This is a genomic window from Paenibacillus tuaregi (assembly GCF_900086655.1).
Lineage (GTDB): Bacteria > Bacillota > Bacilli > Paenibacillales > Paenibacillaceae > Fontibacillus > Fontibacillus tuaregi.
This window is the reverse complement of record NZ_LT575476.1, coordinates 2,220,625-2,276,983: the sequence shown is the minus strand read 5'-3', so window position 1 is coordinate 2,276,983 and position 56,359 is coordinate 2,220,625. Positions and strand designations below refer to the sequence as shown.

At 49.1% G+C, this 56,359-nt stretch carries 67 protein-coding genes and 1 other annotated feature (2 of these 68 running past the window's edge); of the genes, 3 read left to right on the top strand and 64 right to left on the bottom strand.

Annotated elements, in window-relative coordinates:
- From BN6628_RS10555 to BN6628_RS10490, 14 genes are all read right to left on the bottom strand, one after another.
- On the bottom strand, positions 1-680 hold the 5' portion of the coding sequence (locus BN6628_RS10555; RefSeq protein WP_068617169.1) for a sporulation protein YpjB. Its footprint begins 181 nt before the window's first position; only the first 680 of its 861 coding nucleotides appear in the window; the start codon lies at positions 678-680; the stop codon falls past the left edge of the window.
- Positions 681-745: 65 nt separating this feature from the next.
- Positions 746-1,372 (bottom strand): DUF1405 domain-containing protein, encoded by a 627-nt coding sequence (locus BN6628_RS10550; RefSeq protein ID WP_068617167.1) that lies wholly within the window; start codon positions 1,370-1,372, stop codon positions 746-748.
- 104 nt (positions 1,373-1,476) lie between these two features.
- Positions 1,477-2,367 carry a menaquinol-cytochrome c reductase cytochrome b/c subunit gene (locus BN6628_RS10545; protein ID WP_068617162.1) on the bottom strand — a complete coding sequence of 297 codons (891 nt, stop codon included), beginning with the start codon at positions 2,365-2,367 and terminating at the stop codon, positions 1,477-1,479.
- A gap of 29 nt (positions 2,368-2,396) precedes the next feature.
- Positions 2,397-3,068, bottom strand: a complete 672-nt coding sequence (gene qcrB / locus BN6628_RS10540; RefSeq protein WP_068617160.1) for a menaquinol-cytochrome c reductase cytochrome b subunit — start codon at positions 3,066-3,068, stop codon at positions 2,397-2,399.
- Positions 3,069-3,084: 16 nt separating this feature from the next.
- Positions 3,085-3,630, bottom strand: a complete 546-nt coding sequence (locus tag BN6628_RS10535) for a Rieske (2Fe-2S) protein (protein WP_068617158.1) — start codon at positions 3,628-3,630, stop codon at positions 3,085-3,087.
- 175 nt (positions 3,631-3,805) lie between these two features.
- On the bottom strand, positions 3,806-4,237 hold the full coding sequence (locus BN6628_RS10530) for a DUF2487 family protein (RefSeq protein WP_068617156.1): 432 nt from the start codon (positions 4,235-4,237) through the stop codon (positions 3,806-3,808).
- Between the two features lie 100 nt (positions 4,238-4,337).
- On the bottom strand, positions 4,338-4,520 hold the full coding sequence (locus BN6628_RS10525; protein ID WP_068617154.1) for an IDEAL domain-containing protein: 183 nt from the start codon (positions 4,518-4,520) through the stop codon (positions 4,338-4,340).
- Positions 4,521-4,541: 21 nt separating this feature from the next.
- A complete protein-coding gene (locus tag BN6628_RS10520) occupies positions 4,542-5,048 on the bottom strand; it encodes a gamma carbonic anhydrase family protein (protein ID WP_068617152.1) in 507 nt (168 codons plus the stop codon).
- Positions 5,049-5,118: 70 nt separating this feature from the next.
- Complete coding sequence (locus tag BN6628_RS10515; protein ID WP_068617150.1) at positions 5,119-6,234, bottom strand: hypothetical protein; 1,116 nt, start codon at positions 6,232-6,234, stop codon at positions 5,119-5,121.
- A gap of 175 nt (positions 6,235-6,409) precedes the next feature.
- Entirely contained in the window at positions 6,410-6,988 is a 579-nt protein-coding gene (locus BN6628_RS10510; protein WP_068617148.1) for a histidine phosphatase family protein, read from the bottom strand.
- Between the two features lie 226 nt (positions 6,989-7,214).
- The gene (locus BN6628_RS10505) at positions 7,215-7,817 is read right to left on the bottom strand and encodes an anti-sigma factor (RefSeq protein WP_068617146.1); all 603 of its coding nucleotides are present in this window, start codon (positions 7,815-7,817) and stop codon (positions 7,215-7,217) included.
- Entirely contained in the window at positions 7,814-8,407 is a 594-nt protein-coding gene (locus BN6628_RS10500) for an RNA polymerase sigma factor (RefSeq protein WP_068617144.1), read from the bottom strand. The genes BN6628_RS10505 and BN6628_RS10500 overlap by 4 nt, the downstream gene beginning before the upstream one ends.
- A 332-nt stretch (positions 8,408-8,739) precedes the next feature.
- A complete protein-coding gene (locus tag BN6628_RS10495) occupies positions 8,740-9,426 on the bottom strand; it encodes an MOSC domain-containing protein (RefSeq protein WP_068617142.1) in 687 nt (228 codons plus the stop codon).
- Positions 9,427-9,431: 5 nt separating this feature from the next.
- Entirely contained in the window at positions 9,432-10,163 is a 732-nt protein-coding gene (locus BN6628_RS10490) for a type 1 glutamine amidotransferase (RefSeq protein ID WP_068617140.1), read from the bottom strand.
- 161 nt (positions 10,164-10,324) lie between these two features.
- Here BN6628_RS10490 and BN6628_RS10485 point away from each other — a divergent pair, with 161 nt between their 5' ends.
- The gene (locus BN6628_RS10485; RefSeq protein ID WP_068617138.1) at positions 10,325-11,224 is read left to right on the top strand and encodes a LysR family transcriptional regulator; all 900 of its coding nucleotides are present in this window, start codon (positions 10,325-10,327) and stop codon (positions 11,222-11,224) included.
- An 84-nt stretch (positions 11,225-11,308) separates the two neighbouring features.
- Here the strand turns inward: BN6628_RS10485 and BN6628_RS10480 are convergent, their stop codons facing one another.
- The 46 genes from BN6628_RS10480 to BN6628_RS10260 all read right to left on the bottom strand — a co-directional run bounded on the left by BN6628_RS10480 (position 11,309) and on the right by BN6628_RS10260 (position 50,086).
- Entirely contained in the window at positions 11,309-11,545 is a 237-nt protein-coding gene (locus BN6628_RS10480; protein WP_068617136.1) for a thioredoxin family protein, read from the bottom strand.
- Positions 11,546-12,012: 467 nt separating this feature from the next.
- A complete protein-coding gene (locus tag BN6628_RS10475; RefSeq protein WP_068617134.1) occupies positions 12,013-13,107 on the bottom strand; it encodes a prephenate dehydrogenase in 1,095 nt (364 codons plus the stop codon).
- Positions 13,108-13,146: 39 nt separating this feature from the next.
- The gene (gene hisC, locus BN6628_RS10470; protein ID WP_068617132.1) at positions 13,147-14,253 is read right to left on the bottom strand and encodes a histidinol-phosphate transaminase; all 1,107 of its coding nucleotides are present in this window, start codon (positions 14,251-14,253) and stop codon (positions 13,147-13,149) included.
- Between the two features lie 48 nt (positions 14,254-14,301).
- Positions 14,302-15,108 (bottom strand): tryptophan synthase subunit alpha, encoded by an 807-nt coding sequence (gene trpA, locus BN6628_RS10465; protein WP_068617130.1) that lies wholly within the window; start codon positions 15,106-15,108, stop codon positions 14,302-14,304.
- Complete coding sequence (gene trpB, locus BN6628_RS10460; RefSeq protein ID WP_068617128.1) at positions 15,105-16,301, bottom strand: tryptophan synthase subunit beta; 1,197 nt, start codon at positions 16,299-16,301, stop codon at positions 15,105-15,107. The genes trpA and trpB overlap by 4 nt, the downstream gene beginning before the upstream one ends.
- Positions 16,301-16,963: a phosphoribosylanthranilate isomerase gene (locus BN6628_RS10455; protein ID WP_068617121.1), complete on the bottom strand. Its 663-nt coding sequence runs from the start codon at positions 16,961-16,963 to the stop codon at positions 16,301-16,303. Before BN6628_RS10455 ends, trpB begins: the two co-directional genes overlap by 1 nt.
- Positions 16,956-17,771 (bottom strand): indole-3-glycerol phosphate synthase TrpC, encoded by an 816-nt coding sequence (gene trpC / locus BN6628_RS10450; RefSeq protein WP_068617119.1) that lies wholly within the window; start codon positions 17,769-17,771, stop codon positions 16,956-16,958. The genes BN6628_RS10455 and trpC overlap by 8 nt, the downstream gene beginning before the upstream one ends.
- Positions 17,761-18,801 (bottom strand): anthranilate phosphoribosyltransferase, encoded by a 1,041-nt coding sequence (trpD, locus tag BN6628_RS10445; protein ID WP_068617117.1) that lies wholly within the window; start codon positions 18,799-18,801, stop codon positions 17,761-17,763. Before trpD ends, trpC begins: the two co-directional genes overlap by 11 nt.
- 23 nt (positions 18,802-18,824) lie before the next feature.
- Positions 18,825-20,378 carry an anthranilate synthase component I gene (gene trpE, locus BN6628_RS10440; protein WP_068617115.1) on the bottom strand — a complete coding sequence of 518 codons (1,554 nt, stop codon included), beginning with the start codon at positions 20,376-20,378 and terminating at the stop codon, positions 18,825-18,827.
- Positions 20,379-20,720: 342 nt separating this feature from the next.
- Positions 20,721-21,104, bottom strand: coding sequence for a chorismate mutase (aroH, locus tag BN6628_RS10435; protein ID WP_068617113.1), 384 nt, complete (start codon positions 21,102-21,104; stop codon positions 20,721-20,723).
- A gap of 5 nt (positions 21,105-21,109) precedes the next feature.
- Positions 21,110-22,204, bottom strand: coding sequence for a 3-dehydroquinate synthase (aroB, locus tag BN6628_RS10430; RefSeq protein ID WP_068617111.1), 1,095 nt, complete (start codon positions 22,202-22,204; stop codon positions 21,110-21,112).
- The gene (aroC, locus tag BN6628_RS10425) at positions 22,204-23,373 is read right to left on the bottom strand and encodes a chorismate synthase (RefSeq protein WP_068617109.1); all 1,170 of its coding nucleotides are present in this window, start codon (positions 23,371-23,373) and stop codon (positions 22,204-22,206) included. The genes aroB and aroC overlap by 1 nt, the downstream gene beginning before the upstream one ends.
- A 526-nt stretch (positions 23,374-23,899) precedes the next feature.
- The gene (locus BN6628_RS10420; protein WP_068617108.1) at positions 23,900-25,606 is read right to left on the bottom strand and encodes a DUF4127 family protein; all 1,707 of its coding nucleotides are present in this window, start codon (positions 25,604-25,606) and stop codon (positions 23,900-23,902) included.
- A gap of 161 nt (positions 25,607-25,767) precedes the next feature.
- Positions 25,768-25,989 carry a hypothetical protein gene (locus BN6628_RS10415; protein ID WP_068617106.1) on the bottom strand — a complete coding sequence of 74 codons (222 nt, stop codon included), beginning with the start codon at positions 25,987-25,989 and terminating at the stop codon, positions 25,768-25,770.
- The gene (locus tag BN6628_RS26625; protein WP_235847724.1) at positions 25,941-26,054 is read right to left on the bottom strand and encodes a hypothetical protein; all 114 of its coding nucleotides are present in this window, start codon (positions 26,052-26,054) and stop codon (positions 25,941-25,943) included. The genes BN6628_RS10415 and BN6628_RS26625 overlap by 49 nt, the downstream gene beginning before the upstream one ends.
- Before the next feature lie 471 nt (positions 26,055-26,525).
- Positions 26,526-26,729: a hypothetical protein gene (locus BN6628_RS10405; protein ID WP_068617101.1), complete on the bottom strand. Its 204-nt coding sequence runs from the start codon at positions 26,727-26,729 to the stop codon at positions 26,526-26,528.
- Positions 26,730-26,802: 73 nt separating this feature from the next.
- Positions 26,803-27,633: a CheR family methyltransferase gene (locus BN6628_RS10400; protein ID WP_068617099.1), complete on the bottom strand. Its 831-nt coding sequence runs from the start codon at positions 27,631-27,633 to the stop codon at positions 26,803-26,805.
- Entirely contained in the window at positions 27,624-28,067 is a 444-nt protein-coding gene (ndk, locus tag BN6628_RS10395) for a nucleoside-diphosphate kinase (protein ID WP_068617097.1), read from the bottom strand. Before ndk ends, BN6628_RS10400 begins: the two co-directional genes overlap by 10 nt.
- Positions 28,068-28,166: 99 nt before the next feature.
- Positions 28,167-29,141 carry a polyprenyl synthetase family protein gene (locus BN6628_RS10390; RefSeq protein WP_068617095.1) on the bottom strand — a complete coding sequence of 325 codons (975 nt, stop codon included), beginning with the start codon at positions 29,139-29,141 and terminating at the stop codon, positions 28,167-28,169.
- Positions 29,138-30,001 (bottom strand): menaquinone biosynthesis protein, encoded by an 864-nt coding sequence (locus tag BN6628_RS10385; RefSeq protein WP_068617093.1) that lies wholly within the window; start codon positions 29,999-30,001, stop codon positions 29,138-29,140. Before BN6628_RS10385 ends, BN6628_RS10390 begins: the two co-directional genes overlap by 4 nt.
- Positions 29,961-30,632, bottom strand: coding sequence for a UbiX family flavin prenyltransferase (locus BN6628_RS10380; protein WP_068617092.1), 672 nt, complete (start codon positions 30,630-30,632; stop codon positions 29,961-29,963). Before BN6628_RS10380 ends, BN6628_RS10385 begins: the two co-directional genes overlap by 41 nt.
- The gene (locus BN6628_RS10375; RefSeq protein ID WP_068617090.1) at positions 30,629-31,501 is read right to left on the bottom strand and encodes a UbiA-like polyprenyltransferase; all 873 of its coding nucleotides are present in this window, start codon (positions 31,499-31,501) and stop codon (positions 30,629-30,631) included. Before BN6628_RS10375 ends, BN6628_RS10380 begins: the two co-directional genes overlap by 4 nt.
- The gene (locus tag BN6628_RS10370) at positions 31,494-32,219 is read right to left on the bottom strand and encodes a demethylmenaquinone methyltransferase (RefSeq protein WP_068617088.1); all 726 of its coding nucleotides are present in this window, start codon (positions 32,217-32,219) and stop codon (positions 31,494-31,496) included. The genes BN6628_RS10375 and BN6628_RS10370 overlap by 8 nt, the downstream gene beginning before the upstream one ends.
- A gap of 22 nt (positions 32,220-32,241) precedes the next feature.
- Positions 32,242-33,099: a heptaprenyl diphosphate synthase component 1 gene (locus BN6628_RS10365; protein ID WP_068617086.1), complete on the bottom strand. Its 858-nt coding sequence runs from the start codon at positions 33,097-33,099 to the stop codon at positions 32,242-32,244.
- A gap of 98 nt (positions 33,100-33,197) precedes the next feature.
- Positions 33,198-33,755 carry a hypothetical protein gene (locus tag BN6628_RS10360; protein WP_082926870.1) on the bottom strand — a complete coding sequence of 186 codons (558 nt, stop codon included), beginning with the start codon at positions 33,753-33,755 and terminating at the stop codon, positions 33,198-33,200.
- 355 nt (positions 33,756-34,110) lie between these two features.
- Positions 34,111-34,344 carry a trp RNA-binding attenuation protein MtrB gene (mtrB, locus tag BN6628_RS10355; RefSeq protein WP_068617084.1) on the bottom strand — a complete coding sequence of 78 codons (234 nt, stop codon included), beginning with the start codon at positions 34,342-34,344 and terminating at the stop codon, positions 34,111-34,113.
- A gap of 101 nt (positions 34,345-34,445) precedes the next feature.
- Positions 34,446-34,718: an HU family DNA-binding protein gene (locus BN6628_RS10350; protein ID WP_068617082.1), complete on the bottom strand. Its 273-nt coding sequence runs from the start codon at positions 34,716-34,718 to the stop codon at positions 34,446-34,448.
- Positions 34,719-34,928: 210 nt separating this feature from the next.
- Positions 34,929-36,407 carry a stage IV sporulation protein A gene (gene spoIVA, locus BN6628_RS10345; protein WP_068622175.1) on the bottom strand — a complete coding sequence of 493 codons (1,479 nt, stop codon included), beginning with the start codon at positions 36,405-36,407 and terminating at the stop codon, positions 34,929-34,931.
- Positions 36,408-36,799: 392 nt separating this feature from the next.
- Complete coding sequence (locus tag BN6628_RS10340) at positions 36,800-37,540, bottom strand: DUF3939 domain-containing protein (protein ID WP_235847614.1); 741 nt, start codon at positions 37,538-37,540, stop codon at positions 36,800-36,802.
- A gap of 33 nt (positions 37,541-37,573) precedes the next feature.
- The gene (locus BN6628_RS10335) at positions 37,574-37,921 is read right to left on the bottom strand and encodes a 2Fe-2S iron-sulfur cluster-binding protein (RefSeq protein WP_187386127.1); all 348 of its coding nucleotides are present in this window, start codon (positions 37,919-37,921) and stop codon (positions 37,574-37,576) included.
- Positions 37,911-38,525 (bottom strand): hypothetical protein, encoded by a 615-nt coding sequence (locus tag BN6628_RS10330; RefSeq protein ID WP_068617078.1) that lies wholly within the window; start codon positions 38,523-38,525, stop codon positions 37,911-37,913. Before BN6628_RS10330 ends, BN6628_RS10335 begins: the two co-directional genes overlap by 11 nt.
- Positions 38,526-38,563: 38 nt before the next feature.
- Positions 38,564-38,743, bottom strand: a complete 180-nt coding sequence (locus tag BN6628_RS10325) for a DUF2768 family protein (protein ID WP_068617075.1) — start codon at positions 38,741-38,743, stop codon at positions 38,564-38,566.
- 272 nt (positions 38,744-39,015) lie between these two features.
- Positions 39,016-39,291, bottom strand: coding sequence for a stage VI sporulation protein F (locus BN6628_RS10320; RefSeq protein WP_068617073.1), 276 nt, complete (start codon positions 39,289-39,291; stop codon positions 39,016-39,018).
- Positions 39,292-39,367: 76 nt separating this feature from the next.
- On the bottom strand, positions 39,368-40,408 hold the full coding sequence (locus tag BN6628_RS10315; protein ID WP_068617071.1) for an NAD(P)H-dependent glycerol-3-phosphate dehydrogenase: 1,041 nt from the start codon (positions 40,406-40,408) through the stop codon (positions 39,368-39,370).
- Complete coding sequence (plsY, locus tag BN6628_RS10310) at positions 40,401-41,012, bottom strand: glycerol-3-phosphate 1-O-acyltransferase PlsY (RefSeq protein ID WP_068622172.1); 612 nt, start codon at positions 41,010-41,012, stop codon at positions 40,401-40,403. The genes BN6628_RS10315 and plsY overlap by 8 nt, the downstream gene beginning before the upstream one ends.
- A gap of 14 nt (positions 41,013-41,026) precedes the next feature.
- Positions 41,027-42,349, bottom strand: coding sequence for a ribosome biogenesis GTPase Der (gene der, locus BN6628_RS10305; RefSeq protein WP_068617069.1), 1,323 nt, complete (start codon positions 42,347-42,349; stop codon positions 41,027-41,029).
- Between the two features lie 255 nt (positions 42,350-42,604).
- Entirely contained in the window at positions 42,605-43,852 is a 1,248-nt protein-coding gene (rpsA, locus tag BN6628_RS10300) for a 30S ribosomal protein S1 (RefSeq protein ID WP_068617067.1), read from the bottom strand.
- Positions 43,853-43,985: 133 nt separating this feature from the next.
- Entirely contained in the window at positions 43,986-44,567 is a 582-nt protein-coding gene (locus BN6628_RS10295) for a lysophospholipid acyltransferase family protein (protein WP_068617065.1), read from the bottom strand.
- Positions 44,564-45,271, bottom strand: coding sequence for a (d)CMP kinase (gene cmk / locus BN6628_RS10290; protein WP_068617063.1), 708 nt, complete (start codon positions 45,269-45,271; stop codon positions 44,564-44,566). The genes BN6628_RS10295 and cmk overlap by 4 nt, the downstream gene beginning before the upstream one ends.
- Before the next feature lie 97 nt (positions 45,272-45,368).
- Positions 45,369-45,614 carry a hypothetical protein gene (locus BN6628_RS10285; RefSeq protein WP_068617061.1) on the bottom strand — a complete coding sequence of 82 codons (246 nt, stop codon included), beginning with the start codon at positions 45,612-45,614 and terminating at the stop codon, positions 45,369-45,371.
- Between the two features lie 91 nt (positions 45,615-45,705).
- Entirely contained in the window at positions 45,706-46,359 is a 654-nt protein-coding gene (locus BN6628_RS10280; RefSeq protein WP_068622170.1) for a flagellar brake protein, read from the bottom strand.
- Between the two features lie 120 nt (positions 46,360-46,479).
- Entirely contained in the window at positions 46,480-47,841 is a 1,362-nt protein-coding gene (ypeB, locus tag BN6628_RS10275; protein ID WP_068617059.1) for a germination protein YpeB, read from the bottom strand.
- An 85-nt stretch (positions 47,842-47,926) separates the two neighbouring features.
- The gene (locus BN6628_RS26420; protein WP_187386126.1) at positions 47,927-48,076 is read right to left on the bottom strand and encodes a hypothetical protein; all 150 of its coding nucleotides are present in this window, start codon (positions 48,074-48,076) and stop codon (positions 47,927-47,929) included.
- A 69-nt stretch (positions 48,077-48,145) separates the two neighbouring features.
- Positions 48,146-48,835, bottom strand: coding sequence for a glutamic-type intramembrane protease PrsW (gene prsW / locus BN6628_RS10270; RefSeq protein ID WP_068617057.1), 690 nt, complete (start codon positions 48,833-48,835; stop codon positions 48,146-48,148).
- Positions 48,836-48,939: 104 nt separating this feature from the next.
- Positions 48,940-49,554, bottom strand: coding sequence for a genetic competence negative regulator (locus BN6628_RS10265; RefSeq protein ID WP_068617055.1), 615 nt, complete (start codon positions 49,552-49,554; stop codon positions 48,940-48,942).
- 193 nt (positions 49,555-49,747) lie between these two features.
- Positions 49,748-50,086: a hypothetical protein gene (locus tag BN6628_RS10260; protein WP_068617053.1), complete on the bottom strand. Its 339-nt coding sequence runs from the start codon at positions 50,084-50,086 to the stop codon at positions 49,748-49,750.
- A gap of 358 nt (positions 50,087-50,444) precedes the next feature.
- Between BN6628_RS10260 and BN6628_RS10255 the strand changes: the two genes are divergently transcribed.
- Entirely contained in the window at positions 50,445-51,086 is a 642-nt protein-coding gene (locus BN6628_RS10255) for a polysaccharide deacetylase family protein (RefSeq protein WP_089153546.1), read from the top strand.
- 88 nt (positions 51,087-51,174) lie between these two features.
- Here BN6628_RS10255 and BN6628_RS10250 read toward each other — a convergent pair whose 3' ends face one another.
- Together BN6628_RS10250 and BN6628_RS10245 are read right to left on the bottom strand one after the other, a co-directional pair.
- On the bottom strand, positions 51,175-51,594 hold the full coding sequence (locus BN6628_RS10250) for a hypothetical protein (protein ID WP_068617051.1): 420 nt from the start codon (positions 51,592-51,594) through the stop codon (positions 51,175-51,177).
- Positions 51,591-52,187 carry a CPBP family intramembrane glutamic endopeptidase gene (locus BN6628_RS10245; RefSeq protein ID WP_068617049.1) on the bottom strand — a complete coding sequence of 199 codons (597 nt, stop codon included), beginning with the start codon at positions 52,185-52,187 and terminating at the stop codon, positions 51,591-51,593. The genes BN6628_RS10250 and BN6628_RS10245 overlap by 4 nt, the downstream gene beginning before the upstream one ends.
- Positions 52,188-52,330: 143 nt before the next feature.
- Positions 52,331-52,563: a binding site (T-box leader), on the top strand.
- Positions 52,564-52,718: 155 nt separating this feature from the next.
- Here BN6628_RS10245 and serA point away from each other — a divergent pair.
- The gene (gene serA, locus BN6628_RS10240) at positions 52,719-54,311 is read left to right on the top strand and encodes a phosphoglycerate dehydrogenase (protein WP_068617046.1); all 1,593 of its coding nucleotides are present in this window, start codon (positions 52,719-52,721) and stop codon (positions 54,309-54,311) included.
- Positions 54,312-54,512: 201 nt separating this feature from the next.
- On the opposite strand, the gene BN6628_RS10235 is transcribed toward serA, so the two are convergent.
- Both BN6628_RS10235 and BN6628_RS10230 read right to left on the bottom strand, forming a co-directional pair.
- A complete protein-coding gene (locus BN6628_RS10235; protein WP_068617044.1) occupies positions 54,513-55,967 on the bottom strand; it encodes an ATP-binding protein in 1,455 nt (484 codons plus the stop codon).
- Positions 55,968-56,359, bottom strand: partial view of a response regulator transcription factor gene (locus BN6628_RS10230; RefSeq protein WP_068617042.1) — the 3' portion only. 325 nt of this gene lie beyond the right edge of the window; 392 of the gene's 717 nt are visible here — the last part of the coding sequence; the start codon falls outside the window, past its right edge; the stop codon is at positions 55,968-55,970.

Below are 56,359 nucleotides of genomic sequence, written 5' to 3'. Positions count from 1 at the left end.
TTGCCAAACAGATCATGGATCACACCCTCCCCGCTGTCAAGAACGCTCTTCAGCTCTGAGGCATCCAAATCTTTCTTCATACTCACGCTCTCCAAATAGGATAACCACGAGTCTGCCTTCGCAATGATCGAATTATCCAGCTGAATGGCCGCCGCTGGCCGGATCGTCTCATAATGGGACTTAAGCGTGTGAACAGCATTCTGCAAACTCTTGGCATCCGCATCACTGCGGGCTTTGGCAAGCTGGCTGAGATCGTCAGTAAACAGCTTATAGTACTGGTGCCACAGCGGCTGCTGCTTGTGAATCAGACTGTCAACCGCCAGGCGGAGACGGGAAGAGGTGTTCCTCCACTCTTCTGGTGAAGATTGGCTGCGAACCAAGGCCTCTCTTGTATCCATAACCGTCTCAGACAGCGCGTGAATCCCCTCCACTGAGGACAAGCCTTTGAAAGATATGGTCTCCACCAACCGCACAATCCGGTCCATCTCCACTTGGGCCTTCTCCCCGTTCCCATCCTGCATATAACGGTACAGCGCCTCCGATGCGCTATCCAGCTCATTCAGCTGCGCGGTGTGCTTGGCATCATGATGAGCACGAACCGTCTGCAGCGGAAGCAGCAGCATAATCAGCACAATACATCCTGCACTCAAGCACATCCATCCCCGCCGGTTTACACTCACGGACATCCCCTCCTGTAATCCATACATATGAAGGGCTGTCCTGAGCTAGAACAAATCAGATGAACCTAAGATCTTCTTGCTTGACGCAAAGCAAACCAGCCCGCTGCCACACTAAGTAATGTAAGCAGGACGGTGAAATTCCGGACAGCAGGCAGGTCATCCATAAGCTGGACAGGCAGCCAAGGGAACACCTCATATGTATAGTCCACCATGTCGTTAAGGAGGGTCCACAAGCCAGCGCCTAATAGAATTACGGTTCCAAATTTAAAAAAGCGGACGTAGAGCAAGGCTTCAACGGCCATCGCCGTATGCGAAGCCACTAGCATCCAATCCTGCCAGCCGATCACATTCCCCTGATAAGCTCCGGCAAAAATGATGCTGACCGCCCATACGCCATATTTTACACTGGTCACCACGGCCAGTGCTTCCAGAAGCACTCGCACGCCGCGATAGTTCGCAAGCAGTTTGGGCCACATGAGGAAAGTTAAGGACAAGGTAAAAAACAGGCTCGCTGTTGGACTGTCCGGTACAAAGATCACCTGCCAGAGCGGATTGTTGGCAATCGTGTACTCGATCTGATTCCCATACCAGTAATACCCGTAAATCGTGCCCAGCAAATTAAAAACAAATAAAAGCCACAAAAATCCCCGGCTGGTTAGGAATTCCCTGCTCCACCAATAAGATATGCTCATGAAGATTCCCCCTCTGTCTTATCTGAATATAACGGTTTGTCCCGGGAATATCCAGCAAAAAGCCTGATCGCATATGCGATCAGGCTTCTCAGGTTCATTTCAGCTTACTTGGCTTCCGACTTTTGCTTGGAGAGCCATTCGGCCAAGTGGTCAATATCTTGATCACTTAAGCCTGCGCCTTTAGCCGTATCATACATTTTCGGCATGTTGCCCTCAGGCCCTTGTTTACCTTCTTTGATAATGGTCAGAATGGCTGCCTTATCAAGCTTATCCCCTACACCGCGAAGCGACGGGCCGCTTGCTCCCTTAAGATCAGCCGCATGACAGGAAATACAAGTCGCCTTCTTGAAGGATTCCATCCCTGGATCATCCTTATCCACAATGGCTACTTCCTTAGCCTTGACGGCGTTGGATGGAGCAGGAAGTCCCTTCTCCCTTGCCTCCCTTGCTTTCTCAATCCGGCGCTCTTCCTCCGGTTTGATTCCTGTCGCTGCAAGCTCATGCTTATAGTGTGTCCAGGCGAAGTTGGTCAGGTAGACCATCGCAGCCAAGGACAACAGCATCAGAGAGGATGCGATCGGTCTGCGGTAGAAACGGCGCTCCTTACCCCGGTCGAGGAATGGGGCCAGCAGCAAACCGCCAAAAGCAACACCTGGAACACCAAGTGTTCCAAGAACAATGTAATCTCCTGAAGCATATGGATACTTCAGATATTGATATAAGAACAAGAAATACCAGTCCGGCATCGGTATAACCGAAGCGGTTGGGTTAGCCGGGAATCCCAGTGGGGCAGGCTCAGAAATGGTAAGTACCAGGAAGCCTACAAGGACCACTACACCAACCATCCACTCTTTTAATAGGAAGTTTGGAATAAATGCTTCCGACTTCCCTGGGTAAGCTGTGTAATCGGGAGGAGTAATAAATCCGTTCCCTTTACGTACCCTTGAATCGCCGACAAATACGACTTTTTCGTTCGATTTGCCTCCGTGACCCATATATATGCCTCCCTTCTCTTAAGAATATCTTATAGCGGTCCGGAAATTCCCTGTCTGCGGATCATAATGAAATGTCCTACCAGAAGGATGAGCAACACGGCCGGAAGGAAGAACACATGAATGGCGAAGAATCGCGTCAGCGTCTGCGCACCTACAATCGTACCGCCCTGCAGCAGTTCTTTGATAATTGGTCCAAGGACAGGAACTGAATTCGCAATTTCCAGTGTAACTTTGGTTGCAAAGTAGGATTTGTTATCCCATGGAAGCAGGTAACCTGTAAGGCCAAGGCCGATCATAACAAAAAAGATCAGCATTCCCACAACCCAGTTCATCTCGCGAGGCGCCTTATAGGAACCTGTAAAGAATACGCGCAAGGTATGTAAGAACATCATAACAATAACCAGACTCGCTCCCCAGTGGTGCATCCCGCGGACAATTTGTCCAAATGCCACCTTAGTCTGAAGAAACTCAACGCTTGCATATGCGTTAATAATATCTGGCACATAATACATCGTCAGGAACATTCCCGACAGAATCTGGATGACTGTTATAAAGAACGTCAAACCGCCGAAACAGTATACAAATGCGGAAAAATGGTGAGCCGGGTTCACGTGTTCAGGCACCTCGTGGTCCGCCACATCTCTCCAAATCGGCGTGATATCAAGACGTTCGTCAACCCAGTTGTAGACACTCTTCAACATCTGACTCTACGCCTCCTTATTTAACTCGAGTATTAGGAACGATATCGCCTAGGTAAACCCAATCCTTCTCAATCTTAACCTTGTACTCATCCAGCGGCTTAGGCGCAACGGCAAGGTTCTTGCCTTCCTTGTTATATTGGGCGCCGTGACAAGGGCAGTGATACTCATTAGGGAACGCCTTATCGTTATTCCAGCCAACCGTACATCCCAAGTGCTTACAGATCGGTGAAAGCGCATAAATATTACCGCTCTCGTCTTTACGGATCCAAGCTGTTAGTGAAGCTGTGCTTGCATACCAGCCATCCTGCTGCTGCAGCTCGAAAGAAAATTCCTGCGGTTCCGCTGTTACCTTGCTAAGTTCCACTACTTTTACAAAGTTCCCTTCTGTCTTCTTGTGCAGAACTGGATCCACAGCGAAGCGAAGCATCGGCAGAACTACTCCACCCGCCATATAGGCGGTAGCTCCTCCCAGCGTATAAGTGAGAAACTGTCTGCGAGACATTTCCTTTTTCCGATTGGGTGGTCTGTGCGATGATTCATGCTGGTCGTGCTGATTGCTCATACTGTCTTCAACCCCCTTTTCCGAACCAATTCTCTCCATTTCAATGATTAAAATCACACGAATTACTAGGACATTATTATAATATATTAGGCTTCCTAGAGCGTCAAGAATTTACAGGGTATGTTCGTTAACAGTATGGTCACAATCTTGTTAAATTGTCGATTTTTCGTCACATTTACATCTGTTTATCCGGGAACCACATCGCTTGAATTTCCCGCATCACAGACGTGGAGGGAGACTCCTCCGTTGAACCCGGAAATCGGCCCGGGGTAACTACTAAATCGCTTTCATAGAGCATCGAGGAATCCAGCTCCACATCCGCCGAGATTACAATTACATATTTGAAGCCTGCGGACTTGACATTGGCGCATACTTCGTTTATCTGCTGCACGATCTCCTGTCTGCCGTACTGGAACGCAGGGTACGTAACCACCCTTCCTTTGAACGGAATTTCAACCCAGTCCATGACATCTCTTAGACGCTCCAGTGCATATACCGTTTCATAAGGCTGCTCCTTCCCGCTGAGGCCGGTTACTGGAATCAGACAAGTGTCCAAATATGGCTTAAGCTCCTCCCACTGCTCCGGGTGAATTTCGCTGAATTTCATTATGTACATCCCCTTTCCTTAAATCATATTATACATGCAAAGGCGACTCGGGATATCCTGCGGTATAAAAAAAACAGAAGAAATGCGCAAGGCATTTCTTCTATTGTTCCAAAGTTCTTAATTCTTCAGTTAGGAGGCGGAACGCTTCCTCGTCGCCTTTTGCCAAGGCTGAATCAATTTCACTATGAAGTTTCTCTGTCCGATATTTCTTTAATGCTTCGTCCCACACCATTTCAGCTGCCAGACCCAGCATAACTTCGTAAGTCACTTTCATTTGATCCATAGGATGCACCTCCAGCCAATGTTAAGAGCTCCTATACTCCCGTCCTTTCAACACATAGCTATCCGTAGTCAGCTTCATTCTCTGCAGATCCGCCTCGGTCAATTCGCGGACTACTCTAGCAGGTGAACCGAGCGAGAGAGTATAGGGTGGAATTTTGCGGTTCTCCGGAATTAGCGAGCCGGCTCCTATTAAAGCATATTCGCCGATCTCGGCTCCGTTTAGACAAATTGCCCCCATCCCGATTAATGTGCCTTTACCTATCGTACAGCCATGAACGATCGCTGCGTGTCCGACAGATACATCATCGCTTATAATCAGGGGCTGCCCAGTATTCACATGGGCGATTACACCATCCTGCAGATTGCTGCGCTCCCCAATGATGATTGGTGCCAAATCACCTCTTAGCACCGCATTGAACCATATGCTTGAATCCTTGCCAATCCGGACATCACCGGCCAGCTTCGCCCCCTCAGCCACATATACAGAAGGATCCACAAAAGGGGTCTTCCCCATATAAGAAATATACATTCGCCTGCCACACTCCTCTTCCTGGAATGAACTTGAATTGGAGTGATCTTAGCAAGCCTTTCCATCCTTGTCAAACCTGACGAGCATTTTTACCTTCTAGACCTTTTTGCAGCTCATGCACCGCCAATTTACCAAATGCCGTAACCCTGGCATACCGTTCACGCTCTTCATTCTCACCGATGGAGATCATGCCGAAATGAAGCATCATCTTGAGTATTCGCTCTTCGAAGATGGAAGCCGGCGTATCATAATAATACGGCTTGATCAGTCTATCCATGCTTGTCCTCAGTGAGCTTACGGTTACCCACTCCTTGGAGCAACGGCAAATCCAGTACACCAGAGAAAGCAAATTAGGAATTGCTGCTTTGTATGTTTTTAACCAAAAGCGTATCAAATGTATCAGGGGTTCCCTTTTTTCCTCCAAAACACTTAATTCGCCTAGCGATGTCAATCTCAGCTGGTAATTCCTCTCTTCAATGAACCTTCGTGAATAAGCATAATCATAGAGAAAGGATAAGCGGTCAGGGTAGGACTTAAACGTCCTTCCGTAACCAAATCTCCAGCCTCCCTTGCCAACAAGAGGCTCACTCACATGCAAGGTGTCCATCAATTGCGTTTGATTTCTACGGTACATGATACCTTCCTGGTTCAAAGGGATCTCGTTCTTTGACACATAGAATAGAAAGAGGTATAAATCTTCAGCAGCCAAGGTATGCTCTTCCCGGACGGCCACAGGCTCACCAGCAGGATTCACTTCCGACTCAAGTCTTTGTCCTACCACCTCGCGGAACCGGTTCTTCAGATCCTCCGGCACCTCGAACAGAAATTTAGTGTTCTGTGAGGAACCGTTGAACAGCCAACCGCTCTGCCTGAACCTTGCGATCACATCCCTGGGATTCTCTTTCTCTTTGGCATCATCGGTGAAACGGGAGTTCTGGGCGCAAGCGACTAATTCTTCCAGACTGTAATGCTGACGGGAATCAAAGAGCAGTGAATTCAAGAAGCGAAAATCCTCGACACTCAGCTGGTTCACATAGTCGCGGGCAAATTCTTTCCGGCCCACCTGATGTAATATGGATTGAATCAGCTCATTTTTGGAATTCCCGTTACAGCTGCATTGATAGTGATTGGCAATTTTGCTAAGCTGCCCGATATCCGCAAATGTAAGCATTTCCGCCAGATTCATAGTTTCATCCCTCACCGTTTTACTACCATTATGGGAAGGTTTACAGCTTTTATTCGGGCTTTAGCAAAAAAATAACCCGCATCGCGGATTATTTGTTCAAATATAAAAAAAATCTCCTGAATCATTTCACACTCTTGCATCTACTCGTAATTCTTTAGTTCAACTTCTATAGTACCTACTCCTGTAAATGCTTTAGGCAGTTGTAAAGTCTCGGCTCCCAAGCTTGCTCATCCTTCTCCAGGATGGTTAACGAGAGATTCCCAATTCTCTCCGTAAATTTGTCCTGATAAAGAGCCCTGTATAGCTGGGCCAGCAGCCCTCCATGGGACACCACAAGCACATTCTTGTCCGAATAGCGTTCGCCAAGCTCAGTCAGAAATGCAAGCGCTCTTTCTTGAACTTCCTGATCCTTCTCCTGCCCAAGATCCTTGAGTTTCCAATCCAATCCCCACAGCGTCTCACGTTCGGCTGCCGTTAATCCCTCGACCTGTCCAAAAGCCCGCTCCATTAAGCGGGAATCGGGATCATATACCGGAATGCCTAAGGAAGCGGCAATAATCTCTCCGGTCTCTTGAGCCCGCAGCAGTCCGCTTGTGATCACAAAATCCCAGGAGTAAGGCTCATGCTTCAAGCGTTCAGCCAGCAGCGCCGCCTGCTTCCTGCCCTCCTCATTAAGTGGGATATCGCTCTGTCCCTGAATTTTCCCTAATGCATTCCAGTCCGTTAAGCCGTGACGAATCAATCCAACCAGCATGAAGTAAAAGCCTCCTTAAGTCTAACAGCTCTGAGTGTAGATAAGTTGAATTATTCATTTACAAGGTAAGGCCGTCAAGTGAAATGTTCCTTCCGATCGTTTCAGAATCATTTCACACTCCAGCCTATTCGTAATTCTTAAGATCAACTTATATAAATGGAAATGAATAAAAGCGGCAGAACCCCGCTCTGCTTATGGCAGATGCAGCGTTTGCCGCTGAGAACATTTACCTGCGAATTCGTCTTAAGCCCCTCCATGAGAACAAGGCCAGCCCCATGCCGAGAATCGACAACAGCATCCAATACTCCGGATAGGCCGGACTCATCTTCACGATGAGCGGATCAATGATACCACGCGATACATCCGGCAGATTATAGGACTTATCTGCATTAACCACCGTATCCGTACCGGCAATGGCAATAGGCAGAAGCCCGGAGTTATGGCTGGCCGCTTCATTGATATCAGGTCCGCCTGGCATCATGAAATAAATCAGACTGCTTATAAACACAGCCATAAACCCAGCAATCCACAAGGCAAAGCGGCGGTTCAAGATACGGGAAGCCTTGCGGGCTTCAGGCTCCGATGGAGCAAGCCAAGGGGACTCGGCGTAAATGCGGTCCATCACATTACGGTTAACCCTCTCCCCAACGCTATGATCGACTTCAATATTCATCTTATGTACTATGTCCCGAGCCTCAGTCCATACTTCATATTCAGCTGCACACGTATCACAACCCAGCACGTGCCACTCCAGGCTTTTACGCCGGGGGTCGTCCTCGGACATGTCCCACATGATATCCATATACTCCTGGGCTTCTTGACAATTCATCTGCTTTTCATCCCTTCAGCATGCTCATAGACTGGTTCATAATAGTAGGGCTCAAGCTGATTCTTCACACTGCTTCTGGCACGGAAGAGCAGGGACTTGACCGCACTGACGCTTTGTCCTAGAATGGTCGAGATCTCCTGATAATCCAATTGGTCATACTCCCTTAGAATCAACGCCGAGCGCTGCTTCTCCGGCAGATTGTTGATCGCTTCCCTCACCATGACAACCCGCTCATTTCGCAGGATGGCTTGTTCCGGCACAATCTCCGGAGACGCAACGGGTACATACCCCGTCTCATCTAAGGATACGTTACCCGTCTTCTGCTTGCGAAGCTCGCTAAGCACCGTATTCCGGGCAATGGTATACAGCCACGTAGAGAAGGAAGCATCCACTTCGCGAAATGAGTGCAGGCTCCTGAAAGCTTTGTAGAACGTCTCCGAACACAAATCTTCAGCAAGCAGCTCCAGTTGAGCACTTTTTAACATATGATATATAAATGCCATAATTTTACGTTGATATCTGCGCATGAGTTCTGAATACAGCTCTGTGTTGCCTTCTTTAATCTCTCGAATCATCTGGGAATCCGTCATTAGAATGCGATCCTCCTCGCCCATCCATGTGCATCTTCCCCGTTCGATTCTGCCTATTATTACCGAACAGGATACAAAAAGTTTCGGTGAAACCGAAAAATTCATTAAGAATGATGAAAGAAATATCAATAAATGGGTGTTCACTGCGAACCCTGCAATATTATACCATAGAAGGATGCATTACAAAAATTTCTTACCCCTAACCATAATTAACCATAAAAATAATAAAGGACTCTTTCCGAAGAAAAAGTCCTTCTCCTATAAGGTATGCCCGGATGTTTCAATATTCCTCTGCAATCCAGTATAAAAAACTAAACCTTGTGCCATAGCCCTTAGGCTTGGCCCGTCAGCCTTTCTTTGGTGCTTGTCTCACTGCCGGTCAAACGCTTGAGAAACGTAGCCCGCCAGTTGACCGAAAGTTCCTCAACCTCCAGAATCCTCTGAACTGCTTCCATGTTATGTTTGTCGTGATGCATAATCTGGTTCGCATAAGCGACTGTTATTCCTTTAGGATGCGGGAATCTTCTGTATAACCCTTTGCTCCTTGAAACAGCCCCTTCTTCAAGCACTCGGAAGTAAAAGCCCGTGTAACCCGATTCCTGCATCATCATCGGCATTTCCGGTAAGCCATATTTGGCCGATAACTTAAAGCAAGGCTGTCTTGGCTGGCTTATTTGAACAACAGCCTCACCAAGTTTAAAGATATCTCCAATACACACATCTGACTCCAGCAGCCCCTGGATAGTGAGGTTCTCACCAAATGCTCCATAGACCAAGCTCCTCTGCAGCTGCTTCTCCCAATACCGGTAATGTTCAAATGGATACACACATACCGCCTTTTCCTTGCCGCCATGATGCTTCAGATCCGCTTGGCCATCGCCCTCAAGGTTCAAATTGGTAAGATACAGAGGTTTATCCGTCGGCTGCTTGTTAATGCCGCTGGAGATCACCTTCTCATGGTACATCATATCCTGCGGCATCCCGGTATTAATAGACAAAATTTCCGCGTACCCCTTCATAGACCTCACCCCGTCTCCGTATGATGCTGATAAGACCGGTACTCCCAGTCGTGTTGCATTGCATCCAGCAGAGAGTACAGCAATATAACACTCCGGTTAAGCAGCTTATTCTTTCCTGTTAATTGATGAGGCTGCTGAATATACAAGTCCTCCACCAGCTCGTGGGAGCAGTATTTCATGATTTGATGGACGCTGTCTTCACTGAATTCCAGATGGAACTGCAGGCCGACCACATGATCCTCATAGACATAAGCCTGATTAGCACAAGCTCTGCTGTATGCCATATGAACCGCTTGTTCAGGCAGTTGAAATGTTTCCCCATGCCAATGAAATGGAATGAATTCCTCCGGGAAGCTCCTGAAATAATCCGACAAGCGGGCCATTTCTGTCAGGCGAACAGGATGCCATCCAATTTCTTTGTAAGCGTTAAGCTCAACCTTTCCGCCGATGACTTCAGCGATAAGCTGAGCTCCGAGACAGATTCCCAGAACATGCTTCCTGCTGTGGACTGCGCCGCTTATAAATCTCTTCTCATCAACCAGCCAAGAATACTCACTCTCATCGTTCACTCCCATTGGACCACCCAGAACAATCAGCAGATCAAAATCCGAATATTCCGGAAACAGTATATCATTGTATAAATGGGTTCCTGTTACGCTGTGGCCCCTCTCTTCAGCCCACTTTGCAATGTTCCCAAGAGATTCAAACGGCACGTGCTGCAAATAATGTATTCTCATGCTCTCACCCCAGCTGATTAAGTCTATATTTCTGAATTAAGTATGCGTTTCTTCTGATCGTTTATTTGAACAATCATTTCTTCAAAAACTGTGGTTTTTCCCTATCGTTCGTTGTAATCTGGACTTATCCCTATCTACTGTTATGTCCGGAGGTTATTGTTATGGAACTTAGACAACTGGAATACTTTCTAGCCGTATGCCAGGAGCTGCATTTCACCAGAGCTGCAGAGCAGCTGGGTATTGCCCAGCCCTCACTAAGTCAGCAGATTCGCCTGCTCGAGCATGAGATCGGCACTCCCCTATTTGACCGGATTGGTAAAAAGACCATGCTTACCGAGGCAGGCAGGACACTCCAGCACCACTGCTACAACGTCTTTCATGAGCTGGCCGAGGCCCGGGCATCAATCAGCGAGCTTCAAGGCCTCGGGAGAGGCACACTCAAGATCGGCGCACTGCTATCTGTGGTCAATTACTTGCTGTCCGGAGCCGCTATCGCCTTCAATCAACGTTATCCCAAGATTGAATTGTCCGTCTTAGGCCTCAGAACCGGTGATATTATCCAAGGAATTATGAAGAATGAACTTGATATGGGGATTGTATATTTGCCCACAGCCCATGAAGAGCTGGTAACCGTTCCTCTTCAGCAGGAAGAACTGGTTTTTGCTGTTCCCGCAGCTTTTACCTTCATGGAGGAGATGACCGGAACGGATTCCGTTTGTCTCGATTGGCTTGAGCGCTTTCCCAGCGTCCTTCTTCCGGAGAGCTACCATCTCAGACAGTTTATTGACAGTAAGTGCCGCCCACTCGGCTTCACACCGAAGCCTGTGATTGAAATGACTACGCTTGAGTCCATCGTTCAAATGGTGGCCAAAGGCGTGGGCGTAACCATTTTACCCAAAACCTATCTGGCCCAGGTCTCAGATGCAAACATCACCGTGTTTCCGATAAATCAGCCCTCCATGGTTACAGAAATCGGCATCGTATACCGGAAGAACAAACATCTATGCGCTGCAACCCGGGTCTTTATGGAACAGCTGCTCTCAACGGTTGCCCATCAGTAGAAATAGTAAGGAACGGAACAATTTCTTACGTAAAAAACAACGAAGAGATGCCATGGAATAGCACCTCAACGAGTGGAAGTATCTTTATTTCTTCACATCCTCCAGACTCGCTCCGAAATTAATGTGATACACTTGACCTTCAATAACCAACGCGGGCACGGACTTCACTCCGGCAGCCTCCGCCTCGGAGATCCGGCCCCGGTCCTGCCCCAGATGAACAACCTCTGGGTCCACCTTGGTTTTGTCTAAATACTCAATTATAAGGCGCTCCGCATCCACACATACCGGACAGCCTGCATGGTAAAAAACCGCTTGTGCCATCTCTTCACTCTCCTGACCCATTAATTGTTCTATCTATATAAGTTGAACAACTCTTTAATTAGTTCAACTCTATACATTCACATTATAGAAGCGGCTGAACTGCCACATCAATTACAGATATGTTCTAGTTATCATAGGCGCAGCCAATGATTGTACAGCGGCCCCTTTAATCAAGCTTTCCAAAATTACACATGAAAGCGTTTAAAAAAATGTGTTGACATAATGAAAACGTATACATATAATAAAAGTACAGTATGGTTTCTCTCCACTCCTATCCAATATAATTTGCTCAGGTTCGAGCAAGACCACTTTCAATGAAAGTGGTCTTTTTTTTTTGCTTGCTGACTGGGATGATCCATCTTGGCTGCATCTAATTAACTTTGGTCTAGATTTTTAGGCGTATAGCTGACCATTATAAAAAAAGCCTGCTGCTCCGCCGATAAAGGCAGCCCAACAGGCTTTCATATTCATTGATACACTGTATACCCTAACGTTAAAAGGTGCTCCTTAGCTCTCTCCATATCCATTTCCTGCCGGAAGGAAAGGCGCATAACACCAGGCACATCCTCACGGCTCTCAATGATTTGCATATTACCCAGGTTGATCTGCCGTACCCCCAGCTCAGTAGCAATATGACCAATAACTCCCGGAGTATCGGGTACATCGATATACAGATCATACAATGAGCTAATCGCTCCCTTGCGGCGTTCCGGCAGCTCACTCCGGAAACGATTAGCTTTGTCGAAGGCCTCTTCAATGCCCTCTCCATCACCTGACTTTAACAGTTCAATGAAGTGTTCCATATTGGCATTCCAGTCACTTAGAAGCTCAAGCAGAACGTTCCGGTTGCTAAGCAGGATATCCCGCCAGATGACAGGATCGCTGGAGGCGATGCGGGTAATATCCCTGAATCCTCCAGCCGCCAACTGGCGGTACAGCGTATTGCCTGCATTGTAGTCGCTAACTTGATTTACGAGAGCAACAGCAATAATATGAGGCAGATGGCTGATAGCCCCGACAATTTCGTCATGCAGCTCTGGCTCCACGCGTACAACACGTGCTTTTGTATGCAAGAGCAGTTCCTCCAAGCGCTGATATGCTTCCTCAGGAACTCCGGCAGACGGCGTCAGCACATAGTAGGCATTCTCAAACAGCAGTGTGGATGCCGCGGCAACCCCGGATCTCTCTGATCCAGCCATTGGATGCCCGCCAATAAAATAAACACCGGGCAGCTTAATCGCCTCAGCGCTGGAGGCAATGGAAGCTTTCGTGCTGCCCACATCAGTTATGATACAGCCCGGTTTCAAGTTCAGGCTGCTGATTTTTTGCAAATACGGCTCGAGCTGGCTGACGGGTACGCACAGAAAGATGAAATCCGCATCAGCTACAGCTTCCTCCATGGACAGAGTCGCGGTGTCGACAACATCACGCTCTATAATCTGATGCAGAATATCCTCCCGGTGGCTGTGTCCAACAACCGTAATGCCCGGTTTTCCTTTGAAGCTGAGTGCCAGCGAGCCACCAATCAGTCCAACTCCAAAAATAGCGATTTTAATAGTCATGGGTCTCCACTCAACTTACTCTAATTTGTCTTGTATCCTTTATTCTGTAGTTACATGCTGTTCCTGTCGGGCAAGAACCTGTTCCAACGCTTCGATAAATTTCTTATTCTCATCTGGAGTACCCACGGAAACCCGGATGTACTCCGGATATTTGCCGAACCCGGCACGAACGATAACACCCAGCTTCAACAGGGACTGAAATACTTCAGCACCCGAAGTTTGAACATGAACCAGAATAAAGTTCCCGTGAGCCGGGAAATAGCTTAATCCCAACCGATCAAACTCAGCGCTTAAGTATTCAATTCCCTCTCTGTTCTTCGTCCGGCACCCTTCGATAAACTCGTGGTCGGTAATTGCAGCTTTAGCTGCTGCTTGACCAAGACGGGACGTATTGAAAGGTTCACGCACTTGATTAATAAGTTTAATAACTCCAGCAGGTCCGATAGCATAGCCGATGCGAAGTGAAGCAAGCCCATATATTTTTGAGAATGTGCGAAGTATCAATAAGTTCGGGTATTTCTTCATTAAATTTAGACTGTCCGGATAAGACGGATCGGTAACAAATTCAGCATAGGCTTCATCCAGCACAACGAGCACATGCTGCGGCACACGGTTCAGGAAGCTCACAATCGCTTCTTCCGTAACGATCGTACCTGTGGGATTGTTCGGATTACAGATCCAGATGATCTTTGTTCTTTCCGATACGGAATTCAGCATCGCATCAAGATCATGCACTCCGTCGGACAATGGAATTTCAATGCTGACCGCACTCTCAATATCCGCATTGCTTTTGTATACGGAGAAAGTCTGATCCGCCATGATATTCTCATCCCCTGGAAGGAGGAACGCGCGTGTAATCAACGCGATGACTTCATCAGATCCGCAGCCAAAAACAATCTGGTCACGGTTCACCCCGTGGTGACCTGCTAGCACCTCAGTCAGTTCTGCTGCGCTGCCGTCAGGGTAGACGCTGATCTGTGACAGCGCCTGTGCGATTGCTTCCTTGGCCTTAGGCGAAGCACCGTAAGGATTTTCGTTGGAAGCCAGCTTGATGACTTCAGAGAGACCCAGCTCTCTCTTCACTTCTTCGATTGACTTACCTGGCTGGTATACAGGCAATTTCACAATCTGTGGTTTGGGCTGCATAGGTTATCCCTTCCTTTCATCTCATCAATCATGGAGCATAACGCTCACCTAATCTTTCAATTGTGCCACAAATTCACGGATTTGCAACAGCCCTTGCTCTCTTTGCTCTGAATCTTGGAGGAGAGGAATGGTCTCTTCAATCTTACGGACGATGGCACTTCCAACTACAACCCCGTCACATATAGCCGAGAATCTCTCTACCTGCTCACGGCTGGATATGCCAAAACCGATGGCAACCGGAAGACTGCTCTGCGACTTCACCTGCTCGATGAATTGTTCAACCCCTTCATGGAAGGAACTGCGTTCCCCGGTAACACCAAGCGAAGAGACGCAGTAGATAAAACCACGCGCATTTGCCAAAATCCGTGAGATCCGCTCGTTGGATGTCGGGGCCACCAAAGGCACCAAATGAATTCCGGCCTTCTGGGCAAGCTTGGCAACCTCTGAGGATTCCTCAATGGGAAGATCAGGAATTATAATGCCGCTGATCCCGTTCTCACCCAGCTTTTTGAAGAACGTCTCCAAGCCCACTTGAAGCACCGGGTTAAAATAGGTAAACAGCACAAAAGGCATACGCACCCCGCGTGCTCTAGCCTTCTGGGCCACATCCAGACAGGTTCCGATCGTTACCGAGCTGGCAAGGGCCCGTTCGGAGGCCCGCTGGATAACAGGACCGTCGGCAAGCGGGTCTGAATAAGGTACTCCAAGCTCAAGAATGTCCGCTCCGGCAGCCTCAACCTGAACGATTAACTCTACCGTGGTGTCCAGATCAGGATCACCTACCGTGAGGAAAGGGATAAGCGCGGTTTGACCCGTTTTTTTGAGATCGGCAAATTTCTGGTCAATTAAGTTCATGATTCTGCGCCTCCCAAATATCCCATGATCGACTCTACATCCTTATCGCCCCGGCCGGACAGGCATATCACAATGATATGATCGGAAGGAAGCAACGGCGCTTCCTTAACTACCTGGGCTACCGCATGAGCCGATTCCAAGGCCGGGATAATCCCTTCCGTTTTGCTCAGAAGCTGTAGAGCATCCAAAGCCTCCTGATCCGTGATCGGCGCATAACGGGCGCGCTCGATGTCTTTCAGGTAGGAGTGCTCAGGACCAATTCCCGGGTAATCCAGTCCGGCTGAGATGGAATGCGCTGGAAGCACTTGCCCAAATGCATCTTGGAGCAGGTAGCTCATTGAACCCTGGAACACGCCTTTGGTTCCCTTAGTCATGGTTGCCGCGTGATATTCCGTGTCCACGCCGTGTCCTGCCGCCTCAACCCCCAGCAGCTTGACCGATGTATCCTCAATGAATGGGTAGAACATGCCAATCGCATTGCTTCCGCCGCCTACCGCAGCCACAACGAGATCGGGGAGTCTTCCTTCCTGCTCCAGAATCTGACGCCGCGTCTCGTCTCCAATAATGCGCTGGAAGTTCCGTACCATCAACGGATAAGGGTGCGGGCCGGTTGCCGAACCAAGGATGTAGAACGTGTCATGTACGTTGCTCACCCAGTAACGGAGCGTTTCATTACAAGCATCTTTGAGTGTGCGGGTCCCTGACAGAACAGGTACAACTTCGGCACCAAGCAGCTTCATCCGGAATACGTTGAGCTGCTGTCTCTTCATGTCTTCCTCACCCATGAACACCTTACATTCGAGTCCAAGAAGGGCCGCTACTGTTGCTGTAGCCACGCCGTGCTGTCCAGCTCCTGTCTCCGCAATGACCTTGCGTTTTCCCATTCGCTTGGCGAGAATCCCCTGGCCGATGGCATTGTTGATCTTATGTGCCCCGGTATGGTTCAAATCCTCACGCTTGAGATAGATCTTGGCCCCGCCCAAATGCTCAGTCAGACGCTCTGCATAGAATAGCGGGGTTTCCCTTCCGGAATATTGCTTTAATAGATAGTTTATCTCTTCCTGAAAATCCGGCTCCTGTGAGTACTGATTATATGCCTCTTCCAGCTCAATCAGCGCGTTCATCAATGTCTCAGGCACATAACGCCCGCCAAAATCCCCAAATCGTCCGTTCTTATCCGGTAATTGTGTCATCAGCTCTTCACCCTCTCGACAAATGCTCGTATCTTCTCTATATCTTTAACGCCTTCCGTTTCCACGCCACTGGAGACATCCACACCATCCGGCTGAAATCCGCTCAGCAGCTCTCCGACATTTTCGGGATTCAGGCCGCCAGCTATAATCAAGGGAATACCTTCCCGTTTAGTCCAAATTTGATAAGGCTTAATCCGTCCCCAGTCAAAAGTCTGGCCAGACCCTCCGCCATACTTCGGATCATAGGTATCCAGAAGCAGGCCATCCAGGACGCCGCTGAAATCGTCTAATCCGCTGAGGTCCTCTTCAAGGTCATTCTTAACCGAGAATGCTTTAAAAACTTTGACTGCAAATTGCTGCTTCACACTCCGGCAGAACTCCGGGGATTCCTGTCCATGAAGCTGCACCACGTCCAATTTTGCCTCTTGCAAAACGGCCGCCAGCTCTTGAAGCTCTGGATTAACAAATACCCCCACGCTCGCCGGTTTCTTGGGTCCCTCCCAATTCTGAATCCAGTGAATCATTTCCGACGCCTGTATGCCTGTGATCTGTCGTTTGCTCTTGGCAAACACGAATCCGATATGATCAACAGGCAAGTTTATCATCGATTTTAGCACTTCAACGTCCTGAAGTCCACATATTTTTACCGATACCTTACTCATGGGCAGATCTGCTCCCGCGCTCGACAGGCCCCATAAGCTGATTGACGGCTTCCTGGACCACTGGCTCCCGCATGAACGTCTCGCCAATAAGCACACCTTTGGCTCCACACGATGCAAGATAACTGATATCGGCAGGCTTGGATATACCGCTTTCACTGATGAGGGTGATCCCCTCTGGAACCAGGCTGCTTAATTCAGCAGTTGTCCCCAGGCTTACTTCAAAGGTACGAAGATTCCGGTTATTGATCCCGATCAGCTTGGAAGTCCCAATGCTGAGTACCCGGTCAAGCTCTTCCCGGTCATGTACCTCAACCAGGGCATCCAGCCCGATGGCTTCGGCCGCAGCCTCAAATTGCTTCAGTTGCTGGTCCGTCAATATTGCTGCGATCAGCAGGATTGCATCTGCGCCCATGAGCCTGGCTTCATAAATTTGCCGCTCATCAATCATGAAGTCCTTACGGAGCAGCGGTACGTTAACTGCCTGGCGGATGGCCTTCAGGTATTCGGGGCTGCCTTGAAAATACTCCTTATCCGTGAGCACGGAGATACAATCCGTCCCGGCTTCTTCGTAAGCCCGGGCAATGTCCACCGGGTTAAAGTCCGGCCGGATCAGCCCTTTGGACGGCGATGCCTTCTTTACCTCGGCAATAAGTCCCATACTGCGTTTACGTCTTACGGATAAAGCTTGGTGAAACCCAAGTGTTGCCGGCATCTCGGAGATGGCGCGTTCTGCTTTCGTTAAAGAAAATGAGGACGCTAGTTCCTCTACCTCCTTCTGTTTGGTTGCTACTATACGATCAAGATACATAACTGATTTCCCCCGTCGTTTGAATAAGCTGCTCCAGCTTGCTGTATGCCTTGCCTGTATCAATGGCTTCGGCCGCGATCTTAACACCTTCTTGTATAGTTCCGGCAAGCCCGGCTACATAAATGCATGCTCCCGCATTAGCGAGGACCACATCTCTGTATGGACCTTTCTCTCCCTGCAGCACACGCTGAATAATGTCAGCATTGACCGCTGGGTCTCCCCCGATCACATCCCCCAGAGGATATACCCGGAGTCCCAGGTCATCGGGATGAAGATCATAAGTATGAATGGCCCCGTCTTTAAGTTCCGAAATGCGGGTTGGTGCGGAAATACTGATTTCATCCAGCCCTTCATGGCTGGTCACCACCATAGCCCGTTTGGAGCCAAGCTCCCGCAGAACCTCAGCTATGACTTCCGTCTTGCTCTGATCATAAATTCCAAGAACTTGACGATCCGCTCCGGCCGGGTTCGTAAGCGGCCCCAGCATGTTAAAGACTGTTCTTACCCCAAGCTCTTTACGGGTTGCTGCCGCATGCTTCATCGAAGGGTGATAAATCTGGGCGAATAGGAAGCAGATTCCGATATCATCCAGGCACTTCTCGGCCTGATCTGCGGATAAGTGAATGTTTACCCCCAGAGCTTCCAGCACATCTGCACTTCCCGCGCGTCCGGAGGCGGAACGATTGCCGTGCTTGGCAACCCTCACCGATACAGATGCCGCCACAATGGCCGAAGTCGTGGAGATATTGAACTTATGGATGCCGGAGCCGCCGGTCCCGCATGTATCCAGAAGCTGCCTGGACTCCGTATGCAGGCGGCTGCCATAACCGCGCATAGCCTCGGCGAAGCCGGCAATCTCCTCCACCGTCTCCCCTTTCATGCGCAGGGCCGTTAACAGGCCTCCGATTTGAGACGGGGTGGCCGAGCCCGCCATGATCACTTCCATTATACTGCGGGCCTCTTCCCGTCCCAAGTGATGCCCTGACACAATTCGTGAAATCCCCGACTGCACTGTTTCGTATCCGCTCATTCCGCTCTCCTCCTTGATTATGATTAAGGCGTATATTCGTAAAGGTAATCCTGATTGATCACTCCATCATGACTCGCAGCCCTAGGAAACATGATCTCCGCTGTGCGGATCGCCTTGAGCAGGGCCTTGGCTTTGTTGACTGTTTCCTCATATTCCTTCACAGGCACTGAATCCCACACAATCCCAGCTCCAGCCTGGACATAAGCCCGGCCTTTCTTGAACACAATGGTGCGGATCGTAATGCAGGAGTCCATGTTTCCTGAGAAGCCCAGATATCCTATCGCACCCGCATAAGTGCCGCGGGCCTCCCGTTCAAGCTCTGCGATAATTTCCATCGCCCTAAGCTTAGGGGCTCCTGATACCGTGCCAGCTGGCAGGCAGGACAAGAATGCGTCGAAGAAATCCTTGTCTTTGCGCAGCTTGCCGGATACGCCCGATACGATATGCATCACGTGCGAATATTTTTCAATTTCCATGAACGTATCACATTTAACCGTTCCGAATTCAGATACGCGGCCAAGGTCGTTGCGGCCAAGATCAACCAGCATCAAATGCTCCGCGCGCTCCTTCTCGTCCTTCAGCAGCTCCTCGGCAAGCTCCCTGTCTTCACGATCATTAGCCCCGCGCGGCCGGGTTCCTGCTATAGGTCTTGTCTCCACCCGCCCGCTCTCCACCTTCACCAAAGCTTCAGGCGAGGTGCCCACAATAATTTCATCGTCCATCTTCAGGTAATACATATATGGGGATGGATTCATCGTCCGAAGTACCCGGTACACATGAAGCGGGGACACCTCTGTCTCAATGTGGAATCTTTGGGATAACACCACCTGAAAAATATCGCCTGCCCGGATGTATTCCTGGGCCTGTTTTACGTTCTCAATGTACTGCTCCTTCGTCATATTGGAGGCAATCTCTCCAAGCTCGACATCCTCCGGGAATGGCCTCCGGTTCAGATTCTCACCCGGACCTTCCTGCTGAAGCACCTCGGCCATCTGATCCAGCTTGGATAACGTCTCATCATAAGCCGCTCTGATCTCCTCGTCCTTCGCCCCAGTCGCCACATGCAGATTGGCGACCAGCAGAATCCGCTGCTTGACGTGATCGAAGACGATAACCTGATCGCAGAACATGAACTGGATATCCTGCATCTGCAGATCATCTACCGCATGAGCGGGCAGCTTCTCGTAATACTGCAGGAGATCGTAACCGAAGAAGCCAATCGCGCCACCCGTAAAAGGCGGCATATCCGGAAGCTTGGGACTGCGGTATGCCCGCAGAATCGATTTCAGCTCTTCTACCGGCTTCCCGTTTAGAGAGCGCTTCGCACCGCCCTGCTCTACAACAACGCTGCCTTTTTTCGCGGAGATCATCAGGAACGGGTCGGTTCCAATAAAGGAGTAACGGGCCCACTGTACCCCGCCCTCCACACTTTCCAGCAAGAACGCCCGGTCACGCTGGGCAAAACGCTGGAACAGGCGGATCGGAGTTTCCATATCAGCCATAATCGGCTTTACGACTGGAATCAGGTTAAACTGTTTGGCCATCGAGATTACTTCTTCAATACGCGGGGTTATCATGTCCCTCACTCCTTTGGTCTTGGATACATCCATGATCATATATGGGCAGATATGCAAAAAAGCCTCTACCGAAGTAGAGGCTGGTTCGATGTGCAGTTAAATAAACTATTGTCCAAAGGTAATAGATTGGTCTGACGGGTATATCAAAAATACACCTAGCTATCAGACGATCCGCTATTGCCGCCTCTTCCACTACCAGGCATGCAACCGGACAACTCCCCAGGGGACATTCGCTTAGCTCAACTCTGCTCTGCTCATCTCATCTAAACTCTACTCATCTCATTACAAACTCACTAACAACACTATACAACATCCCAGTTGAGTTTAGCAACCACCTTAGCCCTATTTCCCTTCGCTACCTGCGGAAGAAAGATCGGGACGAAGCGCCTTGGCTGCATTTAAATATACGTGTTTCATCTCCCGCTGGCTCTTATTTGTATTCACCTGGACCATCAGGCGGATACACAGGGGCAGGCTGCCTTTAACCGGAATTTCAATGGAACACATCAAGGGAACCAAGTCCCAGCCATTCATCTGCCTAATGGCCCGTGCCGGAAAAGTCGCATCCAAATCCTGAGTCATGGTGATCCAAACACTGCAAATGTCCTCCGGAACGATTTCATTCCGCTCCACAATTTCTTTTAGAAGAACCACGGTCTCCTGAAGAATCTCATTCTCATCATTTCGGGTAACCGTAGTGGCTCCCCTAATTCCGCGATTATACATCGGCCTTAAGCCTCCTCTTTCAGCTGCTCAATTACACTTCGTACTTCGTCCAATGTGATATCGGACACAATCTCCACTTTACCGATCGCAACCGGCAGGACAAAAACAATCAGGTTCTCTTTAAATTTCTTATCATGAAGGAGAGCACTGATCAGCTGTTCGGTATCCACATGCTTGGGCAAAGCAGTAGGAAGCCCGAATTTCTCCAAAATTTCCTTGGTTCTTGTATAAATAGAACGCTCTCTTCCCCTATTGACTGCCAGCAGCGCAGAGCCGATCATGCCGATCGAGATCGCTTCCCCATGCAGAAATTCGCCATAACCACCTACGGCTTCAATGGCATGGCCTATCGTATGGCCCAGGTTAAGAATGGCGCGCAGCCCGTTCTCCTGCTCGTCTTGAGACACCACAGCTGCTTTAACAGCACAGCCCTTCTCCAAGCCGTACGCCAGGTCTTCCCGGTTGAGGGACAGAAGGCTGTCTGCGTGCGAGTAACACCAGTCGGCAAATGCTTCGTCCCAGATCAGGCCGTGCTTAATCATCTCGGAATAACCTGCCTTCACATCTCTCATGGGCAAGGTCTGCAGGGTATCCACGTCATACAGAACCATAACCGGCTGATGAAAAGCACCAATCATATTCTTGGCAAGCGGATGGTTGACCGCCACCTTCCCACCCACACTGCTGTCGTGAGCCAGAATAGTAGTAGGAATCTGCACAAATTTAATTCCGCGCATATAAGTGGCGGCCACAAAGCCAGCCAAGTCGCCGACCACACCGCCTCCGAGAGCCAGCACAGCTGACTTGCGGTCCAGCCCTCCCTGGATCGCAGCCGTCATTACATCCTCGAACACGGACAGGGATTTTGCTTTCTCCCCGGCCGCAACAACAGAGGTTACCACGCGGTATCCATGATGCACAAGCTGCTCCACCGTCTCATCCAGATACAGTGGGGCAATATGATCATCCGTAACAACAAGCAGGGGGCTTTTGGTGCTGACCGAATGCTTCTCAAGATACGATCCGATCTGCTCAAGCAGCCCGCTGCCGATATAAATGGGGTATGAACGCTCCCCCAGTTCAACTGTGAGCGTCCTCATTAGTAGTTCTCCAGCTGTTCTTGGTAGCTCTTCACATTTCTCTCAATTTCCTCAATGGAATCCCCGCCGAATTTCTCAAGGAAGGCCTTCGCCACTTCCCAAGCCACAACGCTCTCAAGCACAACGCTGGCCGCAGGAACCGCACAAGCATCAGAACGCTCCACCTGAGCTGTAAATGCCTCTTTCGTATCGATATCAACACTTTGCAGCGGCTTGTACAGAGTAGGGATCGGCTTCATTACACCGCGGACCACAAGCGGCATACCATTGGTCATCCCGCCTTCGAAACCGCCGAGCCGGTTCGTTGCCCGGTAGTATCCGCGTTCTTCGCTGTACAGAATTTCATCATGCACCTTGGAGCCCGGGATTGTCCCCGCCTCAAAGCCGATTCCAATCTCAACACCTTTGAAAGCGTTGATGGACATTACAGCCTGGGCGATCCGCCCGTCAAGCTTACGGTCATACTGAACATGGCTTCCGAGACCCACTGGCACGCCTTCCACGATACATTCCACAATACCGCCGATCGAATCCCCGTCCTGCTTGATCTGATCGATATAGGCTTCCATCTTCTTCTCCGTCTCAGCGTCGACAACCCGGACGGACGACTGCTCTGTAACCTCGCGCAGCTCATCCAGCGACAGGTTGTGAGGAGGCGCTTCAATTTCCCCGATCCGAATAACGTGACCGGCAATTTTGATTCCGAAGTGTTCCAGAAGCTGACGTGCCATAGCTCCACAAGCTACCCGGATCGCTGTTTCACGGGCACTGGAGCGCTCAAGCACATTTCTCAAATCTTTCAAATTGTATTTCAGTCCACCGTTCAAATCCGCATGTCCCGGTCTTGGGCGGTGTACACGGCGCTTCTCTTCGTCCGAGCCTTCAATTGGCTCAATATTCATAATGTTCTGCCAATGCTTCCAGTCGTTGTTCTCCACGATCAGCGCAACCGGTGCTCCCGTTGTATATCCATGACGGACTCCACCCGCGATTGTGGCCGTATCCTTCTCGATCTGCATGCGACGGCCGCGGCCATAACCCTTCTGACGGCGAAGCAGCTGGAAATTCAGCGCTTCAAAATCAATCTTCAAATTACTTGGCAATCCCTCTATAATCGCGGTGAGTTGAGGACCGTGCGTCTCCCCAGCAGTTAAATAACGTAAACTCATGTTGCGTTCCCCCTTTAAACTGTAAAACTGTAATTGGCTAAAATCCGATAATTTCTCTGCTCATTATAATATTTAGATACATGACTGTCACGTATTGATTCGAATTTTCTTGTTTTATATAAAATGAACTAATGAAGTTTACCCTATTGGGGCGCTGCGATGCCGAGTGTTCTTATGACCGCTGTTGTCTCCGAAATGCTTGAACTAAATATCCAAGTAGGGGCATTTCGGAGACAAAGGCGGGCGCTCCGCTTCTTCAGAATCACTCGGGATCGAAGCTGGGGTCGGTTAATTCTAAAGTTCATTTTATATAAGCAAAAAATGCGAGTTGTTCGAAAGGAAATCTTGAGTTCGGCCGGCTTTAGTTCGCCGACATCTACTCAAGAAGGCGCCTGTACAGTGAAATACAGAAACAGCGGCTCGTGTGTAATCTTCTGGGCCGCTGTTTCTGTATTTTCCGGATAATATTCAGAAGGTAAGCTGTTGTTATTTCGAATTTAACCTCTTTCGGGACAACCCCCAAACATTACTTCACATCAACCATTGGATTTAGCGTAATCTCAAAAGCACGTCCCCAAATATAGTTAGGATCACAATAATCTAAATGTGCACGTTTATACTCCGCTAAATTCCAAGAGGACCCTTTGATTTGCCGCACAGCATGCGACACTGCCGGGCTTCCGATCCCAAACGCATTCTTAGAGCGAAGAGTTTCTGTATGCATCTGCATCAGATCACGAAGCAGGGTTAGCAGGTGGTTATAATCCTCTGTGGAGTTGAATACAACCATATTCTGATCCGCTACGCCTTGCGGCAGGTTGGCATATTTGCTGTGGCTTCTTGAGTAGGCCCGTATGTCACTGATTGCTACCGCTTTGTAATAATAATCTTTCAAAAAGCGCTTAAACAGCAATGAACCATGAGCGTCCACAGCATCCTCCATAACAGAAGGCTTTGCCTTGGACACAAGGAACGCATAACGTGACTGGCCCATGCCGAGGGCAATCCCAATTTTGTTGCCTGCTGTATTCCAGCCGCTATATCCTAACAGAAGCCCCGTGGATGGGCTGCCCAGCAGCGCCTCGGTTACTGCAGGGCTGGCCGGGCCCTGGCCGACAAAATCAACAACAACCGTGCCCCGGCGTTCAGAGCCGTTTGTCTCAATCCGGCTTACTGCTTGCGGCACCTCATCGGAGCTGGTAATAGCAATAATCTCAACGTCCGGTGAATCCGTAACAAATTGCCCACCAATGATATCCACGTGTCTCACAATGTTGTCGTGAACATTCATATACTCGTACGGATTAATAATGGTGGAACCTTCAGGACCATAATATTGAACCGAATATTTCGGTTTTCTTCCCCCATGGTGCAAGTGGTTGGCCATGCGGGCGACAAGAGAATGACCCAAACCGTCCGCATCCGGCAGAATAATGGCCCGGTCGGGATTTTGCCCCCCGCGGCCGCCCAGGTGGCTGTTAATATAATTTTCAACAAAGCGGATTTCATTAATTTGCACACCTTGGGTTTTGGCATCATCGACACCTACGGCCAGGAAATCAATGTAACCCTGACGTGCCAGCTGATCGAGCACATAATAGTTGGTTTTAAATTTGTGCTGCCGAGTATTGTAATATTGGGTTTTATCGAAATGAGTGGTTTCCCCATATTGCGTACCGCTGTCGGATTCATTATAGTTGTTCAGAATATCATCAAATTCCGTATAAGACTTGCGCGGCAGTCCCATAAAATTACGTGACTCAACCGACGCATCCGAAGTGAGCCCTTCTACATAAGTGGTTGTGGCAAGGCGCATAATCGTATCGAACACAAATACAGGCTTGTTCGGGTAAGTCTGTTTAATCTTGCGGATGACATCCAGCAGATGGGTTACCGATGAGTCATACTCCGGGTAGGTCCCTCCCCCGCTTGTCCGCAGGCGTCTGCTGCCAATGAGGCCGCCATAAGCCAACATATCCGTAGATAGAATAAATCCATCAGCAGATGAAGCATGGTTTAAAATAAATTTCCGAATGTGTGAGCTATTGCCGAAGGTAGGCTTTGAAGTACCTAATAGCTGGTCCCCAGAGGCTAAGGCCACAGAATCCAGACGATTCTCAATATCCTCAGTACATGGAGTAATTAATTTCAACCCTGCGGCTTGCCCCTGCCGGATCACATCATCCAGGTTGACAGGGCGGTCATCGATCGGTACATACAATATTTTTTTCATGAAAAATATCGCTCCTTTTCAAATGAGTTTGAGCCATGAGCGGGAAGATGGAACCCTAAAATAGCTTCTTCCCAAGCTATTTCATATTCCGGTTTAATTGGCCCTTCACTTAAATAGGTAATTTGAGAACTTGAAATACAACCTGGTTTAGAAAATAATTTCTATTCTTGTTTCTCCTGCTTTAAAAACTCAAGAAATTCAACAATAATCTGGGAAGCCGCATCTTCCCTTGGCATATAAATGTACTTGCTTAAATGATCAATATCGCCTTCAAACAGTTCGAGAAGCTTTAAGGTTGCCTCCTCATCGTGGTTTCTGGATTGCTGCAGCAGCCTTAGGAACACATGGTCCGGGATAATTGCTGGATCATTTTCTTTTTCCATTTACTCACCGCCTGTTGACTAATCTTTAATTGACATGCCACCTCTTTTTCCGTTCGGTTCTCCATGTAGAGCTTACGTAAAATTGTACGTCCCTGTGCGGGCAAACTGCTTAAAAGCTGGTCCACTACGATCTTATTATCAGAGTCTGTGGTAAAGGTTCTGGTGTCTGCGGGTTCCATATCATAAAATGAGGTTTCCCGTCTGCGAATGACCTTAGCTTTATACTGCAGCCGCCAAGCGATCCGGTAAAGTTCTGCCTTATACTGCTCAAATATGCTCTCTTTCTGGACTAACAAATAATCCCCTCCACCTATGTACTTTCAATAATTAATAGACGAATAACAACAAGAAAAGTTGAATAAGAACATATGTTCTTATTATATCATAAATATGGGGTTAAAGGGAATTTTATAGGAGTTTTGTGTATAGAGAAAGTGGAGAGAAACGGTTCTTATTCAACAGGAATTGGTTCGTGGATCCATCCGCCAAAATAAAAAAGCACGGCCCCTAATACGGTAGACCGTGCGTTTCACATATTAATTCGCCTCGTATGTTCCCGGCATGCCTCTCAAGGCATCTTTGCCTACAACAATGGGTAGAGCAGTGCTTCCTTCAGCTGTATCCTTGTCCCTGACCAGGAGAGTCTCTACATGCGTTCTCTCAACACCAAGAATTTGAGCACACTCCTGCAGGGTGAGGAACCCACGTTGATAGGCAATGATGACTTTACGTTTGTCCATGACCTTGCCTCCGATAATTGACTGGCTTATTTCCAGTATCGGAGTAAGCGGGAATGATTATACTAGCGGAATTTTACATTTTGCGGTAAAAGAAAGTTTCCGCCGCCTCAAGTCCATACCTGTTCGGGGAAAAAATCTGCTCCGTGCTTCCGACAAACAAAATTCCGCCCGGTCTGAGCGCATTGGCGAATTTCATATAGAGTGCATTCTTCGCTTCTTCCGTGAAGTAAATCATCACGTTCCGGCACACAATCAGATCGAAATCATCTTCAAACTGGTCAAGAAGCAGATTCTGCTTCTTAAAGGTGACTGCTTTCTTCAGCTTCTCATCGATTTTGTACATTGCGCTGCCTTCCGCTGTAAAATAACGCTGGCTGACCTCCGCAGGCACATCCTTGAGTGAGCGCTCCAGATATAACCCTTGGTTCGCCTTGGCAAGTGCCCCCTCGTCAATGTCCGAGGCAAGCAGGTAGCTGCTTGGCAGCAATCCAAGGTCGGATAAGATCATGGCGATCGTATAAGGTTCTTCACCAGTAGAGCATGCCGCACTCCACACTTTAAGCCGATTTTTGTTCCCTAGAATCTCTGGGATAATCTTATCTCTCAGCACTTCCCACCGGTTCGGGTTGCGCCAGAATTCGGACACATTGATGGTCATCTTGTCCAAAAACTCATAAAACAGCTTTTTGTCCGCCATCATCGCCTGAAAAAAGGATGCAAATGAGGCGTGACCGTTCTTTGTTCTGAGCGTGGTCAGCCTGCGCTTCATCTGGGCTTCCTTGTACTGGGACAAGTCTATGCCTGTCTGCTGTTTAACACTATGAATAAAACCTAAGTAATCGGGATCTGGTGCTCCCTCTTGTTCCGTCTTGTCAGCGCCTAGGGGAGAACGATTTAGATCCACGAGTCAGTACTCTTCTTATAGCTCAGAATTTCATGAGGCTCGAAGAAGTTGGCGATCTCACGTTCAGCGCTGGCCACGGAATCCGAGCCGTGAATAAGATTAGACGGCGTATGGGCGGCATAATCTCCACGGATTGTTCCTGGCAGGGCTTCAGTAACGTTCGTTTTGCCGATGACAAGACGTGACAATGTCACAATCTCATCCCCTTCCCAAACCATCGCAAACACAGGGGCCGATGTAATGAAATTCACCAGGTTGTCATAAAACGGCTTTCCCTCATGTTCAGCATAATGTCTTTGTGCTTGTTCCTTTGTAACCTGAACAGGCTTAGCTGCAACCAGCTTAAATCCTTTGTCTTCCAAACGGCTGATGATCCGGCCGATCAAGCCTCGCTGCACCCCGTCCGGTTTAACCATCAAAAAAGTGCGTTCCATTGGTAACCCTCCCGATTTGTCGCCGCCTTCTCTCGTATTTCTGGCAATCTAGCGGACTCACTCCATATATTAGCAGAATAATGTTAGGGTGATAAGTGCCTAGTATGCTCTTCGATTGACAAAAAAAGCAATGTCCTGCAGATGCTTCTTCGCTTTGTTCTCCGTCAGCTTGTGAAGCGCGGCAAGCGCCTTCTCGATGTAACGGTCGGCGAGCTTCTCGGCCCGGGCAATGCCCTGGCTGCCAAGAATCATCTGGATTGCGCGGGAGGTATCCGCTGACCCGTCCTTGGCATGTATTTCTGCAATTTCCCGAAGCAACGGCTCACGAAGCTTGTCATCTTGCAGCGCATATAACACGGGAAGGGTAATGTTCCCCTGGCGCATATCACTGCCTGGCGGCTTGCCGAGCTGCTTCTCGGTCCCCTTCAGGTCGAGCAGATCATCGCGAATCTGAAATGCCATCCCCACATTATACCCGTACCGGTATAGTGCCCGGCTTACTTCGATAGGTGCTTCGGCAGCCACAGCCCCAAGCTGGCAGCTGACGGCAATCAGCAATGCCGTTTTGCGCCGGATTCGCAGCAGATAATTGCGCACGCTCTGTCCCGTGTTGAAGAAATCGCGGATTTGCTCCATCTCGCCGATGGACATTTGGACCAATGCTTTGGATAGAATCCGGTGAATTTCCGGGTTGCCAAGTCTGGATACGAGGGAAAGTGCCTTGGCATAAATATAATCGCCTGTGTACATGGCGATCTTGTTGTCCCATTTGGATTTGACCGTTGGCTTGCCGCGGCGTGTGCCCGCATCGTCAATGACATCGTCATGCACGAGCGATGCGGAGTGGATCAACTCTAGCGGCACAGCAATATTCTGGAGCTGCTCCAGGTTGTAGTGTCCGAATTTGCCTCCAAGCAGCACAAATACAGGACGCAATCTTTTCCCCCCTGCTTGAAGCAGGTGAAGTGAAGTTTCTTTGAGCAGTTCCTGATCCCCGTCAATCGTACGGTATAACTGCTGCTCCACAGTATCCATGTCTTTCTTTAGTGTCCCGAAAATATCCAATAGTTTCATTCTTTCACCCGTGTCAGCTTATTCTCACTCCATATATTCAAAGGCACTTCTGCCTTCAGCAGGCCTATTTCATAAGCATACTTAAAATAAAGTGCAAGCCCAGCCTGCTGTTCGTCCCCAAAATCATAACACAGATTGCTGAAGTAATGCCGCCAGTAAGAGGCCGTTCCGCCTATTTCCTTGAGGGCTCTGTGAACCAGTGGCTCCAAATCCCGCAGGCTCAGCTGTTTGCTCTTCAGGAAAGCGGAGGTCACTTCCGATAAAAACTCCCCGTGCTGCTCAGCAAACGTCCGCTGTACGGTCCATACGGCAAAGGTCATTCCGTAACCGGTCCATTTTTTCCATATTTCCCCTAAATCCGTAACAATATAACCATGATCCTGCCAAGATGCTCTAATCGCATGGTCTCCAATGAGAAGAGCAGCATCACTATGCTCCATCATGGCCTCAAGGTTAGGGGCACTGTCCCAATATTCGGGAGCCCCTCCATAAGCCTTCTCAACAATAATCTTAAGCAGATTAACTGAAGTTGCTGACGTATTGGTAAGCGCAATCCTTCCGTTCACGACCTCTTCCAGCGGCTTACGCGAGAACAGCAGGATCGAATTCACGGCATTTCTTGCACTGACGGACATACCCGGCAGCAGCAAGAACCGCTCATACCCTACTCCATAGGCAAATGAAGATATCGGTGACATGTCCAGCGTGCCCTCCAGCATCCGCCGGTTCAAAAGAGCCGGAACCTCGGCAACCATATTTACTTTTTGGGATAATGTCTCCGGACTAAAATGATGAAATACCGGCCACACGTTCGTATAATCAATTTGTCCGATGAGGATGTTGTTCTCCCTGTTGTTCATTTGTATCCCCCCATCTTGTAAACAAGCGATGATCTATATTAAGGCTGTCCAGTACTTTACCCACCAGGAAGTTAATTAAATCATCCATACTCTTAGGCCCGAAGTAAAAGGCGGGCATCGCCGGGATCATCCGCACTCCGAGTCTGGCAAGCGTCAGCATATTCTCAAGATGAATGGCATGCAGCGGAGTCTCCCTTGGAACGAGGACCAAGGTCCGCCCCTCCTTCATCATGACATCGGCCGCGCGGGTCATCAGATTCTCGGAGGACCCGTGGGCGATAGAAGAGAGTGTACCCATGGAGCAGGGCATAATTATCATGCCGTCCACCCGGAAAGAACCACTCGCAATCGAGGCCCCGATATCCGCGACCGGATGATACTGGTAGCTGCCGGGCAAGCCGCCAAACTTCTCTTCCAGCACCGCATCACGGTCTGTGGTATTCCAGCCCAGCTCCTCCTTGATCACCCTCCAGCCGGCATTCGAAATCACGATATGCACCTTCACTCCAAATTTCAGGAGAATCTCGATCAGCCTAACCCCGTATATGGAGCCGCTCGCTCCCGTAATTCCGACGACATACGCGCGGGAAGCATACAGTTCCACCGCCTTGGCATCCACGATAGTACTCATCGGTGACTCACCAGCAGATCAACCAAAGTAAACGAGAACACCACGATGCTCAGCACCCCGTTCATAAGGAAGAAGGCCGTTTGCAGACGGCTGAGGTCTTTCGGGGAGACAATAGCGTGCTCATAGAACAGAATCAGATAAGCAATAATCATGCCAGTCACATACCACCACCCTAGGTGGGTCATCTGAAACAGAGCTACAAATCCGATTGCGGTTATGATATGAAAAGTCCGGGCAATCTTCAGGGAATTGGCGATTCCGAATCTTGCCGGTATCGAGAACAGCCCTTCCTTGCGGTCAAACTCCATGTCCTGGCAGGCGTAGATGATATCAAATCCAGCCACCCAGAACGTAATTGTCAAATAGAATACAAGTGCGGAAGCATCCACAACTCCGGTAACCGCAACCCAGCCCCCTAAAGGTGCCAGAGCAATAGTAAGGCCAAGAACCACATGGCACAGCCAGGTAAAGCGCTTGGTGTACGAATAAATCACAAGCATAAATACTGCGATAGGCAGCAGCTTAACCGACAGCGGGTTGAGCTCTGAGGCAGCCCAGAACAACAGAATGAATGAGACAATTACAAAAATCACAACTTCACTAATCCGCAGCAGTCCTGCCGGGATAGCCCGTCCTGCCGTGCGGGGGTTCTTCTTGTCACTGACCCGGTCAATTAACCGGTTGAGCCCCATCGCAGCGCTGCGTGCACCGAACATGGCGAGCAGCACCCAGCCGATTTGCGCCCATGAAGGCAGATGCCCATTCACTGCTACCGAACCGAGGAGCGCTCCCATAAATGCGAATGGAAGTGCAAACACGGTGTGTTCAAATTTAATCATATTTAGAAATATTACGGTTTTCTTAAACATCTGGCTTCTCCTTGATTCCGATATGTAATGCTGCAACGCCCCCTGTCAGAGGATAAGCTTCCACCTGAGACAGCCCGGTGTCACGGAATATTTCAGCCAGCTCATGTCTGCCTGGAAATTGGGCCAGGGATTCCGGGAGCCATTTGTACTGTTCATAGCTCTTAGCGAATAATTTCCCCTGCAAAGGCAGGATTTTCTCAAAGTAAAAATTATAAATTCCTTTGAACGGCTGCCAAGTCGGCCTAGACACCTCAAGACATACGACCATACCGCCCGGCTTGACTACACGCTGCATCTCCTTAAGCACCTGGCGGAGATCCGGCACGTTGCGCAGACCAAAGCCGATCGTCGCATAATCGAACTGTCCACTCTCGAAGGGCAGCTCCATAGCGTTCCCCTGGATCAGCTCAATGCGGCCCTCTAGCCCCTTGGCTTGCACTTTGCTCTGCCCCACCTTTAGCATGTTCTCGCTGAAGTCCAGTCCCTTAATCAGCCCGCCGCTTGCTTCAGCCATGCTGATTGTCCAGTCACATGTCCCGCAGCACAGGTCCAAGGCTGTGTCTCCAGGGGACATCGCCATTTTCTTCATTGCAAATTTACGCCAGGCCTTGTGCCTGCGAAAGCTTATAACATCGTTCATTGCGTCATATTTGGGAGCAATGCTTTCAAACACGGAATGAACAAACTTCTCCTTCTCATTCTGAGATTGCGATTCCATGGATTATCTTCACTTTCCCTTCCTATAATGCAGGTTTCAATTGCTGTAAAGTCGTTAAGAACGGACTGATCAGATTGGCTTCCTCCTGATGAACCGTCCCCGTTTGAACATCCTGCAGAATAAGCTGGAACCGGGTCACCGAATGATGTAATGTCTGCCAGATCCGCTCAACAAGACCATACTTCGCTATCAAGCGCTTCTTAAGCTCTACCCCCGCCTCCGGCCTCGCCAGTGCGGCTTGTTCCTCGGCCGTGCCGTGCTCCGAAATATAGAGGAAGGTGTAGTCATCAATGCCCGACTGGGAACTAGCCATTTTGTCCAAGATGAAGGCTGCGGCCTCACAGCAGCTGATCTCATGCAGAAGCAGTTCCCACGAATGGCGCAGCGGCTTGTCCAGCAGCGCATTAAACGTCAGGAACAGCTCCTTGTTGAGTTCGATCTTGGCCTCAAGAAACTCATCCGCCGTCAGCCTCGTCCTCATCTTTGTATACAAATTCACTTTCTTCCGGTTAACTTCACATACCGCTGAGCTTAACGCCGAGATCAGATCAATCCGTCCTTCTTTGGCGAGCAGCTCATAGAACGAGCTGCTAAAGAAATCTCCGGCCAAAACATTAAGCTGGCGGGACCGCATTTCCCGCTCCTCCTTGCGCACCGGCTCGGCATCGATCAAATCGTGGGTATCTAGTCCAAGCTGCACGAGATACACGGCAAGCGCAATATTCTCAGCGGCGGCTTCCGTGAAGGAATCCTGGTTACGCAAAAAGGTGTAAAGCAAACGAACACGGGCGTTCGCAAAAGGCGGCAGCTCCGTGTGGGTGGTTATCATGTCGTATTCGACGTATTTTTTTGCTAGTTCAGGTATACGATATGGTTTCATCCTTTTCCTCCGGCCGCTCTTACTGACGATGTCTAGTTTACATGTCACAATCCAATCTATTATATCATATGTTGTTACAGCACGCACAGAGTCTATGCTTAGAGCCCTTGTCTTTCCAGGTCTGGCTCAAAGCGGGTTTTCCACAAATTGGTCACGGTAAAACGGAAATATTCTTTAAGCTGATCGGTAAGAGGCTGATTGCCCAAATTCTCCAGATCGTTCAGCGCAAAGGAAGGCCATTCCCCCCGCCGCACGTCTGAAGCGAGCAGCAGATGCTTGGAGCCGATCCATTTGTCTTCGGCCACGAGTCTGACTAGAAGCTGGTTCACATTGCTGGTCCCTTCAAAAGAAAACCGGATCAGCTCCGCCATATTTAAATAAAGGACCGAAGGATAAAATCCTTCTTCCTGAATTTTTAATTCCACCGAGAGAATGGCACCGTCCAAATCGGCTTTGGAGATTCGCACCGACAGAGGGAGCCCTGCAAGCTCATCCACTAGGTTGTCCTGACGCAGCTCCACAACCTGCTGATGGCCAAACACACTCCGGCTGCTTGGATTACCAGGCTGGTAACCCGGCGCCGAGAAAGCTGAAACGATCAAAGCGGTACAAACCGTAAGCGATAATACGGTGACAAGCATGCTCCATCTGCTCAAGGTATCCTCCCCTTCACTTGGCTCATGTAGATGCGGACAGCAAGTACATAAGGGCTCATACCTCATTGTATACATTCCGGACTTAACCAAGAACGAATTCCCTCAATTCCTTCGCCTATATAAAATGAACTTATGAAGGTTACCCTTAAAGGGCGCTGCGATGCCGAGTGTTCTTTAAGGCCGCTGTTGTCTCCGAAATGCTTGAACTAAATATCCAAGTAGGGGCATTTCGGAGACAAAGGCGGACGCTCCGCTTCTTCAGAATCACTCGGGATTGAAGCTGAGTGAGGTTAATTTTTAAAGTTTGTTTTATATAGAAGGCTCAATGTATCAAAAAAAGCAGGCAGGGCCTGCGTTACTCTTCCGTATCGATGACACCATGCTTGGTCATCACAATCGCTTTGCCGCGAACTTTAACCGCGGAAGTGTGGTCCGTGAACTGGGCGATCAGAACTTCCCCTTTATCCAGCTTCTCCGTATGGTGAAAGCGGGTATCCTTGCCCCGAGTAAGTCCAATGACTTGAACCCCCTGCTCCTTGGCCTTGACTACAAAGTAATCCCCATTGTTCACATTTTGCTCATCGGTCATGATATAACCTCCCACATAAATAGCAATACCTTTCACGAAAAGAAAAGGCCGTGAACAGATGCTCACGGTCTTTGGGTAACGGAAGAAATATGTAGAAATCTTTATTTAATTCCGTCTTTGAGCGCTTTACCCGGTTTGAATGCTGGGATTTTGCTCGCAGGGATTTCGATTTCCTCACCGGTTTGTGGATTGCGTCCTTTACGTGCGGAACGCTCACGAACTTCAAAGTTACCGAAGCCCACCAATTGTACTTTATCACCATTTTGAAGTGCTTCTGAAATCGCTTCGAATACAGCGTCAACGGCTTTAGTTACGTCCTTCTTGGACAATTCCGTGGATTCAGAAACTTGTGCGATCAAGTCAGATTTGTTCATCCTGTTTCACCTCCCCCGAAAAGGAATAACTGCATCTCTGCTATACTGTTTTTCCGTTTTGACCGAAAATATACGTAAATCTTCGCCAAGAACAAACTTATAGTAATACACCCCGGGCAGAATTTCAAGGTATTTAAGGGTTTTGACTGCTTGAACGGTCATTTTCATGACAAAACCCGGCCAAGTTTCCCTTGGCCGGGCTAGTTACGATTATAGAATAATGGCTATCAATCCACCTGAACCTTCGTTGATAATGCGCCCAAGCGTCTCCTGAAGCTTGTATCTGGCGTTGTCCGGCATCAAAGCGATTTTGCCCTGAATTCCCTCTCTTACGATGGAATGGAGCGAACGGCCAAAGATATCGGATTCCCAGATCTTGATCGGATCACTTTCGAAGTCCTGCACCAGGTAGCGTACCAATTCTTCACTCTGCTTCTCTGTGCCGATAATCGGGGAGAACTCCGACTCCACATCAACCCGGATCATATGAATGGATGGTGCGGTTGCCTTCAGGCGCACCCCAAATCTGGACCCTTGGCGGATGAGCTCAGGCTCATCAAGCGCCATCTCAGCCAGCGACGGTGCCGCAATTCCGTAGCCGGTGGTTTTAACCATTTCCAGCGCCTCGGCAAAGCGGTCATATTCCCTCTTAGCATGGGTGAAATCCTGCATCAGCTGCAGCAGATGGTCCTTGCCCCGGATCTCCACCCCGACCACATCCGTCAGGATCTGATCATAGAGCTCATCCGGTGCGAACAGGTCGATTTCGGCAACGCCCTGGCCCATGTTCAGACCGCTAAGGCCTGCCCGGTCAATGAAGTCATACTCTAAGAAGTTGTTGACAACCCGGTCCACGTCGCGCAGACGGCGGATGTCTTTGACAGTATCACGAACCGAGTTCTCATAGTTGCTGCGCAGCCAGTGGTTCTCGTTAAGCACCATAACCCAGCTAGGAAGATTCACATTAACTTCGTGCACTGGGAACTCGTAGAGCACCTCGCGCAGCACGCCCGTAACGTCCTCTTCGGTCATGGTTGCCGCACTTAATGTAAGCACCGGAATATCGTATTTGGCCGCCAGTTCACTTCTCAGCTGCAGCGCTTCTTCACTACGCGGGCGGGTGGAATTAATGATCAGGACAAACGGCTTTCCAACTTCCTTAAGCTCGGCAATTACACGCTCCTCGGACTCCACATAGGAATAACGGGGAATGTCCGCAATCGTGCCATCCGTAGTGACCACCACACCCAAGGTCGAATGCTCCTGAATCACCTTGCGTGTACCGATCTCCGCCGCTTCCTGGAACGGAATCGGTTCCTCGAACCATGGTGTTGAGATCATCCGGGGACCGTTCTCGTCCTCGTAGCCTTTCGCTCCTTCCACGGCGTAACCTACACAGTCAACCAGACGGACGTTGACCTCAAGCCCTTCATCCACTTTAATTTGAACCGCGTTATTCGGAACGAACTTGGGCTCTGTGGTCATGATCGTCTTGCCAGCGGCGCTTTGCGGAAGCTCATCAATCGCCCGCACACGGTCTGCTTCATTGGTGATGTTCGGCAGGACTACCGTTTCTACGAACCTTTTAATAAAGGTGGATTTGCCGGTCCGGACCGCACCCACAACTCCAAGATAGATGTCACCTCCCGTGCGCTCGGCTATGTCCTTGAAAATATCTACTTTTTCCAATGCCAATGAAATCCCCTCCTAAAGTTTCGCCGAAGGAAAAATGCTGCTCAGAGCATCCGCTTCGTTATTCACTCATCGATACGAACCATAAAATGATCCGCATGTTTGGTTATTGCAACGGCAGAGCACTGTGGTTGCCCTTGTCCGTGTCCGCCGCCGAAGCCTGTCAAGAGATATAGGAACGAAGCGGCGTTACTCGTACATGCTTTTGGACTAGTACCATCATATGTATCCCAAGAGGAAATATGACAGAAAAGAAAGCGAACTCCGCAAGAAACTCATGATCCGGCTCAGACACCGGATGATCCGCCATATTGTATATGTATGTGAATCTATAATTTGTATGACGCGATGCTGGAAGATTATAAATAAAAAAAGACCCATAACGGGTCTTACGCTTCCACAGCAACAGGCTGGTTATTCTGCCAGTGGTAAGGAAGAGATTTAACAGGCACAAAATACGACTGGTCCAGCAGCAGGGGCCTTAAGTCTACATTCTGCTCCGGCTTGGTTCCAGATTTCTCCACGGCCTGCATGATATCAAGCGCGTAATCCACATACACCTGACCCTGCCGGTCCATCAGATAATCCGCTTCCTGTCCGGAATAAAAGCTCTTCCATGCCAAAGATTCACTTTGGATCGCTTTCAGATCCACTGCATTGATTCCCGGATAGACCTCTTTGAGCACAGGCAGCTGGCCCTGATGGGCGGCCTTGTATTTATCCACCGCGCGCTGCACATCATTGACCTTCTGTACCGTGGTTAATTCCATCACCTTAACCTCCGGCTTCGTCTCTTCATTCTGGATCAGGAAATAGGCCGATCCGCCTTTCTCAAAGGCGGTAGGCGGGATCTCGTCCATATACCCCGCCTTGTTCAGCTTGTCCAAATCGATTCTGAACTTCTCGTACCTTGGCGTATCCTGATCCGCATTAAGGATAGGAAGGATGCCCTTATCCTTCTGAAATTGATCCACGGCCATCTGAATCCGGTTCACACTCTCCCGGTAAGACACCTGACCCCCACGCTTCTCCTGCGGGTACATGCACCCGCTAAGACTTGTAATCAATAACATACAGATCCCAGCAACGGCGGCGAGCCGGCTTGCCCGATCAAACCTTCGTCTGCTCAACCTTTATCATCCTTATCTGCAAAATAGTATATTCTACCACAAATCATCATTCTGCTGCATTTCCAGCTGTTTGCGGATCGCCGCCTTCAGCGGGTCTTCCGGCAGCTCTACAACCACTGGGCCCATCACCTTGGCCTGACAGGCTAACCGCATGTTCTCTCCGATCAATGAGCCCAGCTTACGCTGCTCAGGTCCCTCAGGCGCAGACAAGGCGCCCTCCTCCGGCTGAAGCACTTTCACCTTGCACATGAGGCACCCAGCGTTCCCACCGCAGCGGGTCGCGATATGAACCCGGGCCTGGCGGGCTGCGGTGAGCAAGGACATGCCCTTGCGGACTTTCAGCTTCTTACCTGCAGGTTCGAACCGGACTTCATATTCCATCCGTATCTGGCCTCCAATCCAAGCAATTCGAGATCAACTGTAAATGATGCTTGGACCAGCGGTTGCGTCCAATCATCTCCCGGAGCAGCCCCCTATGGGATTCCGGGCTCGCGTTGATCGTCTCTGCAATAGGCTTATAGCGGTCCGGCCTGTCCCTGAGCACATTGAACAGAAATTCATGGCATAGCGGCATCAGACGGATGTCCCGCTCCTTTAAACGGACCCTCAAAGCGTGCTTATAGAGCAGTTCGCCAACCTCCACCTGGTAACAGCTGCCTCCGCTTCTTACCTCAAAGCCCCCCACAAGCTCAAGCACATAACTTCCCAACCGATAATGGCTCAAAAGTGAGACGTACATTCCGCTTTTGTCCAGGATTTGCTTGTCCATGGATCTAGGCAGCAGCACCTCATGGAGATGGACCGTATCTTCAAGGTCCGCATATACATCAATATCTCTTGGCGCTGTTTGAAGCTGGACTCCCTGCAGCCACAATCCGCAGCTGCCCCCGACCAGCCAAGGCTGCCCAGTGTTGGAGAGCTCCAGTGAGAGCTCTTCAAGGGCCTCTGCCAGATCGGGATTCGGAGCATAATCTAGTTTCTCCATCACACGACCTCTTTCCGCTGTACTTACAATCTGTCCACTCAAGTGATGGATACGATCCCGACCAGAAATCCTGCAAGCATAATAATAAAAGCAACAATTGATAATAGTCCTCTAACAATTCCGGTCGTCTTCGCCCGTGCAAAAGAAATTAAAAATACGGACAAGCCCATGACGAGAATGGCCGCAATCGAAAGCCACATTTTGGTCATCGCATCCATGCGCGTAAATATCCCCCATCATCTATATTATGATCAACATTATAGCATTGTCCCTCCAAATCGGCTATGCCGCACCAAGAAGGTGCAGTCTCAATGGATAGCCCCTGGTTTTGTTTAGGGTTCCAAACTAGCAAAGCGCCAGTCCAAGGAGGTTATCCTTAAACTGGCGCTTTGCTGGTTTTTTTGCAAAAAGCCATCCTCTCTGCTGTGAGGCTGCTTGCTTTTAGAACGGCTGCTCTTGGCATTCTTATCAAAAGAAGCTTGCGGGAGCTCTATTTCTTGAGCATCATTTTCATCAGTGCTTCCATATTGCTTGCGTTCATACCACTCTTCTTCACTGCGCTTACAATTTCAGACATCGTAGACTCCGACACAGGCACACCTGCCATGGCCGACACCTGTTTGATCAGTTGCCGCAGTTGTGCTTCACTCTGAAGTGTGGATGGCTTCACGGTGCTGGCGATTTTCTTCACCGCATTCTCCGTAATCGGCTTTCCCGTCTTCTTGTTAATGGCATTCAGAGCGTCCTTTGAGATGCTTTTGTTCAATGTTCTCCCCTCCTCCGGCAGTCGTCACACTTAATGTATGACTACCTCTCAGAAAGAGTGTGGGCGAACGCCAGGTCTAGGTGTGCCACTGCTCCCAGGTCTCCTGCGACATGACTTCCATCTCTGTCTTCCGGTCCCTGCCCATCAACGCCTCAACCGCAACCTTAGGCGGCATATCCTCAAATAGAACATGATACAGCTGTGTTGCAATCGGCATCTGTACTCCGTATTTCTCAGACATCGTATGAGCGGCTTTGGTGGTCCGGATTCCTTCAACCACCATGCCCATAGACTGCAGCACTTCCTGGAGCGGTTTACCCTGTCCTAGAAGGGAACCTGCCCGCCAGTTCCGGCTGTGCTGGCTCGTTGCCGTTACAACTAAGTCACCAATGCCTGCAAGTCCGGAAAAGGTAAGCGGATTCGCCCCCATCTCGACACCTATGCGGGTAATTTCAGCTAATCCCCGGGTCAGCAGTGCCGCCTTGGCATTATCCCCGTATCCAAGGCCGTCAGACATCCCCGCCCCGAGAGCAATAATGTTCTTGAGCGCCCCGGCAAGCTCAACACCCACCAGATCCCGGTTCGTATATACCCTGAAGAAGCTGTTCATGAACAAGTCTTGAGCACGCCGCGCCTGCTCCTCCTCCAGAGAAGCCACCACCACTGTGGTCGGACAGCGCTTCACCACTTCCTCCGCGTGGCTTGGTCCCGAGAGAACGACAATATGACCTTCAGCACAGCCTAATTCCTCGGAAATGACGGTAGAGATCCGCTTCATACTCTCTGTTTCGAATCCCTTGGTTGCATGAACGACCAGCATATCCTCAGTCCAATACTGTTTCAGCTGTCTCGCCACATCGCGGACTGCCGAAGAAGGAGCCACGATAATGACCGCTTCGGAGTCTTTAACGGCTTCGCCCATATCTGTAGTAGCCCGGATGCCGCTTGAAAGAGTCACGCCGGGTAAATAATGCTCGTTTTTATGCTCGGTATTGATTTGCATCATTTGTTGTTCATTTCTCGTCCACAGGGATACTTGAATACCCTTATCAGCCAGCACACTAGCCAGGGCTGTTCCCCAGCTTCCTGCGACGAGTACAGCAGCTTTGTTAAACAACACGGTTCCCCCCCTTGGATCCCAGCTTGTTCTCCTTACCCTGCGCAATCTTCACAATATTCGTGCGGTGCCTCCAGAAAGCGAAGACAGCAATGATCAGGCTGGTCCAGAAATACGGTCCAAAATGCCCCATAATCAGCAAGAAAATGGGGGTCAGACCAACAAACAGCAGGGAACCCAGGGAAACATACCTTGTAATGAAGATGGAGCCAATAGCAATAATGCCCGCATAGAGTGCCGGGAAGAAGACCAATGTAGCCATAACCCCAATTGTTGTGGCTATCCCTTTGCCTCCGCGGAACCGGAAATAGATCGGCCAGTTATGGCCTACTATTGCCGCAATTCCGCACAGTGCCGGTACCCATTCGGAGTCGCCGCCAAGCCATCTACCAAGCCACACGGCAGCAATGCCTTTCAGCACATCCAAAGTCAGTACAAGAACAGCCGGGCCCTTGCCTAGCACACGGAGCGTATTGGTAGCTCCGGCGTTTCCGCTGCCATGCTGTCTGATATCAATTCCTTTTAGAGTCTTGGCAAGCACTACACTAAAACTGATAGACCCCAGTAAATAACTGATTAATACCGCAACAACCGATGTCACAATCACATGTCTCTCCCCTAACCTTCATCCGACTTACGACGGGTAAACAACCTGATTGGCGTACCTTCGAAATCAAAGGCAGCCCGGATTTTATTCTCCAGATAACGCTCGTACGAGAAATGCATCAGCTCCGGATCGTTCACAAATACCACCATCGTTGGCGGTTTCACCGAAACCTGCGTTACATAGTTGATCCGCATACGGCGTCCCTTGTCCGTTGGTGGCGGATTAATCGCTACCGCATCGGAAATCACATCATTCAGAAGATGCGTCTGTACCCTTCTTGCATGCTGTTCAGCAGCATGCTGAACGACAGGCAGCAGCTTCTGCAGTCGCTGCTTGGTCAGAGCGGAGAGGAACACAATCGGGGCGTACGTCATGAAGAGGAAGTGGTCTCTGATCTTCTTCTCAAATTGATGCATCGTCTTGTCATCCTTCTCAACGACATCCCACTTGTTCACAACGAATACGGTAGCCCGGCCGGCTTCATAAGCATAACCCGCAATGTGTTTGTCCTGCTCAATGATGCCTTCTTCGCCATTGATGACAATGAGTACCACATCGGCCCGCTCAATCGCCTTCATGGCCCGCATGACACTATACTTCTCCGTAGTCTCATACACCTTGCCTCGTTTTCTCATCCCGGCCGTATCAATCAGAACGTACCGTTGACCATCCTTCTCAAACGGCGTATCGATCGCATCCCGGGTAGTTCCCGCCACATCACTTACGATGACGCGCTCTTCCCCCAAGATCGCATTAACCAGCGAAGACTTGCCGACGTTCGGGCGGCCGATCAAGGCGACACGGATCACGTCCTCATCGTATTCCTCATCTTCAAGTTCAGGCAGATTATCTACGATCGCATCAAGAAGATCCCCCACACCAGTACCATGGCTTCCAGAAATTCCGATTGGATCACCAAAGCCAAGATTGTAGAATTCATAAATATGATCCGCACGGCTCAAATTATCCACTTTATTGACGGCGAGAAGCACCGGCTTCCCTGAGCGGTACAGAAGCGTGGCAACTTCCTCGTCAGATTGCGTAAGCCCGGCTTTGGCATCACACATGAAAATAATAACATCCGCCTCTTCAATCGCAAGCTCGGCCTGCATACGAATTGACTTCAGTATCATATCTTCCCCATCCAGCTCAATACCGCCAGTATCTATAATACTGAATGACTTTCCATTCCATTCCCCAATCCCATAAATACGGTCGCGGGTAATTCCCGGTTTATCTTCCACAATGGCCAATCGTTCGCCGATAATGCGGTTAAATATCGTGGATTTTCCCACATTTGGGCGCCCTACAATAGCCACAACGGGTCTTGCCATATGAATTCCTCCTAAATGTTTACGTCAACCTGCTATCTTAAGTTTTCGAAACCCATGTTCGTTAAGCACCATACCCTGAGTTTTGCCATCCTTTAGGAGTTCGTAAACCCCTTCATTTGTTTCGTAAATCATCATAGCAAAAAATAACTTGCTTGGCTAACCAATCCATGGATAACGGAAGCCTAACTGCAAAAAATCGGCGAACCCGTTATTTCAGAGTTCGCCGATTCCTCTTTTTTAAAAGATATGAAAATCTTACTTAAGCTTGCTCAGTTTATCACCAAAGCGCTCGCCCAACGTAATGCTAAGCCCTTGATTGCTGAGAGACACGTTAGGATTGTTGTTGATATCCTCACGGTTCACACGGTCTCCACCGCGTTCTCTTCTTTCAGTTCTTTCAGGTTTAGCTTCTTGAGCCGGAGCCTCTTCAGTTTCTTTGATGCTAAGGCTTACGCGTTTCTCAGAAGGATTCACGTCAAGGATTTTAACTTGAACGGTTTCCCCTTCTTTGAGTACTTCCTGCGGCGTGCCGATATGTTTATGGGAGATTTGGGAGATATGAACCAGACCTTCCACCCCTGGAGCTATTTCAACAAATGCGCCGAAAGTAACGAGGCGTTTCACTTCGCCACTTACGATGTCGCCAGTTTTGAACAGCTCGGCAGCAGTTTCCCAAGGACCTGGTGCAGCAGCCTTAATACTCAGGCTGATCTTCCCTTTCTCTGGATCAACTTTAAGTACTTTTACCTTAACTTCATCGCCTTCGGACAGCACATCAGATGGCTTCTCTACATGGTTCCAAGCGATTTCGGATACGTGAACAAGACCATCCACGCCGCCAACATCAACGAATGCGCCAAATTGAGTCAGACGCTGAACTTTACCGTCGATCAATTGACCTTCTTTGAGGTTGCTCATCACCTGCTGTTTGTTCTGCTCGAATTCTTCATCAAGCACATCTTTGGCAGACAGAATCACTTTGTTGTTCTCACGGTCAAGCTCTTTCACTTTGACGCGGAGCGTACGTCCTTTATAATCGCTGAAATCTTCAACGAAATGACGCTCTACCATCGAGGCTGGGATGAAGCCGCGAACGCCAACGTCAGCGACAATTCCGCCTTTAACTACGTCAGCAACGGTAACTTCAAACGTTTCGTTGTTTTCGAATTTCTTGGTAAGCTCCTCCCAAGCATTCTCGCTGTCGATTGCACGTTTGGAAAGAACCAGTCTTTCCTTCTCGTCATCGATGCTTACAACTTTAGCTTCAACTTCTTGTCCTACTTGAACCGCATCCGATGCGTTATCCAGGTGAAGAGAGGACAGCTCGCGAATTGGAATTACACCGTCATATTTATATCCAATGCTTACGTAAGCTTGGTTATCCTCGACTTTAACGATGGACCCTTTGACGGTATCTCCCTTTTTCAAGGACACGATTTGCTCCATCTCATCTTGATTTGTCACTTCAGCATTCTCCTGCTGATCTTTGAATTCTTCCGACATCTCAATACCCTCCTCAGTTCAAAACCCCATTTATTTAAACCCGCGGCTAGCGTGGTTCAAAACATGCACTATCCAGTAGCTTTCCATAACTGCATTAGCTTCATGCATGGTTTGGCCCGATGTTCCGGGTCTTTTATCCGCGGGCCTTAAGCTCCGCAATATGGTTCATAATCTTCTCCGTGGCCAGTTCGAGCGAATCCGTGGATGACATCTCACGATATTCGGATAAGTCCACAGGCGGACCATATACTACTTTGGTTCTGCGAAATAATTTATAATTCCCAATAATGGCTACCGGAATGACAGCAGCGTCACTGCGCAGCGCGAAGCTTGCAGCACCCTTCTTGCCCATCCCGCTTTCCCCTGAACTCGAACGTCTACCCTCAGGGAAAATGCCCATAACTTTGCCGCTTCGCAGCAGCGTCAAAGAAGTTTTGATCGATTCTTTGCTCACGCCTCCACGTTTGACCGGGAATGCACCGAGCTGTTTAATGAGCCATCCGAGTACGGGAACCTCGAAGAGCTCGGCCTTGGCCATGAAATGCACTTTGCGGTCTAACAGAATGCCTATCGTTGGCGGATCGAAGTTGCTGATATGATTGGAGCAGAGCAGCACGCCGCCTTCCTTCGGAATATTCTCAAGTCCTATTCCCTTAAGCCTGAACAGAAGCTTGTAAATAACCCTCAGAGCCCCCCGGCAAAAATAATAAATCATATCCGTCCTCTATCCTTCCCATACGTCCTGCACATCGAAATAATAGCTTCGGAAACCTCCGAAAGCGACATTTCGGTTGTATCCAGGAATTTAGCATCCTCCGCCTGGCGAAGCGGCGATATTTCACGCTGCTCATCCAAGCGATCCCGCTCGGCAATATCATGCTCAAGCTGTTCCAAGGTGATGGCAGCCGTATCTTTCATCTCATTATAACGGCGCCGTGCCCGTTCCTGCACGCTTGCGGTCATAAAAACTTTGACTTCCGCATCGGGGAGTACTGTAGTGCCGATATCGCGACCGTCCATGACGACGCCTTTGCGCAAAGCCATTTGCCGCTGCAAGGAAACCAGCTGGTTGCGCAGCCCCTCGATTTGCGCATATCGGGACACCTTGGCATTCACCGCGAGTGAACGGATTTGGTCGGTTACGTCCTCTCCATTAACCAGCACTTTCTGGCCATCTACTCCCGGTTTTAATTCAATAACCATGTTTTGAGCCGTTTGAAGCACTTTTTGTTCTTCTTCCGGTTCAATTCCTTTCAGAAGCATGTACCATGTTACCGCCCGATACATGGCTCCCGTGTCTACATAGACATAAGCAAGAGCAGCCGCCACCATTCGGGCAATGGTGCTTTTGCCGGCCCCGGCAGGTCCGTCTATTGCGATGTTGATCTTCCCGCTTTCGTGTGACTTATGACTTGCCAACGGGTTACTCCTCCTCAAACAATGGCCTCATTAAAAAAGCAGGCATTGCCTGCGACGTGAAAATTATACCACACAACATAGGGTGATGCAAAAGCGTTCAATCACCGGTAAATTTTTCAAGCAGCTCTGTGACCGGGGGAATTGGGTTCCCCTCAAGCCGTTCTGCTGAGGATAAGACGGCCCTCACAGGCGGGATGCGAAGCAGTCCCTGGAACAGCAAAAGACTGATAACAAGCACAATCAGCATCCTAGTCAAAAAGCTCTGCACCTTGCCGAAGAACTCCATAAATAAAGAGGTGAACTCATCAGAATGCTCTCCCTCTTGCAATTTCCTTTCCGGCATGACGGTACCTCCCTCACATAAGATCCCGTCTTACAATGCCCTTGTACCGCCATATTATTCCACGAATAATCAAGAGCGTATGTAATGCCGATTACCGGTTCCGGAAATCAAACTGCCGTTCGAAGCAGTACCGGATCAGCTTCTGGCGTTCCATATCCGAAATGCTCTCAAACTTTAGCATGACGAGCGTTCTTCCTGTATCAAGCTTCTTCTTTCTGACAATCTGCGCTTCCATGGGCACATGTTCAATTGCGCCGTTCTTATAGGGCAGAAGCAGCCAGCAGTGCAGGATATCCCCTTCCAAAAGGGTATACTGGGGTTCGCAATAAAATGAGAAGCCGCCTCCCCCAATATCCTCGGTCCGTGCAACGAACCGCACGTTCTGCTGCGTCCGCACGGCTACCTCAAGATCCGCAGTGACCCTCAGAAAGTTGCGCCGTTGAATCTTCGTAATCGATTCGGGGTCGGGCTTACGGATTCGCACAAGCCGGATATTCTCATTAACAAAACCTAGGACATAGGTATTGAAATAATTTTTGACCCCTTCTTCGGTCATAAAATAAATGGATAGCTCGTCCCCCATATAAAGCTTCTTGAGGCCCCCGCCCTCCACATTAATCGGCACCTCGATAAGGAATGAGTCTTCTTCGATTTCGGAAATTCTTGATTTATATTCAACTTTTTCTTCTTTGTCCAGCTCTGATGCAACTTGAATATATACAAGATCATTGATTTTCGGAAGCAATCTGTTCACCCGCCAGTTGAATTTTGATCTAAAGATCATTATAGCATCCCTGGGCAATCTGCGTGAGGGAAATTTGAGCATACAAAAAGGGCTTCTCCCTGAATGGAGAGCCCTTAAACCCTATTTAAGCGCAGCTACTTTACGTCCTGAACGGATTTCTTCCACCGATTCTTCAGCACCGCTATTTCCGTTGATGTAAATACGATATTGGGAGCCGTTGATCCGGCCGCCGAACTCATAAGTGACCACTTTCTCGGACTGCTCATTTTCAATAAGCGCCTTGCGGTGATACGTTTCTTTAAAGTCCGGATTGAGATACTTGCGAGCCTGCTCCAGGCTGAGCTTCGGCTGCGTTACTGTCTTCACCTGGTCCTTCTCATACACATAATCGGTGGCCTGAAGGCCGACTACCTGGCCGTTATCTAAGGCCACGCGGACGGAAATCTTCTCAGGGTAGATCAGCACATCACTTTTTTTCGTAACATAAGTCATGTTGGCGATGTTATCAGACGGATCATAAACAATCGGTTCAAGGTTCTTGTATCCCTTGTCTACCAGAAACCGGCTTGCGTGGTCGCGCGCTGTCTTGTCATCAATAGCACGTGGGCCAATTTGACGGGTGTAGTTGTAGGCAATAACCTGCCCGCCATTGTTGGTAAAGTCAATAGAAACCCGCTCCCCGTTATTTCTTCCTGGAAGATTTGCAGTAAAGGAAGGCCATTCGGTACCCTTGCCATTCTCCACCACCTGAACATTGGATGGATTTGCGTATCCCGTGAATTGTGCAGCCTTCTTCTTAATTTCTTCCATTGTGGCAGGAGCTCCGCCCAGCTTCTTCACCGAACGTTTGTTGTAGATATTCATGACCGATGGCCCAAAGTCCAACTCCGGGTATTCGCTGACCTTCTTGTCCACGGTTTTAAAGCCATCAATGATCGTATTATCCTGTTTCCGGCTTTCGCTGGCCATTGCGGATTCAACATCCATCCAGCGGAGGTGGTTGTTAATCACCTTACCCTGAACTTTCTGGAGTTCCGACGAAATTTCATTCGAGTTTTTGTATAATTCTTTAAGATTCTTGAGCTCACTTTCCGTCAGAGGCTTCTTAGTCAGATCCCGGTTGGCCGTCTGATAAGAGAATTTTGATATCTTCGACAGAAAATCCTCCGTCTTGTTAAAGTGCAGCAGTGTCAGTGGAAGCTGATTGATTTCATTTTGAGCTTGACTCGTTAAACGCCATACATTCATAAGCCCCTTACGGTGCATTGGGGATGATGCGGAATGTACGGCAAGAGTATTCCCGATCTCCCCATGCAGACGGTCCACATGATAGGACAAATCGTGAAATGCCCGCTGATACTGATTCTCCGCTTTGATCAAGATCGAGTTCTTCTCCTGGTTCTCTTGATAACCCCAGATCAGGGCTCCGATAAGCAGCAGAGCACTGATGGGAAATAATACGGCGCTAATTCTCCTGTACATACAATCACGAGCTCCTTTCTTCAATTAACTGCCATTAGTTTGACAAGAAGAAAGAAGCTTTATGCATCATTTACAAAGACCGGATTTAGTCCCTCTCTTCTTCGATCTCAAAAAGACGCGTATTATCGCATAGACACATCTTGAATCCCGTCTCGATCTTACCGCGCTCCTTCTTCCCCCGCAGAATAAATCGTTCCCCGCAGTTCTTACATACGATTTTCACTTTAACACGCACCAAAAAACACCCTTTCTACGCAAGGTGGATATCCATCTTACCTAAAAGGGTGCCCATTTATTGGTTGATCTAGTCGCTTCGCCCGGCCTCTGTCAGCCTGAAGGGCGACCGGTCATTAGCCCGGTACATCTTGCCGATACCTCCATACCAGAGAAAAGCCATAAGAGGTATAATATACCATATCCAGTATTGTGTCGTATAATTCAAAATCCAGTCATAAGTCCCATGCCAGAATATCGGCAGGATAAGAGAAAACAACATAAATCTGCGGCTCTTCCATCCTTTAGAGAACTTAGAGCGCCCGAAGTAATAACCCATGATCACCCCGAACATGGCATGTCCGGACACCGGCAGCAGGGCGCGGACAAGCAGTGTGCCTACTGAAGCTTGATGAAACACCCCGAATATTACGTTCTCCACCGTTGCAAAGCCAAGGGAGACTGCTGTTGCATATACAATCCCGTCGTAGGGTTCATCAAATTCCATATGATTATAAATCATATGATACAGAACAAACCACTTGATCAGCTCTTCGATTCCAGCTGACACAAGGAAAGACTCCACAAATGAATTGTGCCCTAGAAGGTTGGTCATCCCCCGCTGAAGAATCATAATGGGCAGCACAATCAGAAAACCAAGCAGAAATATCTTGATCACCATGTGAAGGGGTTCCGCATCATATTTGTCTTTCAAATAAAAATAGGTAAGCAGCGCGATTCCTGGAGCTACCGCTGCAGTCCCTATAGCAAGCCAAAGCAACGGCTTCTCCTCCTTTTGGTTACTAGCCGCTCCTACCTAATTAAAGCGGCGGTAGATAAATAACCGCCGCTTAAGAGCATTGCACATCTAAATTCGCTTATATCTTAAGATTGACGTTTAAAGTGCTCGCAGATCACTTGCACGGCATTCTCAGGCATAATAAGCTTACCGTACTCTTCCAGAACCGCAGGAGTAACCGAAGTGGCTTCGCCATACTCCGCCAGAACGGCGATCAGTGCAGGGTGCTTCCCTTCATCAAGATCGTCCGGTTCCAAATGTAGAATCCATTTCCCTTTATAGTTAAATAATCTGCCGGCTTCAGTGATGGCTGGCTTCAAAACATGAGCAGCTTCAATCAATGCTTCAAAATCACTGAATGCATACACGATGGCTTCGCTTAGTTCGAGCGTAACTTCCATTTCGTAAATTTCTTCCGGCATTTCATCTTCATGCAATGAACCAAATTGATGATTCTCATATTTCCCCCGTGTCACAATGACGACCATACCCTGGGCGGGTAGAGCGAAGACTTCAACGGCAAGAGGTCCTGAAGCATCAAAGCCTACTTCGCTGTAAGCCTGATCCATCATTTCAGTGAACAGATCATGGACTTTAGGAATTTCCTGCCACATATCCTCTTTCTGAATGCCTCTTTCGCTAAGATCGTCAAAAGTGAGGAAAATCCGTATCTTATCCTGGCCCAATCTTTCTATTTTCATACAGGATCCTCCTCTCCAAGCCGTGTTATCAACAGATTATGAAACCTGTTTTAAATGGTGCTGGAAATGGTTCTATGTAAGTATGTTATCATTTATTTTCGGCAAATGCACGTAAATATATAGACAAAAAAAGAATCATTTCCGGATCGCCTGTTACAGCATCGGAAATTGATTCTTTTCTTGATGGATCTGCCTACAGCCCTGGGATTACCGTGTTGGTTTCCTTGAGGATTTGTTCTACTTCACGGTGCAGACCCGGATTACCTTTAATGATATCCTTAATCGTATTCAGGTTGGATTCCTTCGAATGAACCGTGCCGCTGGACGTCGTTTGACTGGGAGACACTTGGCCCGCCTGCGAGCCGTATGAGGAGGCAGCTGCTCCTACGGAAGAGCTCTCACCATTCTGTTTAGTGAGCCCTGACAAGCCAAGTGTTCCCGCAGTGCTGAAGAGCGGCGTTTTTCTTTTGGAAAGCCAAACTGCCGCGACTGCTCCAAGAATTAAACCTCCCACAAATGAGGATGATCTCACGTTAAACACCTCCTTGTATGTTAGAATCGTATGTAGTGTTAGCCAAACGCCGTCAACTCATGCGGCTGGAATTTTAGAAAGCGAAGGTGATCCTTTGATTAACAAAAAACTGCTGATCATTGCGGCGGCATGCGTGTTGCTTAGCGCCTGAGGCCAGAATGCTGCCCAGACTCCTCATCCATCGGCAAGCCAGACCCATGAGACCAAGACACCTCCTTCCAGTCCACCAGCCAAAACAGAAAATTCTAATCCAAGCGGCAAGAACGGAACTGGATCTTCCGAGAGCAGCGCCTCAGGCCAAATTCAACCGACGGATTCAAAACAAGAAGTAAGCAAGCCTCCGGTTGTTAAATATCATATGAATAAGGTTTACAATATCGTTCCGAATGAGGAAGGTACGGAGAGAAAAGTTGTCCTGCTTACGTTCGACGACGGCCCAAAGAAGAAAGAATGGATCAACTCCATAATTGACGTGCTTGACAAGCATCACGCCAAAGCGATCTTTTTTGTCAATGGCTACCGGGTCAAAGAGAATCCGGATCTTCTCAAGCTGATTCACGAGCGTGGACAGCCGATCGGCAACCACAGCTGGGATCACATCTCCCTTAAATCCGAACCTTTGGCCAAAGTGACCAAACAAATCGTTGATGTGCAGAATATCGTCAAAGAGGTCACAGGCACAGCTCCTGTCTTCTTCCGCCCGCCTTTCGGGGAAGGCGGTGAGGTTGGCCGCAAGGTGGCTAAGGAGCATCATCTGCTCTACATGACCTGGTCGAACGGATCGCTTGACTGGACACTGAAATCGAAGGATAAAGCCACAAATCCGGACAAGGTTATCAAAAATGTGCTGGATCAGCTCCATCCGGGCGCCAACATTCTTATGCACGAGCTCCCCTGGACGGTTGAAGCACTGGACACCCTGCTTACCAAGCTTGAGGAAAAAGGGTACCACTTCGTGGACCCGGCAAGCATCTCGGTTGAGCCTGCCGCCGGAGGATAGCAAAAAGAGGCCTCCCCAAAGGGTGGCCTCTGATTTTGTTTAGAAGTTCAGTTTGTGTTCGAAAGGCTCCGAGAACGAACCTTACTCCCTACTTACGATGTATCCCCCACGTTGACAGCTGCATACCCCAGAAGAACAACAGTATCGTTACAGCAATAAAAATAATTACCAGGGAGTTATAGAACCATTTGGTCCATTTAATCCGGTGGGATGGGAACATCTCCCTGCGTGAGGGCATATCCTCAACCGTAAGGTCTTCCTCAGGTCCTGGCTCCTGAATGCTTCGTCTCACAGATGCCCTGGAAGGCATCGGCACATCCCGGGTCATTGGCAATTCCTGCGCCATGCTTGATTTCCTAGGGTTTCGTCTCCTTCTACCTAGCCCTTCTCCCAGAGTCTCTGTCCGTTCGAGTCCCTTCTCAGCCGCCTTTGAATCGTGTTCACGAATCGCTCTTCTCTTCTGCTGTTTGCGGCTGTGCCGCTCCATCCTGCTCAAGCGCTCGTTCATCTTTCCCTCCGAAATCGAATGATCAGACCGGATACCAAATCAATCAGAAAATGACATAGAATCGGTGCCCATAGTGTTCCTGAATGAATGTATATATAGCCTAGGCCATAGCTGCTTAAGAACACCCAGCCTGTTGGAATCCAGTGTTTCAAATACCTGATATGAATCATAGCAAAAAGGATGCTTGTCCAATAGGGCCCGAAGGCATGCTGGATTGCTCCGCGAAATAGGACCTCCTCACATATGGCGACAAAAAAGGCAATGAGCACGATATGCCAAACTGGCCGGTTACGGAACAGGAGCTCATTGATTCCGCCGTCATCCATGCTTTCCTCAGGAATTACTTTGGATAGAAGTAAATCCACTACAAACATAATTCCAGCCAATCCTGCCCCCCAATATACAACATTCATTCCGCCGGCGGTAAGGTTAAACAGGGATAATAGATTCTGTTTCTGGAAGAAAATAATAACCAGACCTATGATCAAGGCCAGACACTGTGTAATGTACAGATTAATTAGCAGAAGCCTCTCATTAATCTGCCCTGGGTCAATAGACTCAATTTTTACCTTGCCAAACTTGAATTTTTTCATTGAAGTGTCTGTCCTTTAACATGTATTATAAAAATCATAACCTAAATACACGGTGGGATTCAAGGAGCGGTCCGGTTAACCCGCTTTTCCCCTATTGACACCCTTCTACAGCCTGTGATACATTATGAAAAAAATTAGTTCCGTCAAACACGTTGAAGGAAACAAAGTCACGATTGAAGCTTACAGAGAGCCGGTGGTTGCTGCAAACCGGTAGTGGAAATGTGAACTTTAGCAATCCTGAGTCATTATGCCGAACAGATCAGTAGGTGTAATCGGATTAACTCCGTTATCATTGATGTCGATACAGACAATGAGGCTGTACCCTGCAAAGGATCAGCGAATTAGGGTGGTACCACGAACAACTCTCGTCCCTTACTACGGTAGTAGTATGCGGTCGGGGGTTTTTATTTATGATTCCCCTTTGACGCGCTGCTGCTATAATGAGATGAAGAACGTATTATGAGGATATCGTCACTATGACGGACCTTTTAATTATATTACGCTTTCAATTTCTAGGAGGAGGAAATCAACATGTTTAAGGTGTTAGTATCGGATCCGATCAGTGATCTCGGAATCCAGCAGCTCGTGGAAGCAGACGATGTCGTAGTAGAGAAAAAGACGGGGCTTACTGAGGATGAACTCATCCGCATTATTCCCGAATACGACGCGCTTCTGGTCCGCAGCCAAACGACGGTTACAGAGAAAATCATGGCCGCAGGCACCCGTCTCAAAGTCGTGGGTCGTGCCGGTGTCGGGGTTGACAACATTAATCTTGAGGCAGCCACCCAGCGCGGGATTATAGTCATTAATGCTCCTGACGGGAATACCATCACCACCTGTGAGCATGCCTTTGCCATGATGATGGCGCTTGCCCGTCATATCCCGCAGGCTTATGCCAAGACCATTGGCGGAACGTGGGACCGCAAATCCTTCCTGGGGGTTGAACTTCGCAACAAAACCCTGGGCGTACTTGGAATGGGACGTATCGGAAGCGAAGTAGCCAAGCGTGCCAAGGCTTTCGGAATGGATATTTTGGGTTACGATCCGTTTCTTACCCAAGATCGTGCCGAGAAGATGGGTGTGAAGCTGGCCACTGTTGATGATATTGTAAGAAACGCTGATTTCATCACGGTCCACACACCGCTGACTCCAGAAACCCGCGGCATGATTTCCGCACCTCAGTTCGCAGTCATGAAGAAAGGTATGCGCATTGTAAACTGTGCCCGTGGCGGCGTTATTGACGAGTTGGCTCTTGTGGATGCGATTAATGAAGGCATTGTGGCCGGAGCTGCTTTTGACGTATTCGAGAACGAGCCTCCGCAGCCGGATCACCCGTTCCTTAACAATCCGAAAATTATCGTGACTCCTCACCTTGGTGCATCCACCGTGGAAGCACAGGAAAATGTGGCCATCGATGTGTCGGAACAGGTTCTGCATATCTTAAGAGACGAGCCATTCAAGAACGCCGTGAATATGCCGCCTGTAGCCGCAAGTGTCATGAATCAGCTCCAGCCTTACTTCTCCCTAGGTGAGAAGCTGGGGACGATCGCTGCCCAGATCAATAACGAGGCGGTTAAAGAGATTGTTGTGGACTATGCAGGCGAATTGTCCGATGTGGACACTCAACCGCTTACCCGTTATATCGTAAAAGGCATTCTGTCCCGTCACTTCGGCAATGATGTGAACATCGTCAATTCGATGCACCTTGCCAAGGCCAGAGAAATCAACGTGGTCGTATCGAAAACGTCCGCAGCCAAAGGGTTTACGAACCTGATTAGTGTAAGCCTGAAACTTCAGAGCGGCGATGAGCGCCGGGTAGCTGGTACTCTGCTCTCAGGTTACGGCGACCGGGTTGTTCAGATCAACAAATTCCCGGTAGACATCGAACCAAAAGGAAACCTGATCTACATCTCCCACAACGATAAACCGGGGATTATCGGCAAAGTGGGAACCCTGCTTGGGAACAACGATGTCAATATTGCGGTTATGCAAGTAGGCCGTAAAATCGTCGGCGGAGAAGCGATCATGGTGCTTACCGTAGATAAGGCTGTATCCAAGGAAGTACTTGATCAGTTGACCAAGCTTCCTGAAATTAACACAGCCCAGGAAATCGTACTTTCTTAAGTCTTAATAAGATTACGCCGATCTAACGGCAGACACAAAGAACCTCCAACCACAGCCTGTGGATTGGAGGTTCTTTGTGTTTGAGTTGAATGATCATTGGCCTTGCAGGAGGCCGTGAGCCTAGCCTTCCCTTCTCTTGTTCCACGTTGAACAAGATTTATCAACGCCATTCAACAAAATACAGTGATTATTTCAGGTTTGTTATTCATATTGCTTCCTTTCGACAGGGAGGTGTAGCTGGAATGTTGTACCCTTACCTACCTCACTCACCGCGCTGATCGTGCCGTGATGGGCCTCCACAATGTTCTTCACAATGGCAAGCCCAAGTCCAGTGCCCCCGGACTCTTCGCGCACTCTGGCTTTATCCGCCTTATAAAAACGTTCAAAAATGAACGGGAGATCGTCCGGCGGAATCCCGGCACCTTCATCCTTGATATCCACATGAATTTCCTGGCTGCCCCGGCTGCTGCTGACTCGGGCAGCCGAGATCTCAATCCGCTTGCCTCCAGGCGTATGTCTAAAGGCATTGTCAAGCAGATTCGTCAGCACCTGCTCCAGCCTGTCCTCGTTCCCCTCCTCAATTACAAGCGATTCCTGCGCACAGCTAAGGACGAGATCAATCTCCCGATCTTTGGCCCTCACGCTGAATTTACGATATACCCTTTCCAGCAGCTCTTTGAAATCCAACGGCCGCATCACAATATCCGTATGCCCGGCTTCCATACGGGCAAGGTCCAGCAAATCCTTGACCAGCCTTCCCATCCGCAGCGATTCATCATGAATAACTTGAATGAGCTCTTCGCTTTCCTCAGGAGATGCAGCCATGCCGTCAAGCAGAGCCTCACTGTAGCCCTGCATCATGGAAAGCGGGGTACGAATCTCGTGGGACACATTGGCAACGAAGTCCCGGCGCATCTTCTCAAGGCGCACTTCTTCAGTCACGTTTCGCAGAACAGCCACAGCTCCCCGCACGTCCCCGTCTGAGGCCAGTGGAGCCATATGCACCGACCAGACATTTTGTTTAACGTGAATGTTCATACTGTGATCACCACCCTCGCTAAGAAGGCGATGGAACATGGGAAGAAGAGGCTCGGGTACACGGGATCTGCCCGGATGTAAGGTTGCGGTATGCGCCTCGGTCTCCTGATCCTCTCCAAGAGAACTCCAGGATTGCATGATGGCGTCTCCCGGTGGGTTCGTTAGAATGACCGATCCTTCTATATCCATGGTAATTACCGCGTCATTCATACTCCGCAGCACACTGGACAAGTGCTCCTTCTCATGATTGAGACTGCGGATGGTATTCTCAAGCTCTTCGGCCATATGGTTGAAGGAGTTCGCGAGTTCCCCGATTTCATCACTTGTCCGCAGGGACAACCTGGTGTCGTATCTCCCCTTGCGAACCGAATCAGCAGCCCGGATGAGCTGCTGCATGGGAAGGGTTATTTTGTTAAACAGCAAAAGTGCAAAGAACGTGGTCATCGAAAAACCAATCATAGAGACAAGGGTAAACAGCTTCTTAATCGCACCGGAATTTGTAAAATTGGTATCGATATAAGGGAGCAGGAAAAGTCCCATAATGATCAGGACACTGGCAACCAGGCATATGATCGTGATCCACAGCTTACCGACGAGCGTTCTCCAGAATCTTTTCACCTATTTAGCCACCTCAAGCTTGTAGCCTACACCCCATACCGTGGTGATCATGGCTGCCGATTCAGGTGACACCTTGTTCAGCTTCTCTCTGAGACGCTTAACATGCGTATCCACCGTACGGAGATCCCCAAAGAACTCATAATTCCATACATCCTTAAGCAATTCTTCACGGGAGAATACTTTATCCGGCGATACAGCCAGGTAATGTAGCAGCTCATATTCCTTCGGTGTAAGGCTTACCTCGTGCCCGCTGGCCGTTACCCGGTGGGCATCATGCTCAATCACCAAATTCGGGAATACGATATTGTTGCTTGTCCCGCTTTCTTTGGACAGATAGGCAGTCGCAGATGATCTTCGAAGAATGGCCTTAACCCGGTAAATCACCTCACGCG

Excerpts from the sequence above, each read along its gene's own strand:
- BN6628_RS10550 (WP_068617167.1), bottom strand. The coding sequence starts at position 1,372 with ATGAGCATATCTTATTGGTGGAGCAGGGAATTCCTAACCAGCCGGGGA.
- BN6628_RS10545 (WP_068617162.1), bottom strand. The coding sequence starts at position 2,367 with ATGGGTCACGGAGGCAAATCGAACGAAAAAGTCGTATTTGTCGGCGAT.
- qcrB (WP_068617160.1), bottom strand. The coding sequence starts at position 3,068 with ATGTTGAAGAGTGTCTACAACTGGGTTGACGAACGTCTTGATATCACG.
- BN6628_RS10535 (WP_068617158.1), bottom strand. The coding sequence starts at position 3,630 with ATGAGCAATCAGCACGACCAGCATGAATCATCGCACAGACCACCCAAT.
- BN6628_RS10530 (WP_068617156.1), bottom strand. The coding sequence starts at position 4,237 with ATGAAATTCAGCGAAATTCACCCGGAGCAGTGGGAGGAGCTTAAGCCA.
- BN6628_RS10525 (WP_068617154.1), bottom strand. The coding sequence starts at position 4,520 with ATGGATCAAATGAAAGTGACTTACGAAGTTATGCTGGGTCTGGCAGCT.
- BN6628_RS10520 (WP_068617152.1), bottom strand. The coding sequence starts at position 5,048 with ATGTATATTTCTTATATGGGGAAGACCCCTTTTGTGGATCCTTCTGTA.
- BN6628_RS10515 (WP_068617150.1), bottom strand. The coding sequence starts at position 6,234 with ATGAATCTGGCGGAAATGCTTACATTTGCGGATATCGGGCAGCTTAGC.
- BN6628_RS10510 (WP_068617148.1), bottom strand. The coding sequence starts at position 6,988 with ATGCTGGTTGGATTGATTCGTCACGGCTTAACGGACTGGAATGCATTA.
- BN6628_RS10505 (WP_068617146.1), bottom strand. The coding sequence starts at position 7,817 with ATGAATTGTCAAGAAGCCCAGGAGTATATGGATATCATGTGGGACATG.
- BN6628_RS10500 (WP_068617144.1), bottom strand. The coding sequence starts at position 8,407 with ATGACGGATTCCCAGATGATTCGAGAGATTAAAGAAGGCAACACAGAG.
- BN6628_RS10495 (WP_068617142.1), bottom strand. The coding sequence starts at position 9,426 with ATGAAGGGGTACGCGGAAATTTTGTCTATTAATACCGGGATGCCGCAG.
- BN6628_RS10490 (WP_068617140.1), bottom strand. The coding sequence starts at position 10,163 with ATGAGAATACATTATTTGCAGCACGTGCCGTTTGAATCTCTTGGGAAC.
- BN6628_RS10485 (WP_068617138.1), top strand. The coding sequence starts at position 10,325 with ATGGAACTTAGACAACTGGAATACTTTCTAGCCGTATGCCAGGAGCTG.
- BN6628_RS10480 (WP_068617136.1), bottom strand. The coding sequence starts at position 11,545 with ATGGCACAAGCGGTTTTTTACCATGCAGGCTGTCCGGTATGTGTGGAT.
- BN6628_RS10475 (WP_068617134.1), bottom strand. The coding sequence starts at position 13,107 with ATGACTATTAAAATCGCTATTTTTGGAGTTGGACTGATTGGTGGCTCG.
- hisC (WP_068617132.1), bottom strand. The coding sequence starts at position 14,253 with ATGCAGCCCAAACCACAGATTGTGAAATTGCCTGTATACCAGCCAGGT.
- trpA (WP_068617130.1), bottom strand. The coding sequence starts at position 15,108 with ATGAACTTAATTGACCAGAAATTTGCCGATCTCAAAAAAACGGGTCAA.
- trpB (WP_068617128.1), bottom strand. The coding sequence starts at position 16,301 with ATGACACAATTACCGGATAAGAACGGACGATTTGGGGATTTTGGCGGG.
- BN6628_RS10455 (WP_068617121.1), bottom strand. The coding sequence starts at position 16,963 with ATGAGTAAGGTATCGGTAAAAATATGTGGACTTCAGGACGTTGAAGTG.
- trpC (WP_068617119.1), bottom strand. The coding sequence starts at position 17,771 with ATGTATCTTGATCGTATAGTAGCAACCAAACAGAAGGAGGTAGAGGAA.
- trpD (WP_068617117.1), bottom strand. The coding sequence starts at position 18,801 with ATGAGCGGATACGAAACAGTGCAGTCGGGGATTTCACGAATTGTGTCA.
- trpE (WP_068617115.1), bottom strand. The coding sequence starts at position 20,378 with ATGATAACCCCGCGTATTGAAGAAGTAATCTCGATGGCCAAACAGTTT.
- aroH (WP_068617113.1), bottom strand. The coding sequence starts at position 21,104 with ATGTATAATCGCGGAATTAGGGGAGCCACTACGGTTACCCGAAATGAT.
- aroB (WP_068617111.1), bottom strand. The coding sequence starts at position 22,204 with ATGAGGACGCTCACAGTTGAACTGGGGGAGCGTTCATACCCCATTTAT.
- aroC (WP_068617109.1), bottom strand. The coding sequence starts at position 23,373 with ATGAGTTTACGTTATTTAACTGCTGGGGAGACGCACGGTCCTCAACTC.
- BN6628_RS10420 (WP_068617108.1), bottom strand. The coding sequence starts at position 25,606 with ATGAAAAAAATATTGTATGTACCGATCGATGACCGCCCTGTCAACCTG.
- BN6628_RS10415 (WP_068617106.1), bottom strand. The coding sequence starts at position 25,989 with ATGGAAAAAGAAAATGATCCAGCAATTATCCCGGACCATGTGTTCCTA.
- BN6628_RS26625 (WP_235847724.1), bottom strand. The coding sequence starts at position 26,054 with ATGGAGAACCGAACGGAAAAAGAGGTGGCATGTCAATTAAAGATTAGT.
- BN6628_RS10405 (WP_068617101.1), bottom strand. The coding sequence starts at position 26,729 with ATGGACAAACGTAAAGTCATCATTGCCTATCAACGTGGGTTCCTCACC.
- ndk (WP_068617097.1), bottom strand. The coding sequence starts at position 28,067 with ATGGAACGCACTTTTTTGATGGTTAAACCGGACGGGGTGCAGCGAGGC.
- BN6628_RS10390 (WP_068617095.1), bottom strand. The coding sequence starts at position 29,141 with ATGAAACTATTGGATATTTTCGGGACACTAAAGAAAGACATGGATACT.
- BN6628_RS10385 (WP_068617093.1), bottom strand. The coding sequence starts at position 30,001 with ATGAACAACAGGGAGAACAACATCCTCATCGGACAAATTGATTATACG.
- BN6628_RS10380 (WP_068617092.1), bottom strand. The coding sequence starts at position 30,632 with ATGAGTACTATCGTGGATGCCAAGGCGGTGGAACTGTATGCTTCCCGC.
- BN6628_RS10375 (WP_068617090.1), bottom strand. The coding sequence starts at position 31,501 with ATGTTTAAGAAAACCGTAATATTTCTAAATATGATTAAATTTGAACAC.
- BN6628_RS10370 (WP_068617088.1), bottom strand. The coding sequence starts at position 32,219 with ATGGAATCGCAATCTCAGAATGAGAAGGAGAAGTTTGTTCATTCCGTG.
- BN6628_RS10365 (WP_068617086.1), bottom strand. The coding sequence starts at position 33,099 with ATGAAACCATATCGTATACCTGAACTAGCAAAAAAATACGTCGAATAC.
- mtrB (WP_068617084.1), bottom strand. The coding sequence starts at position 34,344 with ATGACCGATGAGCAAAATGTGAACAATGGGGATTACTTTGTAGTCAAG.
- BN6628_RS10350 (WP_068617082.1), bottom strand. The coding sequence starts at position 34,718 with ATGAACAAATCTGACTTGATCGCACAAGTTTCTGAATCCACGGAATTG.
- BN6628_RS10335 (WP_187386127.1), bottom strand. The coding sequence starts at position 37,921 with ATGGAATATGAAGTCCGGTTCGAACCTGCAGGTAAGAAGCTGAAAGTC.
- BN6628_RS10330 (WP_068617078.1), bottom strand. The coding sequence starts at position 38,525 with ATGGAGAAACTAGATTATGCTCCGAATCCCGATCTGGCAGAGGCCCTT.
- BN6628_RS10325 (WP_068617075.1), bottom strand. The coding sequence starts at position 38,743 with ATGGATGCGATGACCAAAATGTGGCTTTCGATTGCGGCCATTCTCGTC.
- der (WP_068617069.1), bottom strand. The coding sequence starts at position 42,349 with ATGGCAAGACCCGTTGTGGCTATTGTAGGGCGCCCAAATGTGGGAAAA.
- rpsA (WP_068617067.1), bottom strand. The coding sequence starts at position 43,852 with ATGTCGGAAGAATTCAAAGATCAGCAGGAGAATGCTGAAGTGACAAAT.
- BN6628_RS10295 (WP_068617065.1), bottom strand. The coding sequence starts at position 44,567 with ATGATTTATTATTTTTGCCGGGGGGCTCTGAGGGTTATTTACAAGCTT.
- BN6628_RS10285 (WP_068617061.1), bottom strand. The coding sequence starts at position 45,614 with ATGCCGGAAAGGAAATTGCAAGAGGGAGAGCATTCTGATGAGTTCACC.
- ypeB (WP_068617059.1), bottom strand. The coding sequence starts at position 47,841 with ATGTACAGGAGAATTAGCGCCGTATTATTTCCCATCAGTGCTCTGCTG.
- BN6628_RS10265 (WP_068617055.1), bottom strand. The coding sequence starts at position 49,554 with ATGAAAATAGAAAGATTGGGCCAGGATAAGATACGGATTTTCCTCACT.
- BN6628_RS10255 (WP_089153546.1), top strand. The coding sequence starts at position 50,445 with ATGAATAAGGTTTACAATATCGTTCCGAATGAGGAAGGTACGGAGAGA.
- BN6628_RS10250 (WP_068617051.1), bottom strand. The coding sequence starts at position 51,594 with ATGAACGAGCGCTTGAGCAGGATGGAGCGGCACAGCCGCAAACAGCAG.
- BN6628_RS10245 (WP_068617049.1), bottom strand. The coding sequence starts at position 52,187 with ATGAAAAAATTCAAGTTTGGCAAGGTAAAAATTGAGTCTATTGACCCA.
- serA (WP_068617046.1), top strand. The coding sequence starts at position 52,719 with ATGTTTAAGGTGTTAGTATCGGATCCGATCAGTGATCTCGGAATCCAG.